The 57,671-nt window shown below is 69.0% G+C and carries 46 protein-coding genes and 1 pseudogene (2 of these 47 cut by a window edge); 37 read left to right on the forward strand and 10 right to left on the reverse strand.

Annotated features, from left to right (window positions below; all coding sequences use genetic code 11):
• The 3 genes in view from AWB94_RS27395 to AWB94_RS27405 are tightly spaced (each overlapping or abutting the next) and all read left to right on the forward strand, a layout consistent with a single transcriptional unit that may run on beyond the window.
• Positions 1-1,160, forward strand: the 3' portion of a protein-coding gene (locus AWB94_RS27395; RefSeq protein WP_062655513.1) for a cysteine desulfurase. Its footprint begins 85 nt before the window's first position; the window shows 1,160 of its 1,245 coding nt (coding positions 86-1,245); the start codon falls outside the window, past its left edge; it ends in the stop codon at positions 1,158-1,160.
• On the forward strand, positions 1,157-1,645 hold the full coding sequence (gene sufU, locus AWB94_RS27400) for a Fe-S cluster assembly sulfur transfer protein SufU (protein ID WP_062655512.1): 489 nt from the start codon (positions 1,157-1,159) through the stop codon (positions 1,643-1,645). Before AWB94_RS27395 ends, sufU begins: the two co-directional genes overlap by 4 nt.
• Positions 1,642-1,986 (forward strand): metal-sulfur cluster assembly factor, encoded by a 345-nt coding sequence (locus AWB94_RS27405; RefSeq protein ID WP_062655511.1) that lies wholly within the window; start codon positions 1,642-1,644, stop codon positions 1,984-1,986. Before sufU ends, AWB94_RS27405 begins: the two co-directional genes overlap by 4 nt.
• Positions 1,987-1,999: 13 nt before the next feature.
• Here AWB94_RS27405 and AWB94_RS27410 read toward each other — a convergent pair whose 3' ends face one another.
• Positions 2,000-2,302 carry a hypothetical protein gene (locus AWB94_RS27410; protein ID WP_062655510.1) on the reverse strand — a complete coding sequence of 101 codons (303 nt, stop codon included), beginning with the start codon at positions 2,300-2,302 and terminating at the stop codon, positions 2,000-2,002.
• Positions 2,303-2,476: 174 nt separating this feature from the next.
• Here AWB94_RS27410 and AWB94_RS27415 point away from each other — a divergent pair, with 174 nt between their 5' ends.
• The 8 genes and pseudogenes from AWB94_RS27415 to AWB94_RS27445 all read left to right on the forward strand — a co-directional run bounded on the left by AWB94_RS27415 (position 2,477) and on the right by AWB94_RS27445 (position 9,707).
• On the forward strand, positions 2,477-4,543 hold the full coding sequence (locus AWB94_RS27415; RefSeq protein WP_062655509.1) for a GAF domain-containing sensor histidine kinase: 2,067 nt from the start codon (positions 2,477-2,479) through the stop codon (positions 4,541-4,543).
• Positions 4,540-5,205 carry a response regulator gene (locus AWB94_RS27420; RefSeq protein ID WP_062655508.1) on the forward strand — a complete coding sequence of 222 codons (666 nt, stop codon included), beginning with the start codon at positions 4,540-4,542 and terminating at the stop codon, positions 5,203-5,205. The genes AWB94_RS27415 and AWB94_RS27420 overlap by 4 nt, the downstream gene beginning before the upstream one ends.
• Before the next feature lie 19 nt (positions 5,206-5,224).
• Positions 5,225-5,330 (forward strand): annotated as a pseudogene (locus AWB94_RS34345) (metal-sulfur cluster assembly factor); the annotation flags it as partial.
• A gap of 62 nt (positions 5,331-5,392) precedes the next feature.
• Complete coding sequence (locus tag AWB94_RS27425) at positions 5,393-6,472, forward strand: oxidoreductase (RefSeq protein WP_062655507.1); 1,080 nt, start codon at positions 5,393-5,395, stop codon at positions 6,470-6,472.
• A gap of 61 nt (positions 6,473-6,533) precedes the next feature.
• Positions 6,534-6,887: a thioredoxin gene (trxA, locus tag AWB94_RS27430; RefSeq protein ID WP_062655506.1), complete on the forward strand. Its 354-nt coding sequence runs from the start codon at positions 6,534-6,536 to the stop codon at positions 6,885-6,887.
• A 38-nt stretch (positions 6,888-6,925) separates the two neighbouring features.
• Positions 6,926-7,747, forward strand: coding sequence for an enoyl-CoA hydratase (locus AWB94_RS27435; RefSeq protein WP_062655505.1), 822 nt, complete (start codon positions 6,926-6,928; stop codon positions 7,745-7,747).
• A gap of 21 nt (positions 7,748-7,768) precedes the next feature.
• A complete protein-coding gene (locus AWB94_RS27440) occupies positions 7,769-9,394 on the forward strand; it encodes an ABC-F family ATP-binding cassette domain-containing protein (protein WP_062655504.1) in 1,626 nt (541 codons plus the stop codon).
• 124 nt (positions 9,395-9,518) lie between these two features.
• Positions 9,519-9,707, forward strand: coding sequence for a helix-turn-helix domain-containing protein (locus tag AWB94_RS27445; RefSeq protein ID WP_024453933.1), 189 nt, complete (start codon positions 9,519-9,521; stop codon positions 9,705-9,707).
• Here the strand turns inward: AWB94_RS27445 and AWB94_RS27450 are convergent, their stop codons facing one another.
• Positions 9,708-10,274, reverse strand: a complete 567-nt coding sequence (locus tag AWB94_RS27450; protein WP_062655503.1) for a TetR/AcrR family transcriptional regulator — start codon at positions 10,272-10,274, stop codon at positions 9,708-9,710. It lies immediately after the preceding gene.
• A 29-nt stretch (positions 10,275-10,303) separates the two neighbouring features.
• Positions 10,304-13,117 carry an aconitate hydratase gene (locus AWB94_RS27455; protein WP_062655502.1) on the reverse strand — a complete coding sequence of 938 codons (2,814 nt, stop codon included), beginning with the start codon at positions 13,115-13,117 and terminating at the stop codon, positions 10,304-10,306.
• A gap of 162 nt (positions 13,118-13,279) precedes the next feature.
• Between AWB94_RS27455 and AWB94_RS27460 the strand changes: the two genes are divergently transcribed.
• The 9 genes from AWB94_RS27460 to AWB94_RS27500 all read left to right on the forward strand — a co-directional run bounded on the left by AWB94_RS27460 (position 13,280) and on the right by AWB94_RS27500 (position 22,246).
• Positions 13,280-13,843: an Rv1476 family membrane protein gene (locus tag AWB94_RS27460; RefSeq protein WP_062655501.1), complete on the forward strand. Its 564-nt coding sequence runs from the start codon at positions 13,280-13,282 to the stop codon at positions 13,841-13,843.
• A 255-nt stretch (positions 13,844-14,098) separates the two neighbouring features.
• On the forward strand, positions 14,099-15,529 hold the full coding sequence (ripA, locus tag AWB94_RS27465) for an NlpC/P60 family peptidoglycan endopeptidase RipA (RefSeq protein ID WP_062655500.1): 1,431 nt from the start codon (positions 14,099-14,101) through the stop codon (positions 15,527-15,529).
• A gap of 25 nt (positions 15,530-15,554) precedes the next feature.
• Positions 15,555-16,244, forward strand: a complete 690-nt coding sequence (ripB, locus tag AWB94_RS27470; protein ID WP_062655499.1) for an NlpC/P60 family peptidoglycan endopeptidase RipB — start codon at positions 15,555-15,557, stop codon at positions 16,242-16,244.
• Positions 16,245-16,389: 145 nt separating this feature from the next.
• Complete coding sequence (gene moxR1 / locus AWB94_RS27475; RefSeq protein ID WP_062655498.1) at positions 16,390-17,538, forward strand: chaperone MoxR1; 1,149 nt, start codon at positions 16,390-16,392, stop codon at positions 17,536-17,538.
• Positions 17,535-18,509: a DUF58 domain-containing protein gene (locus tag AWB94_RS27480; protein ID WP_234811901.1), complete on the forward strand. Its 975-nt coding sequence runs from the start codon at positions 17,535-17,537 to the stop codon at positions 18,507-18,509. Before moxR1 ends, AWB94_RS27480 begins: the two co-directional genes overlap by 4 nt.
• 28 nt (positions 18,510-18,537) lie before the next feature.
• A complete protein-coding gene (locus AWB94_RS27485; RefSeq protein ID WP_062655497.1) occupies positions 18,538-19,545 on the forward strand; it encodes a VWA domain-containing protein in 1,008 nt (335 codons plus the stop codon).
• Between the two features lie 53 nt (positions 19,546-19,598).
• A complete protein-coding gene (gene fabG1 / locus AWB94_RS27490) occupies positions 19,599-20,351 on the forward strand; it encodes a 3-oxoacyl-ACP reductase FabG1 (protein ID WP_062655496.1) in 753 nt (250 codons plus the stop codon).
• 50 nt (positions 20,352-20,401) lie between these two features.
• Positions 20,402-21,211, forward strand: a complete 810-nt coding sequence (gene inhA, locus AWB94_RS27495) for an NADH-dependent enoyl-ACP reductase InhA (protein WP_062655495.1) — start codon at positions 20,402-20,404, stop codon at positions 21,209-21,211.
• A gap of 9 nt (positions 21,212-21,220) precedes the next feature.
• Positions 21,221-22,246, forward strand: coding sequence for a ferrochelatase (locus AWB94_RS27500; RefSeq protein ID WP_062655494.1), 1,026 nt, complete (start codon positions 21,221-21,223; stop codon positions 22,244-22,246).
• Between the two features lie 5 nt (positions 22,247-22,251).
• Here the strand turns inward: AWB94_RS27500 and AWB94_RS27505 are convergent, their stop codons facing one another.
• The gene (locus AWB94_RS27505) at positions 22,252-23,100 is read right to left on the reverse strand and encodes an Rv1486c family protein (protein ID WP_062655493.1); all 849 of its coding nucleotides are present in this window, start codon (positions 23,098-23,100) and stop codon (positions 22,252-22,254) included.
• Positions 23,101-23,178: 78 nt separating this feature from the next.
• Here AWB94_RS27505 and AWB94_RS27510 point away from each other — a divergent pair, with 78 nt between their 5' ends.
• The 3 genes from AWB94_RS27510 (at position 23,179) to AWB94_RS27520 (ending at position 26,377) form a co-directional block, all read left to right on the forward strand.
• Positions 23,179-23,610, forward strand: a complete 432-nt coding sequence (locus AWB94_RS27510; protein WP_062655492.1) for an NfeD family protein — start codon at positions 23,179-23,181, stop codon at positions 23,608-23,610.
• 20 nt (positions 23,611-23,630) lie between these two features.
• The gene (locus AWB94_RS27515; RefSeq protein WP_062655491.1) at positions 23,631-24,851 is read left to right on the forward strand and encodes an SPFH domain-containing protein; all 1,221 of its coding nucleotides are present in this window, start codon (positions 23,631-23,633) and stop codon (positions 24,849-24,851) included.
• 164 nt (positions 24,852-25,015) lie between these two features.
• Positions 25,016-26,377, forward strand: coding sequence for a hypothetical protein (locus AWB94_RS27520; RefSeq protein WP_131805219.1), 1,362 nt, complete (start codon positions 25,016-25,018; stop codon positions 26,375-26,377).
• 6 nt (positions 26,378-26,383) lie between these two features.
• Here the strand turns inward: AWB94_RS27520 and AWB94_RS27525 are convergent, their stop codons facing one another.
• A complete protein-coding gene (locus AWB94_RS27525; RefSeq protein ID WP_062655489.1) occupies positions 26,384-27,097 on the reverse strand; it encodes a TVP38/TMEM64 family protein in 714 nt (237 codons plus the stop codon).
• A gap of 187 nt (positions 27,098-27,284) precedes the next feature.
• On the opposite strand from AWB94_RS27525, the gene mutA reads away from it, so the two are divergent.
• The 10 genes from mutA (at position 27,285) to AWB94_RS27570 (ending at position 48,314) form a co-directional block, all read left to right on the forward strand.
• Positions 27,285-29,105, forward strand: a complete 1,821-nt coding sequence (mutA, locus tag AWB94_RS27530; protein ID WP_062655488.1) for a methylmalonyl-CoA mutase small subunit — start codon at positions 27,285-27,287, stop codon at positions 29,103-29,105.
• Positions 29,106-29,107: 2 nt separating this feature from the next.
• Positions 29,108-31,387 carry a methylmalonyl-CoA mutase gene (scpA, locus tag AWB94_RS27535; protein ID WP_062655487.1) on the forward strand — a complete coding sequence of 760 codons (2,280 nt, stop codon included), beginning with the start codon at positions 29,108-29,110 and terminating at the stop codon, positions 31,385-31,387.
• A complete protein-coding gene (meaB, locus tag AWB94_RS27540) occupies positions 31,387-32,373 on the forward strand; it encodes a methylmalonyl Co-A mutase-associated GTPase MeaB (RefSeq protein WP_062655486.1) in 987 nt (328 codons plus the stop codon). Before scpA ends, meaB begins: the two co-directional genes overlap by 1 nt.
• 161 nt (positions 32,374-32,534) lie before the next feature.
• Positions 32,535-33,818, forward strand: coding sequence for an esterase/beta-lactamase LipL (gene lipL / locus AWB94_RS27545; protein ID WP_062655485.1), 1,284 nt, complete (start codon positions 32,535-32,537; stop codon positions 33,816-33,818).
• 761 nt (positions 33,819-34,579) lie between these two features.
• Positions 34,580-40,873: a sulfolipid-1 biosynthesis phthioceranic/hydroxyphthioceranic acid synthase gene (gene pks2 / locus AWB94_RS27550; protein WP_062655484.1), complete on the forward strand. Its 6,294-nt coding sequence runs from the start codon at positions 34,580-34,582 to the stop codon at positions 40,871-40,873.
• 62 nt (positions 40,874-40,935) lie between these two features.
• The gene (locus tag AWB94_RS34350; protein WP_165605284.1) at positions 40,936-42,393 is read left to right on the forward strand and encodes a condensation domain-containing protein; all 1,458 of its coding nucleotides are present in this window, start codon (positions 40,936-40,938) and stop codon (positions 42,391-42,393) included.
• 11 nt (positions 42,394-42,404) lie between these two features.
• On the forward strand, positions 42,405-43,805 hold the full coding sequence (locus tag AWB94_RS34355; RefSeq protein WP_234811902.1) for a hypothetical protein: 1,401 nt from the start codon (positions 42,405-42,407) through the stop codon (positions 43,803-43,805).
• A gap of 21 nt (positions 43,806-43,826) precedes the next feature.
• The gene (locus tag AWB94_RS27560) at positions 43,827-45,170 is read left to right on the forward strand and encodes a hypothetical protein (protein ID WP_062655482.1); all 1,344 of its coding nucleotides are present in this window, start codon (positions 43,827-43,829) and stop codon (positions 45,168-45,170) included.
• Positions 45,171-45,206: 36 nt separating this feature from the next.
• Positions 45,207-46,964 carry an AMP-binding protein gene (locus tag AWB94_RS27565; RefSeq protein WP_062655481.1) on the forward strand — a complete coding sequence of 586 codons (1,758 nt, stop codon included), beginning with the start codon at positions 45,207-45,209 and terminating at the stop codon, positions 46,962-46,964.
• Positions 46,965-46,973: 9 nt separating this feature from the next.
• Positions 46,974-48,314, forward strand: a complete 1,341-nt coding sequence (locus AWB94_RS27570) for a hypothetical protein (protein ID WP_062655480.1) — start codon at positions 46,974-46,976, stop codon at positions 48,312-48,314.
• Position 48,315: 1 nt separating this feature from the next.
• Here AWB94_RS27570 and AWB94_RS27575 read toward each other — a convergent pair whose 3' ends face one another.
• From AWB94_RS27575 to AWB94_RS27585, 3 genes are read right to left on the reverse strand one after another with little or no spacing between them, the layout of a single operon-like run.
• The gene (locus tag AWB94_RS27575) at positions 48,316-49,563 is read right to left on the reverse strand and encodes a glycosyltransferase (RefSeq protein ID WP_062655479.1); all 1,248 of its coding nucleotides are present in this window, start codon (positions 49,561-49,563) and stop codon (positions 48,316-48,318) included.
• Positions 49,564-49,609: 46 nt separating this feature from the next.
• Positions 49,610-50,344, reverse strand: a complete 735-nt coding sequence (locus AWB94_RS27580) for a hypothetical protein (RefSeq protein WP_062655478.1) — start codon at positions 50,342-50,344, stop codon at positions 49,610-49,612.
• 45 nt (positions 50,345-50,389) lie between these two features.
• The gene (locus AWB94_RS27585; protein WP_062655586.1) at positions 50,390-50,767 is read right to left on the reverse strand and encodes a transcriptional regulator; all 378 of its coding nucleotides are present in this window, start codon (positions 50,765-50,767) and stop codon (positions 50,390-50,392) included.
• A 134-nt stretch (positions 50,768-50,901) separates the two neighbouring features.
• Here AWB94_RS27585 and AWB94_RS34780 point away from each other — a divergent pair, with 134 nt between their 5' ends.
• Together AWB94_RS34780 and ileS are read left to right on the forward strand one after the other, a co-directional pair.
• Positions 50,902-51,564 (forward strand): hypothetical protein, encoded by a 663-nt coding sequence (locus AWB94_RS34780; protein WP_062655477.1) that lies wholly within the window; start codon positions 50,902-50,904, stop codon positions 51,562-51,564.
• A 236-nt stretch (positions 51,565-51,800) separates the two neighbouring features.
• Positions 51,801-54,968 carry an isoleucine--tRNA ligase gene (ileS, locus tag AWB94_RS27595; RefSeq protein WP_062655476.1) on the forward strand — a complete coding sequence of 1,056 codons (3,168 nt, stop codon included), beginning with the start codon at positions 51,801-51,803 and terminating at the stop codon, positions 54,966-54,968.
• Between the two features lie 12 nt (positions 54,969-54,980).
• On the opposite strand, the gene AWB94_RS27600 is transcribed toward ileS, so the two are convergent.
• A complete protein-coding gene (locus AWB94_RS27600) occupies positions 54,981-55,193 on the reverse strand; it encodes an RNA-binding S4 domain-containing protein (protein WP_062655475.1) in 213 nt (70 codons plus the stop codon).
• Between the two features lie 105 nt (positions 55,194-55,298).
• Between AWB94_RS27600 and AWB94_RS27605 the strand changes: the two genes are divergently transcribed.
• A complete protein-coding gene (locus AWB94_RS27605; RefSeq protein WP_062655585.1) occupies positions 55,299-56,621 on the forward strand; it encodes a DNA polymerase IV in 1,323 nt (440 codons plus the stop codon).
• Here AWB94_RS27605 and AWB94_RS27610 read toward each other — a convergent pair.
• Entirely contained in the window at positions 56,603-57,067 is a 465-nt protein-coding gene (locus tag AWB94_RS27610; protein WP_062655474.1) for a hypothetical protein, read from the reverse strand. The two genes, AWB94_RS27605 and AWB94_RS27610, sit on opposite strands and share 19 nt — an antisense overlap.
• A 92-nt stretch (positions 57,068-57,159) precedes the next feature.
• On the opposite strand from AWB94_RS27610, the gene lspA reads away from it, so the two are divergent.
• A protein-coding gene (lspA, locus tag AWB94_RS27615; RefSeq protein WP_062655473.1) for a signal peptidase II crosses the window boundary here: on the forward strand, positions 57,160-57,671 show its 5' portion. It continues 130 nt past the right edge of the window; only the first 512 of its 642 coding nucleotides appear in the window; its start codon is at positions 57,160-57,162; the stop codon falls past the right edge of the window.

The following is a 57,671-nucleotide window of genomic DNA, read 5'->3' on the forward strand; positions in this document are numbered from 1 at the left end:
TGGCCTATCTGGATTCCGGCGCGACATCGCAGAAACCGGTGCAGGTGCTCGACGCCGAACGTGAGTTCCTGACCACCTCCAACGGCGCGGTGCACCGCGGCGCGCATCAGCTGATGGAGGAGTCGACCGACGCCTATGAGCAGGGTCGCGCCGATATCGCGGCCTTCGTCGGCGCCGCCGACGACGAGCTGGTGTTCACCAAGAACGCCACCGAATCGCTGAACCTGGTGGCGTACACGCTGGGGGACCGGCGGTTCGACCGCGCGGTCGGGCCAGGGGACGTCATCGTCACCACCGAGCTGGAGCACCACGCCAACCTGATTCCGTGGCAGGAGTTGGCGCAGCGGACGGGGGCGACCCTGCGCTGGTATGGCGTCACCGATGACGGGCGTATCGACCTGGATTCGCTGGAACTCGACGAACGCGTCAAAGTTGTTGCCTTCAGCCATCATTCGAACGTCACGGGGGCGGTGGCCCCGGTGGCCGAGATCGTCCGACGGGCTCGATCCGTCGGCGCACTCACGGTTTTGGACGCCTGCCAGTCCGTGCCGCACCAGCCGGTGGACTTCCACGCCCTGGACGTCGACTATGCGGCCTTCTCCGGGCACAAGATGCTGGGTCCCACCGGCATCGGTGTGCTGTACGGCCGGCGTGACCTGCTGAGCGCGATGCCGCCGTTCCTCACCGGCGGCTCGATGATCGAGACCGTCACCATGGCGGCCACCACCTACGCCCCCGCCCCGCAGCGGTTCGAGGCGGGCACGCCGATGACCTCGCAGGTGGTCGGATTGGCCGCCGCCGCACGCTATCTCGGCGCCCTGGGCATGCCCGCGGTGCAAGCGCACGAGAACGAACTGGTGGCCGCGGCGCTCGACGGGCTGGGCAGCATCCCCGGAGTGCGCATCATCGGTCCCGCCACGCTGGAACACCGCGGTTCGCCGGTGAGCTTCGTCGTCGACGGGGTGCACGCCCACGACATCGGGCAGGTCCTGGACGACGAGGGTGTGGCCGTGCGGGTGGGGCATCACTGCGCCTGGCCGCTGCACCGCCGGTTCGGCATCGCCGCGACCGCGCGGGCCTCGTTCGCGGTGTACAACACGCTCGACGAGGTGGATCGCCTGGTAGCGGGTGTGAAACGTGGCGTGGAGTTCTTTGCGTGAGACTGGAGCAGATGTACCAGGAAGTCATCCTGGACCACTACAAGCATCCGCACCATCGCGGCCTGCGCGAGCCGTACGGCGCACAGGTGCACCACGTCAACCCGACGTGCGGTGACGAGGTGACGCTGCGGGTGCGGCTGTCCGAGGACGGCGAGACCGTCGACGACATCTCCTACGACGGGCAGGGCTGTTCCATCAGCCAGGCCTCCACCTCGGTGCTCACCGACCAGGTGATCGGCAGGTCCGTCGGTGACGCGCTCAAGACGGTCGCGGCGTTCACGGAGATGATCTCCTCACGTGGCAACGTCGAGGGCGACGAGGATGTGTTGGGCGATGGCATCGCGTTCGCCGGGGTATCCCGCTATCCGGCCCGGGTGAAATGCGCACTGCTGGGCTGGATGGCTTTCAAGGCCGCCCTGGCCGACGCCAAGCCAGAACATGATGCGCTCGCCGAGGCGAGCGATGACATGGAGGAGAAACGATGAGTGAAGCCCAGAGCGAAGAGCTGCTGTTGGCCGACGTCGAAGAGGCCATGCGGGATGTGGTCGATCCCGAGCTCGGCATCAACGTCGTGGACCTCGGGCTGGTGTACGGGCTGAACCTGGAAGAGGGGGAGGCCGGCAAGGTCGCGCTGATCGACATGACGCTGACCTCGGCGGCCTGCCCGCTCACCGATGTGATCGAGGACCAGACCCGCACCGCGTTGATCGGTGCGGGGCTGGTCAAGGACATCAAGCTGAACTGGGTGTGGAACCCGCCGTGGGGCCCGGACAAGATCACCGACGACGGCCGCGAGCAGCTGCGGGCGCTCGGCTTCACGGTCTGACCCGAGCGGGCGCTCAGCACGTGACGTCGAGGTAGATCGACTTCGAGACGACGACGGTGGTGAAGGTGTCGCCGGGGCCGCTGCTGTCGCTGCGGGTGACCTCCTGGCCCGGCCGGATGGCGTGCACCAGGCATTGGGTCAACGGTGCCGTCCCGGTCCGGCTGAGGATCACCGAGTACCCCTGGGCCCGCAACGAATTGACGGTGTCCTGGGCGTTGGGCGGGCCGGACGGCGCGGCCGCGGCCGGCGCCGAGGCCGCCAGGGTACCGGTGAAGAGCGCGGCCGCCGTGGCGGCGGTGATCAGGTGAGTCCGCATGATCGTTCCTTTCGAAGGTCTGTCGCTGATGTGACAAACATGGCGCGCCCAGACACCTCGGGACACGGGTGCGAGCACCCGATCGGCCGGGAGGTTTTCCCGGCGCACCGATTCCCGGGACGTTCGGGAATGTGCACCCATGACGACGGGAGCCGATTGGTTCATGCTGGACCGATGACGTTCTGGCGCGGTGCTGTGCGGATGGCCTGTGGAGTGGCCGGGCTTGCCGTGGTGCTGGGCACCGTCACGGTGGTCATGCACTGGATGAACCGCGCGCTCGACACCTCGGGCTTGAAGACGGAACTGTGGACGGCCACGGTGCTGCAGACCTTCGCGTGGGCCGCGGCCGGCGCGCTGATCGTCACCAAGCGGCCACGCAACCCCTTCGGCTGGCTGTTCTGCGGAGCCAGCCTGGCGGCCGCCACCACGGCGCTGGGTAGCGAATACGCGGTCTACACACTGCTCACACCCGGTCACGACCTGCCCGGTGGCCAATGGGCGCTGTGGCTGTCGAATTGGTCCTGGGTGCTCTACATCGGTGTCATCCCCGCGGTGCTGCTGGTCTTCCCCGACGGCAGGCTGCTGTCCCGGCGCTGGGCGCCGGTCCTGGCCGTGGCGGCCGTGGCCACCGCCGTGCTGCTGATCGCCCAGATGTTTCGCCCGGGCGCGATGGTCGCCGAGGCCACGAGCCTGGCCACCGTCGACAACCCGGTGGGGATAGCGCCCTGGGGTGACGTACTGACCGACGCCCACCGGATCGCCGACACCGCGCTGGATCTGGTGCTCATCGTCGGGGTGGTCAGCCTGCTCCTGCGGTTCCGGCGAGCCCGGGGCGAGGAACGGCTGCAGCTCAAGTGGCTGGCGTCGGTGGCGGTCTTCCTGCCGGTCACCATCGCGATGTCCTATATCGCGCCCGGCACCCCCAGCGGGCTGGCGTTCAAGCTGCACATGGCCCTGCTGATCTGCACCATCACGGTGGCCGTGCTCAAGTACCGGTTGTACGACATCGACGTCATCCTCAAACGATCGCTCGTCTACGGTGCGCTGACGATCCTGGTGCTCGCCATGTATGTCGGGATCGTGGCCGCGACGGGCGCCGTCCTACAGGCCAGTACCGGGCTGATCCCGTCGTTGATCGCCACGGGTGTGGTGGCCGCGGCGTTCAACCCGCTGCGGTATCGCTTGCAGCGCGGCGCCAACAGGTTGTTGTACGGCGCGCGCGACGAACCGTACGAGGTGTTGTCCCAGCTCGGGCAGCGCCTGGAATCGACGCTGGCCCCGGACGAGGTGCTGCCGCGTCTGGTCGAAACGGTCGGTCACGTGCTCAAACTGCCCTATGTCGCCGTCGAAGTGCCGAATCGGATCCTGGGAAACGACACCGCGGACACCCCGAAAATCGTTGCCTCCTATGGGGATGACGCACCGATCGCCCTGCGATTGCCGCTGCAGTATCAGGGCGCGCCGGTCGGATCGCTGGCGCTGGCCGCCCGCAGCGGAGACGACGGCTTCACGCCCGCCGACCGCCGGCTCCTCGACGACGTCGCCCGGCAGGCCGGTGTCGCCGTGCACGCCGTCGCGCTGACCGCGGCGCTGCAGGATTCGCGTGAACGGCTGGTGGCCGCGCTGGAAGAGGAACGGCGACGATTCCGCCGCGATCTGCACGACGGTCTGGGCCCGACGCTGACCGCGGTGGCGCTGCAGATCGATGCCGCCCGCAACGTCCTGCGCACCGACGTGGGCGCCGCCGACGAACTGCTGGTCCAGTTGCGGGCGGAGGTCAAGGCCTCCATCGAGGGGATCCGGCGCCTGGTGTACGACCTTCGCCCGCCTGCTCTGGACGAACTGGGATTGGTGCGCGCGCTGCGCGAACAGGCGGCCGGGTTCGTGCGGGCGGGCAGTGGGCGCGTCGACGGGCTACGGGTGACCGTGGAGGCCCCCGCCGACCTGCCGCCGTTGCCCGCCGCCGTGGAGGTGGCCGCCTACCGCATCGGTGCCGAGGCCGTCACCAACGTCGCCCGGCACGCCAACGCCAATCACTGCCTGCTGCGCATCTCGATGAACGGCGCCCTCGAGGTTCAGGTCGTCGACGACGGTGTCGGCACCGGCGCCACCTGGATGCCCGGCGTCGGGCTCGCGTCGATGCGCGAACGCGCGAGCGAGCTGGGCGGCACCCTCTCGGTGGAAGCCAGTGCCGAAGGTGGCACCCGGGTGCTCGCGAAACTACCGTTGCGGGAACGATGAACACCGCCACCAAGCCCCCGCTGCGCGTCGTGATCGCCGACGACCATCCGCTGGTGCGCAGCGGGCTGCGCACCGTGCTGTCGGTGGCCCCCGGTATCGAGGTCGTCGCGGAGGCCAGCACCGGTGCCGAAGCCGTGGCCGCGGCACGGTCTTTCGAGCCCGACGTGGTGGTGATGGATCTGCAGATGCCCGAAACCGACGGTATCGAGGCGACCCGCCGGATCGTCGCCGCCAACCCGACCGTCGCCATCCTGGTCCTCACCATGTTCGAGGACGACACCTCGGTGTTCGCGGCCATGCAGGCCGGCGCCCGCGGCTACCTTCTGAAAGGCGCCGAACAGGACGAGATCGTCCGCGCCATCCAGGCCGCGGCCCACGGCGAGGCCATCTTCGGTCCGGCGATCGCGCACCGGCTCATCGACTATTTCGCTCATCCGCACGGTGTGGCGGCGGCCGCCTTCCCGCAACTGACCGAACGCGAGAACGAGGTGCTCGAGCTGATAGCGGCCGGTCACGGAAACGCGGTCATCGCCAGGCGCCTGGTCATCTCCCCGAAGACGGTGGCCAACCACGTGTCGAACATCTTCGCCAAGCTGCAGGTGGCCGACCGGTCGGAGGCGATCGTCCGGGCCCGGGAAGCGGGGCTCGGCGAACGTCGCTGAACCGTCCCGGATCCCGCCGGGTGCCCGCCTGGTCAAGGCCATCAAGCTGAACTGGGTGTGGAGCCCCGGACAAGACCACCGAGGACGGCCGCGAGCAACTGTGGGCGCTCGGCTTCACCGTCTGAGACTTCCGATCTCGGGTCACAAAAACGGAATCTCCTGCTCGCGGCGACCGTTGCGACCTGGCATGGCCCAACTGTTCGATCCACTGCGTATCAAGAATCTGACGTTGCCCAACCGGTTCGCGATGGCCCCCATGACCCGGCGGGCTTCGCCGGGCGGGGTGCCCGGTCCCGACGTGGCCGCCTACTATGCGCGCCGGGCGGCCGGCGGTGTCGGGTTGATCATCACCGAGGGCGTGCGCATCCCGCATCCCGCGGCCGGTTTCCCGTCGGAGATCCCCGCCCTCGACGGCGCCGACAGCCTGTCCGGCTGGCAGGCCGTGACCGCGGCCGTGCACGCCGAGGGCTCGGCCATCGCGGCGCAGCTGTGGCACCAGGGTGGTGAACGCGACGAGAGCGACGGGGTGAGCGCCGTCAGCCCGTCCGGGATCACCAGCACCGGCGAGCGCAAGGGCACCGCCCTGGACGCCGCCGGGCTGGACGAGGTGCGTGCGGCCTTCGCGACCGCGGCCCGCAACGCAAAGGCAGTCGGTTTCGACGCCGTCGAACTACACGGAGCGCACGGCTACCTGCTCGACGAGTTCCTCTGGGACAAGACCAATCTGCGCAACGACGCCTACGGCGCCGACCGCACCCGCTTCCCGGCCGAGGTGGTGGCCGCGGTGCGCGCCGCCGTCGGCCCCGATTACCCGATCATCTTCAGGTTCTCGCAGTGGAAGGCCAATGCGTACGACGCCCGGTTGGCCGACACCGCGACGGAGCTGGAGCTGGTACTCGGCCCCCTGGTCGACGCCGGAGTCGACGTGCTGCACCCGTCCACCCGGCGCCACTACGTCCCGGCGTTCCCCGAAGAGTCACAGCTCAGCCTGGCCGGCTGGACCAAGAAGGTCACCGGGGTACCGGTGATCGGTGTGGGGTCGGTGGGGTTGGCTACCGAGTTCAGCCCAGGCGTCAAACACGACGGTCGCATCCCGCCCGCGCCGGTGGACCGGTTGTCCGAACAGTTCGAAGCGGGGGAGTTCGACATCATCGCCATCGGCCGTGCCCTGTTGGCCGACCCGGGGTGGGTGAACCGGTTGCGCGACAACACCCTCGGCGACTTCGCGGGATACGACGCCGAGACAGCGCTGGCGCGGTTGGCCTGAACCGGGGCAGCGCAGCCCACATACTAGGAACAACCCGTCACAGGAAAGCGTTAGGAAAATCGTGGGTACTAAAGACATCACCGCAGCCGAATTCAAGGGCATCCTCGACGACAACGAGATCGTGATCGTCGACTTCTGGGCGTCGTGGTGTGGTCCGTGCCGCGCCTTCGCCCCGACCTACGGCGCCTCCGCCGAGAAGCACCCCGACGTGGTGCACGCCAAGGTCGACACGGAGGCGGAGCCGGAACTGGCGCAGGCCGCCGAGATCCAGGCCATCCCGACGCTGATGGCGTTCAAGAAGGGCCACCAGGTGTTCCGGCAGTCCGGTGCGCTGGCGCCGGCCCAACTCGACGAGCTGATCACCAAGATCAAAGAGTTCGATATCGACGCGGCCATCGCGTCGCAGCAGAGCTGACGCGGCTGATCGTGCACGGCACGCGCTAGCGTGCACGTGTGACCGATCGCAGCGATTTCGTCCTCGTCGACCGACCGCAGCCGGGCGTGGCACTCGTCACGCTGAACCGGCCGGAGCGGATGAACTCGATGGCGTTCGACGTCATGGTCCCGCTGCGGGCGGTGTTGGATGAGTTGCGCTTCGACAACGACGTCCGCGTGGTGGTGCTGACCGGTGCCGGCCGCGGCTTCTCCTCAGGTGCCGACCACAAGTCGGCGGGTTCGGTGCCGCACGTGGCCGGGCTGACCAGGCCGACGTTCGCGTTGCGGTCCATGGAGGTGCTCGACGAGGTCATCCTGGCGTTGCGCCGGCTGCACCAGCCGGTGATCGCCGCGGTCAACGGCGCCGCCATCGGCGGGGGCCTGTGCCTGGCGCTGGCCTGCGATATCCGGGTCGCTGCGACGGGCGCATACTTCCGGGCCGCGGGCATCAACAACGGGCTGACGGCCAGCGAACTGGGGCTGTCGTACCTCCTGCCGCGAGCCATCGGCGCGTCGCGGGCGTTCGAGATCATGCTGACCGGTCGTGATGTCGACGCGGCCGAGGCCGAACGGATCGGGCTGGTCTCGCGAGTGGTGGCCGAGGACGAGTTGCTGGCATACTGCTACGGAATTGCCCAGCGCATCGCGGCGTTTTCCCGGCCCGGAACCGAGTTGACCAAGCGAACGCTGTGGAGTGGATTGGACGCCGCCAGCCTCGAGGGGCATATGCAGGCCGAAGGACTGGGCCAGCTGTTCGTGCGCCTGCTCACCGCCAATTTCGAGGAAGCGGTCGCTGCGCGCGCGGAGCAGCGGCCGGCCGTGTTCACCGACGACAAATAGCGAGAACGAGGAGGTAGGTGCGTGATCACCGCAACGGACCTGGAGGTCCGCGCCGGGGCGCGCACACTGCTGTCCATCGAGGGCGCCGCGCTGCGCGTGCAGCCCGGCGACCGGATCGGGTTGGTCGGGCGCAATGGCGCGGGCAAGACCACCACCATGCGCATCCTGGCCGGCGAGGGCGAGCCCTACGCCGGCAAGGTCGAGACCACCAGTGACGTCGGTTACCTGCCGCAGGATCCCCGCGAAGGTGACCTGGAGGTGCTGGCCAGGGATCGGGTGTTGTCGGCCCGCGGCCTGGACACCCTGCTGTCGGAGCTGGAGAAGCAGCAGGTGTTGATGGCCGAGGTCGCCGACGACGCCGCCCGGGACAAGGCCGTGCGCCGTTACGGCCAGCTCGAGGAACGCTTCGCCGCGCTCGGCGGGTATGCCGCCGAGAGCGAGGCCGGCCGGATCTGTGCCAGCCTCGGCCTGCCGGACCGGGTGCTGACCCAGCCGCTGCGCACCCTGTCCGGCGGTCAGCGCCGCCGGGTGGAATTGGCGCGCATCCTGTTCGCCGCGTCCGAGGGATCGGGCTCGGGCACCACCCTGCTGCTCGACGAGCCCACCAACCACCTCGACGCCGACTCGATCGGCTGGCTGCGCACCTTCCTGCAGAACCACACCGGCGGTCTGGTGGTCATCAGCCACGATGTCGACCTGTTGGCCGATGTCGTCAACCGGGTGTGGTTCCTGGACGCGGTCCGTGGTGAGGCCGATATCTACAACATGGGCTGGCAGAAGTACCTCGACGCGCGCGCCACCGACGAACAGCGTCGCCGCCGGGAGCGGGCCAACGCCGAGAAGAAGGCCGGTGCGCTGCGGGCCCAGGCCGCCAAGATGGGCGCCAAGGCCACCAAAGCGGTTGCGGCCCAGAACATGTTGCGTCGCGCCGAGCGGATGATCGCCGAGCTCGACGCCGAGCGGGTGGCCGACAAGGTGGCCAGGATCAAGTTCCCCACACCGGCACCGTGCGGCAAGACACCTTTGGTTGCCAAGGGATTGACGAAAACCTACGGGTCGCTGGAGATCTTCACCGGGGTGGACCTGGCCATCGACCGTGGCTCTCGCGTGGTGGTGCTCGGGCTCAACGGCGCGGGCAAGACCACGCTGTTGCGGCTGTTGGCCGGCGTGGAGACGCCCGACGCGGGCGGCCTGGTTCCCGGTCACGGGTTGAAGATCGGTTACTTCGCCCAGGAACACGACACCCTGGACAACGGGGCGAGCGTCTGGGAGAACATCCGGCACGCCGCACCGGACACCGGCGAGCAGGATCTGCGAGGACTGTTGGGCGCCTTCATGTTCACCGGTCCGCAGCTGGACCAGCCGGCCGGGACACTGTCCGGCGGCGAGAAGACCCGCCTGGCGCTGGCCGGCCTGGTGGCCTCGACCGCCAATGTGTTGCTGCTCGACGAACCGACCAACAACCTCGATCCGGCCTCCCGCGAGCAGGTGCTCGACGCGCTGCGTAGCTACGAGGGCGCAGTGGTGTTGGTGACCCACGATCCGGGCGCCGCCGAGGCGCTGGATCCGCAGCGGGTGGTGTTGCTGCCGGACGGCACCGAGGACTTCTGGTCCGACGAATATCGGGACCTGATCGAACTCGCCTGAGTTTGCGGCGGCACGCGAACTTGCTTGAGTTCGCAACACATTTCCCGAATTCGGCCCGTCAGGTTTGACCGCTTCCTAGGCTGTGTACCCGCGGGATGCATTCGCAGAAGTGGGGAGACGTCTGATGAACGAAAGCAGCAAGTCCCGGGACCAGGTATTGACCGAGCTGCGCACCGCGTACGAGCGGGGCGCGAGCATCCGGTCACTGGTGGCGATGACCGGCCGCTCGTACGGGTCCGTGCACAGCATGTTGCGGGAATCCGGCACCACGATGCGCAGCCGCGGTGGGCCCAATCACCGGCGCATCGGTTGATCAGCCGCGCTGGCGCACCGACTCCTCGACGAGGTCCAGGACCGCGCTGAGGTTTTCGGTGGTGTCGCCGGATGCCAGCCGGGCCACCAGCCCGTCGAGCACCAGGTCCAGATAGTTCTGCAGCACCGAACCGGGCACGTCATCGCGCAGCCGGCCGGCTTGCTTCTGCCGTCGCAACCGCTCGCTGGTCGCAACCGACAGTTCCGCCGACCGCTCGGCCCACCCGGCATGGAAGGCCGGATCGTTGCGCAGCTTGCGCGCGATCTCCAGCCGGGTGGCCAGCCAGTCGAACTGCTCCGGTGCGGCGATCATGTCGCGCATCACCTGGATGAGGCCCTCGCGGGAGGCGACCTCGGCCATCCGCTCGGCGTCCTCGCGGGCCAGTTCGAAGAACAGCGTGTCCTTGTCGCGGAAGTGGTGGAAGATGGCGCCGCGCGACAGCCCGATGGTGTGTTCGAGCCGCCGCACGGTCGCCTTCTCGTATCCGTACTCCGCGAAACAGCGCCGGGCACCGTCGAGAATCTGGCGCCGGCGCGCCGTCAGATGGTCGTCGGTGACTTTCGGCACTGCGCTGACTTATCGCCTGGGAGCTTCGCTCAGGACTTCAGCATGTTGCGCAGCACGTACTGCAGGATGCCGCCGTTGCGGTAGTAGTCGGCCTCACCGGGGGTGTCGATGCGGACCACCGCGTCGAACTCCACCTTGCTGCCGTCTTCCTTGGTGGCGGTCACGTGCACCGTCTTGGGCGTCTTACCGTTGTTGAGTTCTTCGATACCGGTGATGTCGAAGGTCTCGGTGCCGTCGAGCTTCAGGCTGGCCGCCGACTCACCCGCCGGGAACTGCAGCGGGATGACACCCATGCCGATCAGGTTGCTGCGGTGGATGCGCTCGAACGACTCGGTGATCACCGCACGCACACCCAGCAGTGTGGTGCCCTTGGCCGCCCAGTCCCGCGACGAACCGGAGCCGTATTCCTTGCCGCCCAGCACGACCAACGGGATGCCGGCCTTCTGGTAGTTGACCGAGGCGTCGTAGATGAACGCCTGCGGGCCCCCCGGCTGGGTGAAGTCACGGGTGTAGCCACCGGACACATCGTCGAGCAGCTGGTTCTTGAGCCGGATGTTGGCGAAGGTGCCGCGGATCATCACCTCGTGGTTGCCGCGGCGGCTTCCCAGCGAGTTGTAGTCCTTGCGCTGCACGCCGTTGGCCTCCAGGTACTGGGCGGCCGGGGTGCCGGGCTTGATCGAACCGGCCGGGCTGATGTGGTCGGTGGTCACCGAATCGCCCAGCAGCGCAAGCACTCTGGCGCCGGTGATGTCCTTGACCGGCTCCGGCTCGGCGGGCATGCCGTCGAAGTACGGGGCCTTGCGGACGTAGGTCGACTTCTCGTCCCACTCGAAGGTGTTGCCTTCGGGTGTGGGCAGCGAACGCCAGCGCTCGTCGCCCTTGAACACGTCGGCGTACGAGTCGGTGAACATCTCCCGGTTGATCGACGACGCGATGGTCTCCTCGATTTCCTGGGCAGATGGCCAAATATCTGCGAGGAACACGTCGTTGCCGTCGCTGTCCTGGCCGAGCGGATCGGCCTCGAAGTCGAAGTCCATGGTGCCCGCGATGCCGTAGGCGATCACCAGCGGCGGCGAGGCCAGGTAGTTCATCTTCACGTCGGGGGAGATGCGGCCCTCGAAGTTGCGGTTGCCGGACAGCACGGCCGTCACCGACAGGTCGTTGTCGTTGATGGCCGCCGAGATCTCGTCGGGCAGCGGACCGGTGTTGCCGATACACGTGGTGCAGCCGTAGCCGCCCAGGTAGTAGCCCAGCTTCTCCAGGTACGGCCACAGGCCGGCCTTGTTGTAGTAGTCGGTGACGACCTGCGAGCCCGGCGCCATGTTCGTCTTGACCCACGGCTTGGTGGTCAGGCCCTTCTCGACGGCCTTCTTGGCCAGCAGGGCGGCGCCCAGCATGACCGACGGGTTGGAGGTGTTGGTGCACGAGGTGATACCCGCCACGACGACGGCGCCGTGGTCGAGTACGAACTCACCGCGCTCCTCGGAGCGCACCGTGATCGGCTTGGACGGCCGGCCCTCGGCCCCGTTGGCAGCCGACGGGCGGACATCGATCGCGCCGTCGTCGGCGAAGGACAGCGAGGCCGGATCGCTGGCGGGGAAGGACTCCTCGACGGCCTCGTCCAGCTTGGTCTCCGGCGTCGGGTGGTTCTCCTCGACGTAGTTGTGGATGTCCTTGCGGAATGCGTTCTTGGCGTCGGACAGTTCGATGCGGTCCTGCGGACGCTTGGGTCCGGAGATCGAGGGCACCACGGTGGACAGATCCAGCTCGAGGTATTCGGAGAAGGCCGGCTCGTGGTCGGGGTTGTGCCACATCCCCTGTGTCTTGGCGTAGGCCTCGACCAGCGCCAACTGCTCCTCGCTGCGCCCGGTCAGCCGCAGGTAGTTGATGGTCTCTTCGTCGATCGGGAAAATCGCTGCGGTGGAACCGAATTCGGGGCTCATGTTGCCCAGGGTGGCGCGGTTGGCCAGCGGCACCTCGGCCACACCCTTGCCGTAGAACTCGACGAACTTACCGACGACGCCGTGCTTGCGCAGCATGTCGGTGACGGTGAGCACCACGTCGGTGGCGGTGACGCCCGGCTTGATCTCGCCGGTCAGCTTGAAACCGACGACGCGGGGGATGAGCATCGAGACGGGCTGGCCCAGCATGGCCGCCTCGGCCTCGATACCGCCGACGCCCCAGCCCAGCACGCCCAGGCCGTTCTCCATCGTGGTGTGGCTGTCGGTGCCCACGCAGGTGTCGGGGTAGGCGACCCCGTCGCGGACCATGGTCACCCGGGCCAGGTACTCGATGTTGACCTGGTGCACGATGCCGGTGCCCGGGGGGACGACCTTGAAGTCGTCGAACGCGCCCTGACCCCAGCGCAGGAACTGGTAACGCTCGCCGTTGCGTTCGTATTCGAGTTCGACGTTGCGCTCGAAGGCGCCGGCATTGCCGAACACGTCGAGGATGACGGAGTGGTCGATGACCATCTCGGCGGGGGAGAGCGGGTTGACCTTGTTCGGGTCGCCACCGAGGGTCGCGACGGCCTCCCGCATGGTGGCCAGGTCGACGATGCAGGGCACGCCGGTGAAGTCCTGCATCAACACGCGGGCCGGGGTGAACTGGATCTCGATGCTCGGCTCGGCCGAGGGATCCCAGTTCGCGATCGCCTCGATGTGCTCGGAGGTGATGTTGGCGCCGTCTTCGGTGCGCAGCAGGTTCTCGGCGAGCACCTTGAGGCTGTAGGGCAGTTTCTCGGTTCCGGGCACTGCGTCGAGACGGTAGATCTCGTAACTGTTGTCCCCGACGGTGAGAGTGTCGCGGGCTCCAAATGAATTGACCGAATCTGTGCTAGTCACATCAACTCCCGGTTAGTCATCGCCGCGACGGGCTGTGTCGACGGCGTCGATAATCCTAACAGTACGCTTGTCCTGTGAATCGCCCGAGGGGGCGGTTCCAGTCTTGTCTCCTCGCGCGCGTGCTGCCACTCGCTCGGGTGAATTTCCAGTACCGTCTGCCACGTGACGGTTCAGTTCGTACCCGCTTACATCCCCCCCGACGTCTGCTCCACCGTGGGCCTGGACCTGACCACCCCGGTGGACCAGTGCATGGCGCAGGTGCTGGCCGATGTGCGCGAGGACGGGGTGGCCGCTCCCGCGTCGGCCGACCCCGCCGGGCTGGCTCAGGTGGTGGCCGACGCCAAGGCCCAGGGCATCGACCTCAAGCTGGTGGTGCTGCCGACGAGCCCGCCGATCGACACACCGTTGCGCGATGTCGCCAACGACGTCGGCACGGTCTACCCGGGATCCACCGTTCTGGTGATCAGCCCGGGCTTCGCGGGTACCTACAGCCACGTTTATGACCGGGTCACCTTGGAGGCCGGTCAGGACCTGGCGAAAACGGGTAATGCCGTCCAATCTTCGAAGAATTTCGTGTCGCAGTTGCAGACCCCGGACTTTCCCTGGACTCCGTTTACCATCGTGCTGGTGCTGGGGGTAGCTGCGGCCGCCGTTGGTGCCCGTATGCTGCAGATTCGCGCCCGGCGAAATGTTGCTGAAAAAGCGGTGTCCGACGCGCCGCAGTAATGGTGTGACCGGCCGGCGAGTGGCCCTCGTGAATTCGAATATCACCGTTCGGTCACGACCGATTCAATTACAATCATGTAATTTGTTACTAAAGTTTCTTTAGAGCGTGCTGTGACGTACGGTGCAGACAGTGCCTGTAGTTGCAGCTGTGATTGATGTGACCCAAGTGATGGGAAAACGTCACCCCCGGGGCGGCTACGGGCACTGCGTGAAGTGCCACGACGTTCGCGTCCTGCCCTAGGAGACCTGAGTCCAATGAGACGCACCCCTGGCGCCTCCCGGTGGTACGCGCAGCTGTGCGCGGTTCCGGTGACCTTCGGCGTGCTGCTGGCGGGGACCATGCCGAACGGGGCCATTTCGGTCGCCGAACCGGCCAACCCGCAGGGGATCGCCGCGCTCGTCGCCGCGGTGGCCGAGGCCGATCAGAAGTTGCAGGACCTCGGCGCGGCCGTGCAGATGCAACAGGAGAGCGTCAACAAGGCCCTCGTCGACGTCGCCAACGCCCGCGACAACGTCGCGGCCGCACAGCAGAAACTGGACGAGAGCAGACGCGGCGTCAGCGACGCCGATGCGCGGATCGCGGACGCCCAGAAGCGTTTCGACACCTTCGCCGCCGCGACCTATGTCAACGGCCCGTCCGCGTCCTACCTGACCGCTGCCGACCCGGCGGAAGCGCTGCGCACCGCCGCGGCCGGCCAGGCGCTCGCCATGAGCTCACAACAGGTCGTCACCGACCTGCAGCGGGCCCGCACCGACCAGATCAACCGGGAGTCGGCCGCCCGGCTGGCCAAAGAGACCGCCGACAACGCCGCCGCCGCCGCGCAGGCCAGCCAGGACGCCGCGGTGGCCAGCCTCACCCAGGCCCAGCAGACCTTCGCCGGCCAGCAGCAGGAACTGGACAAACTGACCGCCGAACGCAGTGCGGCACAGGCGAAACTGGCCGCCGCGCAGCGGCCCGCCCAACCGGCGCCCGACGCGGCCCAACCACAGGCCGCCCCCACGCCCGGGGGACCGGCGCCGGCCCCCGCGGCGGGCGCGGACTGGGACCGCGTCCCCGGCAAGACTGCCGCCCCGGCGAACACCAGTCAGTGGGACACCACCCTGCCGATGATCCCCAGCGCCTTCGTCAGCGGCGATCCGATCGCGATCATCAACGCGATCCTCGGCATCATGAACACCTCGGCCCAGCTGACCGCCAACATGGGTCGCACCTTCCTGCAGAAGCTGGGCCTGATCCCCACGCCGACCGGATACACCAACGGCGCCATCCCGCGCGTGTACGGCCGGCAGGCCTCCGAGTACGTGATCCAGCGGGCCATGTCGCAGATGGGCGTGCCGTATTCGTGGGGTGGCGGCAACGCCGGTGGCCCCAGCCGGGGCATCGACTCCGGGGCCGGCACAGTCGGTTTCGACTGTTCGGGCCTGATCCTGTACGCCTTCGCCGGGGTCGGGATCAAGCTGCCGCACTACTCGGGCTCGCAGTACGACATGGGCCGCAAGATCCCGTCCTCGGAGATGCGCCGCGGCGACGTCATCTTCTACGGCCCCGGCGGCAGCCAGCACGTTGCCCTCTATCTCGGCAACGGGCAGATGCTCGAAGCGCCCTATACCGGGTCCAACGTCAAGGTCTCGCCGGTCCGGACCGGCGGCATGACCCCGTACGTCATTCGCTACATCGAGTACTGACTTGAGGATTGTATTGCGCTCCAAGATGTTTCGACTCAAGGTGGCTGTCGTCTCGGTTCTGGCCGGGGCGGCGCTGACGCTCGGCGCGGTGGCCCCGGCCGCCGCGGCACCCGACGACGGGCAATGGGATCCGACCCTGCCGAAGATCGTCAGCTCCGGCGCGCCCGGTGATCCGGTCGCGATGGCCAACGCCGGCTTCCAGGTCAGCAAGATCGCACTGGACACCACCGCCAGTCTGGGCCAGCAGTTCCTGCAGTCCCTGGGCCTGGCGCCCAAGTCGGCCGCCGCCCTGCCCGGCGGGCGGGTGCGCGGCCCGCAGGCCATCGAATACGTGATCCGCCGCGCGGGCTCGCAGATGGGTGTGCCGTACTCGTGGGGTGGGGGCACCCTCACCGGCCCGGGGCCCGGGGTGGACTACGACGCCGGAAAGATGGGCTTCGACTGCTCCGGCCTGACCCGCTACGCCTTCGCCGGTGTCGGCGTGCAGATCCCCAAGTACTCCGGCGACCAGTACAACACCGGCAGGCCCATCCCGCCGTCGCAGGCCAAGCGCGGTGACCTGATCTTCTACGGTCCCGGCGGCAGCCAGCACGTGGCGATCTATCTGGGTGGCGGCAAGATGCTGGAGGCCTCCGGCAGCGCCGAGAAAGTGACCGTCAGCCCGGTCCGGATGGCGGGCATGTCACCGCACCTGTCGCGCATCATCGAATCCTGAGGACAGCCTGAGCAGGGGCCCGCGGCGTCGACGGATCCCCGACTGCCTGGAATAGTTGACGGCGGGCGTGTCGCCGCACCGGCGGCGCCCTGGTAGTTCAGGGTTGACCAGCCGGGTACACACAACGACTGTGGGAGGAAGCTAGATGACGTCACCGAGTGGGCCGCCGCAGGGCGCCGGAGGCTACCCAGGCCCGGCCCCGACGCAGGGCTACCCGCCCGGAGCGCCGACACAGGCTTCCGCCGCCCCCGCCAACAACAGTGCGCTGCAGAACGAGGTGCACACGCTGGAACGCGCGATCTTCGAGGTCAAGCGGATCATCGTCGGGCAGGACCAGCTGGTGGAGCGCATGCTGGTCGGGCTGCTGGCCAAGGGGCACGTGCTGCTCGAAGGCGTGCCCGGCGTGGCCAAGACGCTGGCCGTCGAGACCTTCGCCAAGGTGGTCGGCGGCACCTTCGCCCGCATCCAGTTCACCCCGGACCTGGTGCCCACCGACATCGTCGGTACCCGCATCTATCGGCAGGGCAAGGAAGAGTTCGACATCGAACTCGGCCCCGTGGTGGTCAACTTCCTGCTCGCCGACGAGATCAACCGGGCGCCGGCCAAGGTGCAGTCGGCTCTGCTCGAGGTGATGGCCGAGCGCAAGATCTCCATCGGCGGCAAGACGTTCCCGCTGCCCACGCCGTTCCTGGTGATGGCCACCCAGAACCCCATCGAGCAGGAGGGCGTCTACCAACTGCCCGAGGCGCAGCGCGACCGGTTCCTGTTCAAGCTCAACGTCGACTACCCGTCGCCGGAGGAAGAGCGCGAGATCATCTACCGGATGGGTGTGAAACCGCCGGAGCCCAAGCAGATCCTCAACACCGGCGACCTGCTGCGCCTGCAGGAGGTGGCCGCCAACAACTTCGTGCACCACGCCCTGGTCGACTACGTGGTGCGCGTCGTCACCGCCACCCGTGAACCGGAGAAGTTCGGCATGCCCGACGCCAAGTCGTGGATCGCCTACGGCGCCTCGCCGCGTGCCTCGCTGGGCATCATCTCCGCCTCCCGCGCGTTGGCGCTGGTGCGCGGTCGGGACTACGTCATCCCGCAGGACGTCGTCGAGGTCATCCCGGACGTGCTGCGCCACCGCCTGGTGCTCACCTACGACGCGTTGGCCGACGAGATCTCCTCGGAGACCGTGATCAACCGCATCCTGCAGACCGTCGGATTGCCGCAGGTGAATGCCATTCCACAGCAAGGGCATTCGGCGCCGCCCGGGGTGCCTGCCGCGGCGGCGGCCAGCGGTCGGTGACCGGCACCGTGCCGGATCGTTCGGATCAGCCGAAGGCAGGCCGCACGGTCGACCTGCCGTCGCTCAAACGGGGCGAGATCCGCGACCCGCAGCTGTCGGCCGCGCTGCGCAAGCTCGAGCTCACGGTGCGCCGCAAGCTCGACGGGGTGCTGCACGGCGACCATCTCGGGCTGATCCCGGGCCCGGGATCCGAGCCCGGCGAATCCCGGATGTACCAGCCCGGCGACGACGTGCGCCGGATGGACTGGTCGGTGACGGCCCGCACCACCCACCCGCACGTCCGGCAGATGATCGCCGACCGCGAACTGGAGACCTGGCTGGTGGTCGACGTGTCGGCCAGCCTGGACTTCGGCACCGCCGGCTGCGAGAAGCGCGATCTGGCGGTGGCCGCCGCGGCCGCGATCGCCTTCCTCAACAGCGGCGGCGGCAACCGGCTCGGCGCGTTGATCTCCAACGGTGACACCCTGCGCCGCGTCCCGGCGCTGTCCGGCCGGCTGCACGAGCAGGAATTGCTGCGGGCCATCGCCACCACCCCGCAGGCGCCACCCGGGGTGCGCGGTGACCTGGCCGCCACCATCGACGCGTTGCGCCGCCCGGAACGCCGACGCGGGATGGCGGTGATCATCAGCGACTTCCTCGGCCCGATCGACTGGATGCGGCCGCTGCGCGCCATCTCCGGTCGGCACGAGGTGCTGGGCATCGAGATCCTCGACCCCCGCGATATCGAACTGCCCGATATCGGCGATGTGATCCTGCAGGACACCGAGACCGGTGTCACGCGGGAATTCACCATCGACGCCAAGCTGCGCGACGATTTCGCCAAGGCCGCCGCCGCCCACCGCGCCGAGGTGGCCCGCACCCTGCGCCGCTGTGACGCACCCCTGCTGACCCTGCGCACCGACCGGGACTGGATCGCCGACGTGGTCCGGTTCGTCGCCAACCGCCGGCGCGGCGCCCTGGCAGCCCGATGAGTATCGAAACGGAAATGACAAGCCGCACATGACTTTGCCGTTGCTCGGACCGATGACGCTGACGGGATTCGAACACAAGTGGTTCTTCCTGTTCCTGCTGGTGATCCTCGGCCTGGTCGGGCTGTACATCGTGGTGCAGCTGGCCCGCCAGAAGCGGATCCTGCGCTTCGCCAACATGGAACTGCTGGAGAAGGTGGCGCCCAAACAGCCCACCCGCTGGCGGCACGTGCCCGCCATCCTGCTGGTCGTGTCGCTGCTGCTGTTCACGGTCGCGATGGCGGGCCCCACCCACGACGTCCGCATCCCGCGCAACCGTGCGGTCGTGATGCTGGTGATCGATGTCTCGCAGTCCATGCGGGCCACCGACGTGGCACCCAGCCGGCTGGTCGCCGCCCAGGAGGCGGCCAAACAGTTCGCCGACCAGCTGACCCCGGGGATCAACCTGGGGCTGATCGCCTATGCCGGCACCGCCACCGTGCTGGTCTCACCGACCACCAACCGCGACGCCACCAAGAACGGCATCGACAAACTGCAGCTGGCCGACCGCACCGCCACCGGTGAGGGCATCTTCACCGCGCTGCAGGCCATCGCCACCGTCGGCGCCGTCATCGGCGGCGGTGACGAACCGCCGCCGGCCCGCATCGTGCTGATGTCCGACGGCAAGGAGACCGTGCCGTCCAACCCGGACAATCCCAAGGGCGCCTACACCGCGGCCCGCACCGCCAAGGATCAGGGCGTGCCCATCTCGACGGTGTCCTTCGGCACCCCGTACGGCTATGTCGAGATCAGCGACCAGCGCCAGCCGGTGCCCGTCGACGACGAGATGCTCAAGAAGATCGCCGACCTGTCCGGCGGCGAGGCGTTCACCGCGTCCAGCCTGGAACAGCTCAAGGCGGTGTTCACCTCGCTGCAGCAGCAGATCGGCTACGAGACCATCAAGGGCGACGCCAGCACGGGTTGGTTGCGCCTGGGCGCGCTGGTGCTCGCGCTGGCGGCGCTGGCGGCGCTGTTGATCAACCGCAGGCTGCCCGGCTGAGTGCGGGCACTCCGATTTCGGCGAACGGTGGGCTGGGCGATAGGTTTGGCGGCATGAGTGACGGTGAAGTCTCGCAACCCTCGGCTGGTCGTCCGCCCTTCGTGTCGCGCTCGGTGCTGGTGACCGGTGGCAACCGGGGTATCGGCCTGGCGATCGCGCAGCGCCTGGCCGCCGACGGCCACAAGGTCGCGGTCACCCATCGCGGATCCGGCGCCCCGGAGGGACTCTTCGGCGTCGAATGCGACGTCACCGACACCGCCGCCGTCGATCGCGCCTTCACCGAGGTCGAGGAGCACCAGGGCCCGGTCGAGGTGCTGGTCTCCAACGCGGGCATCTCCAAGGACGCCTTCCTGATGCGGATGACCGAGGAGCGGTTCACCGAGGTCATCAACGCCAACCTCACCGGGGCGTTCCGGGTGACCCAGCGGGCCTCGCGCAGCATGCAGCGCAAGCGCTTCGGCCGGATCATCTACATCGGTTCGGTGTCGGGGATGTGGGGGATCGGCAACCAGGCCAACTACGCGGCCGCCAAGGCCGGCCTGATCGGCATGGCCCGGTCCATCTCCCGCGAGCTGTCCAAGGCCGGCGTCACCGCGAACGTCGTGGCACCGGGCTACATCGACACCGAGATGACCCGCGCGCTGGACGAACGCATCCAGGAGGGCGCGCTGGAGTTCATCCCGGCCAAGCGGGTCGGCACCGCCGCGGAGGTCGCCGGCGCGGTGAGCTTCCTGGCGTCCGAGGACGCCTCCTACATCGCCGGCGCGGTCATCCCCGTCGACGGCGGCATGGGCATGGGTCATTAGCGGCGGTCACCAGAACTTCACGAATTAGCGCGAACAGTAAGGACTTTCACATGGCAGGGCTTCTCGAAGGTAAGCGCATCCTCGTCACGGGGATCATCACCGACAGCTCGATCGCATTCCACATCGCCAAGGTGGCGCAGGAGGCCGGCGCCGAACTGGTGCTCACCGGTTTCGACCGGCTCAAGCTCATCCAGCGCATCGCCGACCGGCTGCCCAAACCGGCTCCGTTGCTGGAACTCGACGTCCAGAATCAAGAGCACCTGGACTCGCTGGCCGGCCGGGTGTCCGAGGTGATCGGCGCGGACACCAAGCTCGACGGGGTGGTGCACTCGATCGGTTTCATGCCGCAGAGCGGGATGGGCATCAACCCGTTCTTCGACGCCCCGTACGAAGATGTCGCCAAGGGCATCCACATCTCCGCCTACTCGTACGCTTCGCTGGCAAAGGCCTTGCTGCCCATCATGAATCCCGGCGGCGGGATCGTCGGGATGGACTTCGACCCGACCCGCGCTATGCCGGCCTACAACTGGATGACCGTCGCCAAGAGCGCACTGGAATCGGTGAACCGGTTCGTCGCCCGCGAAGCGGGGCCCTACGGCGTGCGCTCCAATCTCGTTGCCGCGGGACCCATCCGGACGTTGGCGATGAGCGCCATCGTCGGCGGTGCGCTCGGCGCCGAGGCCGGGGACCAGATGCGGCTGCTGGAGGAGGGCTGGGATCAGCGCGCCCCGATCGGCTGGAACATGAAGGACCCCACCCCGGTCGCGAAGACCGTGTGTGCGCTGCTGTCGGACTGGCTGCCCGCCACCACCGGCACCATCGTCTATGCCGACGGTGGCGCCAGCACCCAACTGCTGTAGCGACATTCGATGAAGTTCGACGCCGTCCTGCTGCTGTCCTTCGGCGGACCCGAGGGGCCCGAACAGGTCATGCCGTTCTTGGAGAACGTCACCAGGGGGCGCGGCGTGCCGCCGGAACGGCTGGCGGCGGTCGCCGAACACTACCTGCACTTCGGGGGCGTGTCGCCGATCAACGGCATCAACCGTGAGCTGATCGGCGCCATCGAGGCCGAGATCGCGGCGCGCGGCTGGGATCTGCCGGTGTACTTCGGCAACCGCAACTGGGAGCCGTATGTGGAGGCCACCGTTGCCACCATGCGCGACGACGGTGTGCGGCATGCGGCGGTGTTCACCACCTCGGCCTGGGGCGGTTACTCCGGCTGTGTGCAGTACCAGGAGGACATCGCGCGGGGCCGTGCCGCGGCCGGTTCGGCCGCCCCGGAGTTGACCAAACTGCGGCAGTACTTCGATCATCCGTTGCTGATCGAGATGTTCGCAGACGCCATCCGCGACGCCGCGGCCACCCTGGCGCCGGATCTGCGTGACCGGGCCCGGCTGGTGTTCACCGCGCATTCCATTCCGCTGCGCGCCGCCTCTCGGTGTGGCCAGGACCTGTATCAGCGCCAGGTCGGCCATACCGCGAGCCTGGTCGCCGCCGCCGCCGGGTACGGCACCTACGACCAGGTGTGGCAATCCCGGTCCGGCCCCCCGCAGGTGCCCTGGCTGGAGCCCGATGTCGGCGATCATCTCGCGGCGCTGGCGCAGGCCGGTACCGAGGCGGTCATCGTGTGCCCGGTCGGCTTTGTCGCCGACCACATCGAGGTGGTGTGGGACCTGGACAACGAACTGGCCGAGCAGGCCGCGGCCGCCGGAATCGCGTTCGCGCGGGCCGGCACACCCAACGCCCAACCCCGATTCGCCCGGCTGGCAATGGATCTGGTCGACGAGGCCCAGCGCGGCCTGCCGCCGGTGCGCGCCGGTGGCGCCGACCCGGTGCCCGGTTACGGTTTCAGCACCAACGGTGCCGTCTGCACGCCGGGGTGCGCCGCCGGCTGACGGGGTTACCTACGCCAGGCCGAATACATGATCGCGTTGATCGCGGACAGCCGCGCCGAGCGCACCACCGAGGACAATGGCCGCAGGGTGTCGCTGGCGATCTGCATGGCCGACGAACTCTGCAGACCGATCGGCATCAGTCCGGAGCTGACGGTGATGATGGCGTCCACGTGTGCGGCGTTCTCCAGTACGCGCAACGCCCGCTCCGGTGCGTGGTCGGGCGCGCGATGCAACCGGGTGGCCTCCAGCAGCTGTTCCACCATGCCGCGCGGATCGTCCACGTCGGCGGCGCCGGCACCGGCCCGCAGCGCACCGAGCGCGTCGGCGGCCGAGCGCACCGCGGAGCGCAGGGTGTACTCGGCGTCACCGAGGTCGAGCTGCTCCACGATGCCCGGGGCCGGCACCGAGTACACGGTCCAGGCAAGGGAAATCGGGTCCGGCTCGTAGTCGGGGTCGTCGAGATCGTCGTAGTCGAATTCGGGCACCAGGCCGACGGCGCCGGCCGGATCCTGGCCGATGATGATGGCCTCGCCGATCGTGATGGCGTCACGCTGGAACTGCGTGCCCGCGGGCAGGCCGCGGACATCGCCGGGCACCGGCAGCACCAGTGTCAGTGCGGGGGCGCCCATCGGCGGGCCGGCCGCGGTGCGCATGGTCTGCAGCAGCGACATGGTGCCGGAATGGAACAGGTCCGGCCAGGGCAGCCCGGTACAGCCGGCCGCCACCGAGTCATAGGCGGTCACCGAATGTTTTGGCGCCCATTGGGATAACGCGTCCAACACGTCATCGGGCGCGGCCACCCCCGCGAGCCAGGAGTTGACCCACACCGACAGAGAAGCACTGGGGCACCACATGATGCTCGCAGTGTAATTGCTGGTGAGACATCCGGCCTGATGGCCCGCGGACAGGTCGCAAACGGCTACGCTGCCTGTATGCCCGCTTTGATCTGGCTGGTCGCGGCGCTGGCGCTGGCCGGTGCGGAAGCGCTGACAGGGGACTTCTTCCTGCTCATGCTCAGCGGTGGCGCCCTGGCCGCCACCGGGACCAGTTTTTTCTTCGACTGGCCGATCTGGGCCGACGGTGCGGTGTTCCTCGTCGTGTCGGTGCTGTTGCTGGTGCTGGTCCGGCCCGCGCTGCGGCGCCGGTTCACCGCCGGTACCGGGCTGCCCGAACCGGCGAAGGCGTTGGAGGGTAAGAGCGCGCTGGTGCTGGACACGGTGGCGCGCCACCAGGGACAGGTCAAGCTCGACGGAGAGGTCTGGACGGCCCGGCCCCTCAACGACAACGATGTCTTCGAACCCGGCGACCACGTCACCGTCATCCGTATCGACGGTGCCACCGCGGTCGTCTACAAGACCATCTGATCCCGGGGAAGGAATCCGCCATGGAAGGTGCTGTCGCCGGCCTCGTGTTGTTGGCCGTTCTGGTGTTGTTCGCCATCGTCGTGGTGGCCAAGTCGGTGGCCCTGATACCGCAGGCCGAGGCCGCGGTCATCGAACGACTGGGCCGGTACAGCAAGACGGTGTCGGGCCAGCTGACCCTGCTGCTGCCGTTCGTCGACAAGATCCGCGCCAGGGTGGATCTGCGCGAGCGCGTGGTGTCCTTTCCGCCGCAACCGGTGATCACCGAGGACAACCTCACGGTCAACATCGACACCGTCGTGTACTTCCAGGTGACCAACCCCCAGGCCGCGGTCTACCAGATCAGCAACTACATCGTCGGCGTCGAGCAGCTGGCCACCACCACACTGCGCAACGTCGTCGGCGGGATGACGCTGGAACAGACCCTGACCTCGCGCGACTCGATCAACGGGCAGCTGCGCGGGGTGCTGGACGAGGCGACCGGCCGGTGGGGGCTGCGGGTGGCCCGGGTGGAGCTGCGCAGCATCGACCCGCCGCCGTCCATCCAGGACTCGATGGAAAAGCAGATGCGCGCCGATCGTGAGAAGCGCGCCATGATCCTCACCGCCGAGGGCAGCCGGGAAGCGGCCATCAAGGCCGCGGAGGGCCAGAAGCAGGCGCAGATCCTGGCGGCCGAAGGCGCCAAGCAGGCCGCGATCCTGGCCGCCGAGGCCGATCGGCAATCCCGGATGCTGCGCGCCCAGGGTGAGCGCGCGGCCGCCTACCTGCAGGCGCAAGGGCAGGCCAAGGCCATCGAGAAGACCTTCGCGGCGATCAAGAAGGGCCGCCCGACCCCGGAGATGCTGGCCTACCAGTACCTGCAGACGCTGCCGCAGATGGCCAAGGGGGAGGCCAACAAGGTGTGGCTGGTGCCCAGCGATTTCGGTTCGGCGCTACAGGGATTCACCAAACTGCTGGGTGCGCCCGGCGAGGACGGCGTGTTCCGCTACACCCCGTCGCCGGTGGACGACGGCCCGTCGAAATCCGACCAGGACGAGGCCGATGAGGTCGCGGACTGGTTCTCCACCGAGACCGATCCGGCCATCGCCCAGGCCGTGGCGCGGGCCGAGGCCGAGGCGCGCTCGACCGCCCCGCCATTGGGCGCTCCGGCGTCCCTGCCGCCCACCCCGCCGGCGCCGACGGCCGACGGGCCCACCCAGCAGCTGCCCGGCGGCCCGTACCCGGGTGGCGCGCACCGCGTGTAGCGGGGTCACGAGCCGGTGACGGTCGATGTGGATTCGCCGGGATTTCGCTGAACGCGTCGATAATTTGTCCGCGGTGACATATCTTATGATTGCCGGAGCTCGTTGTGTGTGAGATGCGGCCGGTATGTGGTGACCGGCGAAACTGGGGTGCGAGGAACGATGCCATGAGGCGGATGCGCAGTGCGATGAGCGTGTGCGCGGTGTCGGCGACTCTGTTCCTCGGGGGCGGCGGAATTCTCGGTTCGGCGGCGGTTGCCATGGCCGACACCGGCAGCGACAGCGGCGGATCGTCCTCGCAGACCGGGACCGGCGGCGACACCTCGACCGGTTCGTCGGCTTCGTCCACCTCGCCGTCGAACACGACCACCAAGAACCTCCGGCCGGGTGCGGTCATCGCCGGTATCCAGGACCGGGTGCGGACCACCATCCGGGACTTCACCGGGTCGTTCGGCGGGTCCGGCACCACACACCAGACGCCGAAGGTGACCATCTTCCCGCCGCCGCGCTCCCAGCAGACGGCCACCGACGGTGCCGCCGGCAGCGGGCAGACCTCGTCGTCGACCGACCCGAAGAGCACCACCGCGGGCGGCGCACCGTCGACGGATCCGTCGACCACACCGTCCACGGGGCCCTCCACGGCGCCCTCCACACCGCCCACCACGGCGCCGTCCGCACCGCCGAAGCCCAAGCCGGCGTCGCCGTTCTCGTTCAAACCGCCGCCGGTGAACCAGCTGGCATCCTCGGTGTCGGGTTCCATCAACGCCGCCACCAACTCCGCCAGGAACGCCATCGACGCGCTACCGACCCTGCTGTCGACGCTGCCGACGTCGACCAACCCGGTCGGTGACGTGCTGGCCACCGTGCAGTCCGTGCTGACCTCGGTGGGCGAATCGGTCACCACCATCACCGAGATCCCCGGTGACCTCTCCACGCTGCTGGGGTTCCCGGCCACCTCGACGCCGCCCGCCGCCACCGTCGGCGGCAGCACCGACGTCCTGCGGGTGACCGCGCCGGCCGCCACCCCGATGGACCTGCTGCCGGTGCTGCTGGCGCCGGTCCCCGCGACCCCCGCCGTCGTGACGCCGGCCGCGCCCGTCGCGGCACCGCCCGCCTTCGCGGGTACGGCGTCGGTCGGGCTCAGCCAGGAACTGGCCAGCACCGAGCCGCTGGCGCTGCACGGCGTGAGCTCGACCGGGTCGGCGGCGTCGGTTCTGGAACGCGCGGTCAGCAAGATGCTCGTGCCGGTGTCCATCGCGGCGCTGGCCGCCCTCGCGCTGCCGGGTCTGGGGGGTCTGCTGGTGGTGTCCGGCGTGGGCGTGCGTATCGGCTACCGCCAGGCCAAGGCGAATTTCGTCATGCAGGCCTCGGGCATCGCCCGCTTCGCCGGCCCCGGACCGCTGGGCGTCGTCCGTTCGGGTTCCTTCATCGCGGTGTCCAGGCGAGCCGGGGCGGTGTCCAACCGCGCCGAGCGCCGGCAGGCGGCCGCCGCGCCGCTGTCGGTCGTGGCGTTCGACCAGGCCGCCTGATCCGCCTCAGTCCGCAGACCGGTCCCGGTGGTGGCGCCGGTGTGCCCGGATCTCGTAGATCAGGCCGGCCATCCCGAGACCGGCCGTACACAGTGACACCAGAAACAGCAGCGGGCTGATATTGCCGGTCAGGGCGTCGCCGAGGATCACGATGGCCGCGGTGCCGGGAGCCAGCCCGACGACGGTCGCCACGGTGTAGGGCAGCACCCGCACCGCCGACGCTCCCGCGGCGTAGTTGAGCACCGAGAACGGCACGGCCGGGATCATCCGCATGGACAGCACCGATACCCAGCCGCGCTCACGCAGCCGGGCATCCAACGAATCCACCCGCGGATGCCGGACCAGCTTGCTCAGTTGCCAGCCCGCCGCCCGCACCAGCACCAGCGCCAGCACGGCGCTCAGGGTGCTGGCGACCACGGCGATGGACACACCGAGCCATGGGCCGAACAACAGGCCGGCGGCCAGGGTGAAGGCGGTCCTGGGGAACGGGAACACCGTCACCACCACATGAGCCGCGAAGAACGCCAACGGAAACCACGGACCCACCGAGGTGGCCCAGTCGCGCAGCTGCACCGCGCTCGGCAACGGCACCCACAATGCCAGTGCGACGAGAATCACAGCGGCCGCCGAAAGGGCCAGCACCCGGCGGCGGGGTAGTTGGGCCGCCGTCGATGTCACTGCGGCCCAGACCGTGCGCAACGTGCTGGCGGCGGCGTTCACGTCTGCCAAGACTACGGGGCAGCCGAAGGAGACGCCGGTCACGCTACTGATCAGTAGCCTTTGCCCGCCCCGCGTTGGCGTGATACCGATCATTTAGCCTCAGGTGAGAAGGCCCCAATCACACCTGGCTAGTCTAACTAGGTCAGACAGGGCTTGATCCCAAGCCGCGACAACCCAGGAGCCGCGAGTGTCCTCGAGCGTCATTGAATCGGATCGCGCGCGCTGGCGGTCCGGTGTGGCCGGTGTGCTGGCCAAGAGCAGCCGCCGCGACCCGGCGGAACTGCCCGCCGAGCCCGAACGTCTGCTCGACTCACCCACCTACGAAGGCTTCCCGGTGCGGCCGCTGTACACCGCCCTGGACGGACGTCCCGAGGCGCCGTTGCCGGGACAGTGGCCGTACACCCGCGGTGCCGACGCGCTGCGTGACGTGCACGCCGGCTGGAAGGTCGCCGAGGTGTTCCCGCTGCCCGGCCAGACCGCCGTCACCGAGGGCAATGCCACCGTGCTCGGCGCCCTCACCGACGGGGTGAGCGCGCTGCAGCTGCGCGGGGTGGCGCCCGCGGAACTGGACCGGCTGCTGGAAGGGGTGTTCCTGGAGCTGGTGCCGGTGATCCTGGACGCCGGTGCCGACTACGCCGCCGCCGCCGACGCGGTGTTGGCCCTGCTCGGTGGGTTCGACGACGAGCAGCGCGCCCGGCTGTCGGTGGACCTGGGCGCCGATCCGTTGACCGCGGCCCTCGGCGGTGCCGCGACCGCGACCCTCGACGAGGTGATCGCGGTGGCGGGCAAGGCCGTCGCATACCGCGGTGGGGTGCGGGCCGTCACGGTGGACGGCCCCGCATTGCACAATCTGGGCGCCAGCGCCTCGTGGGAGCTGGCCGGTGCCGTCGCGGCCGGGGTGGCCTATCTGCGCATCCTCACCGAGGCCGGGCTGCCGGTGGCCGAGGCTCTGGCGCAGATCAGCTTCCGGTTCGCCGCCGACGACGACCAGTTCCTCACGATCGCCAAACTGCGTGCGGCGCGCACACTTTGGGCGCGGGTGGCCGAGGTCGTCGGTGCCGACGCCGAGGGCGCCGCGACCGTCCACGCCGTCACGTCGGCGCCCATGATGAGCCAGCGCGACCCGTGGACGAACATGCTGCGCACCACGGTCGCCGCTTTCGCCGCCGGTGTCGGCGGCGCCGACACCGTGTTGGTGCAGCCGTTCGACTCGGCCATCCCGGGCGGCCTGCCCGGTACCGCGGCCAGCTTCTCGCGCCGCATGGCGCGCAACACCCAGTTGTTGCTGTTGGAGGAGTCGCACCTGGGCCGCGTGCTGGATCCGGCGGGCGGCTCCTGGTTTGTCGAGGACCTCACCGCCGGCCTGGCCGAGCAGGCCTGGGCGCACGTCCAGGACCTCGAGCGCCGCGGCGGTTTCGGCGCCGCCCAGGGCTACCTGACCGCGCAGATCGCCGAGATCCGGGACCGTCGCACGGCGGACATCGCGCACCGTCGCAAGGCGCTCACCGGGGTCAACGAGTTCCCCAACCTGGCCGAGAAGCCGCTTCCGGCAGTCGATCCGGAACCGCGGGTACTGCGCTACGGTGCCGGTTTCGAAGCGCTGCGGGACCGCTCCGACGCCTACCTGAGCGCGCACGGCACCCGCCCGAAGGTGCTGCTGCTCCCGCTGGGACCACTGGCCGAGCACAACATCCGCACGACGTTCGCGTCGAACCTGCTCGCTTCCGGTGGCATCGAGGCGGTCAACCCCGGCACGGTCGATGCGGCCGGCGTTGCGGCGGCCGCCGACGGACTGACCGTCGCGGTGGTCTGCGGCACCGACGCCCGGTACGCCACGGAAGCCTCCGACGTGGTGGCGGCCGGCCGGGCCGCCGGCCTGACCCAGATCTACCTGGCCGGACCGGACAAGGCCGTGGCCGACGCCGAGCACAAGCCGGACGATTACCTGACCGCGAAGATCGATGCGGTGCAAGCGCTTTCGACCCTACTCACCCGATTGGGGGCCTAGCCATGACTGCATCACATATCGCCGCCGGGGCGGCTCCGGCCGTAACCGGCATCCCGAGTTTCGCCGATGTCCCGCTCGACGGTGAGCGCACCCCGGCCGCGCCGACCGCCGGGGACGTCGCCGAGCTCACCGCGAACGCCGCGGCCGCGCACGGCTACACCCCCGACCAGCTGGACTGGGTGACCCCGGAGGGCATCGAGGTCAAACCGGTGTACACCGCCGCCGACCGCGACGAGGCCGCCGCGGCCGGCTACCCGCTGCACAGCTTTCCCGGTGAGCCGCCGTTCATCCGCGGTCCGTACCCGACGATGTACGTCAACCAGCCCTGGACCATCCGGCAGTACGCCGGCTTCTCCACCGCCGCGGAATCCAACGCGTTCTACCGCCGCAACCTGGCCGCCGGCCAGAAGGGCCTGTCGGTGGCCTTCGACCTGGCCACCCACCGCGGCTACGACTCCGACCACCCGCGCGTCGCCGGCGACGTCGGCATGGCCGGTGTGGCGATCGACTCGATCCTGGACATGCGCCAGCTGTTCGACGGGATCGACCTGGGATCGGTGTCGGTGTCGATGACGATGAACGGCGCGGTGCTGCCGATCCTGGCGCTGTACGTGGTGGCCGCCGAGGAGCAGGGGGTGCCGCCGGAGAAGCTGGCCGGGACCATCCAGAACGACATCCTCAAAGAGTTCATGGTCCGCAACACCTACATCTATCCGCCGAAGCCCTCCATGCGGATCATCTCCGACATCTTCGGCTACACCAGTGCCAAGATGCCCAAGTTCAACAGCATCTCCATCTCCGGCTACCACATCCAGGAGGCCGGGGCGACGGCCGATCTGGAGCTGGCCTACACGCTGGCCGACGGGGTGGAGTACATCAAGGCGGGCCTGGACGCCGGGCTGGACATCGACAAGTTCGCGCCGCGGCTGTCGTTCTTCTGGGGTATCGGGATGAACTTCTTCATGGAGGTGGCCAAGCTGCGCGCGGGCCGGCTGCTGTGGAGCGAGCTGGTGTCCCAGTTCGACCCGAAGAGCTCGAAATCCCTTTCGCTGCGCACCCATTCGCAGACCTCGGGCTGGTCGCTGACCGCTCAGGACCCGTTCAACAATGTCGCCCGCACCTGTATCGAGGCGATGGCGGCCACCCAGGGACACACCCAGTCGCTGCACACCAACGCCCTCGACGAGGCGCTGGCGCTGCCCACCGACTTCTCCGCCCGCATCGCCCGCAACACCCAGCTGGTGCTGCAGCAGGAGTCCGGGACCACCCGGCCCATCGACCCGTGGGGCGGCTCGTATTACGTGGAGTGGCTCACCCACCAGCTCGCCGAGAAGGCGCGCGCTCATATCGCCGAGGTCGCCGAGCACGGCGGCATGGCGCAGGCGATCGGTGAGGGCATCCCCAAGCTGCGCATCGAGGAGGCCGCCGCGCGCACCCAGGCGCGCATCGACTCCGGCGCCCAGCCGGTGATCGGCGTGAACAAATACCAGGTCGACGAGGACCAGGAGATCGAGGTCCTCAAGGTCGAGAACAGCCGGGTGCGCGCCGAGCAGCTGGCCAAATTGGAGCAACTCCGCGCGGAAAGAGATGAGCGCGGGACACAATCCGCGCTGGCCGAGTTGACCCGCGCGGCGGCGGCTTCCGGGCCGGCGGGGGAGGACGGGCTGGGTAACAACCTGTTGGCGCTGGCCATCAATGCGGCCCGGGCGCACGCCACCGTCGGCGAGATCTCCGACGCGCTGGAAAAGGTGTACGGCCGGCACCAGGCCGAGATCCGGACCATCTCCGGTGTCTATCGGGACGAGGTGGGGGGCAGCCGAAACGTGACCACCGCAACGGAATTGGTCGAGAAGTTCGCCGAGGCCGACGGGCGCCGGCCACGCATCCTGGTGGCCAAGATGGGCCAGGACGGCCACGACCGCGGCCAGAAGGTGATCGCCACCGCCTTCGCCGACATCGGTTTCGACGTCGACGTCGGCTCGCTGTTCTCCACCCCGGAGGAGGTAGCCCAGCAGGCCGCCGACAACGACGTCCACGTCGTCGGGGTCTCCTCGCTGGCGGCCGGCCACCTGACGCTGGTGCCCGCCCTGCGCGACGCACTGGCCGCCGTCGGACGCCCCGACATCATGATCGTGGTGGGCGGCGTCATCCCGCCGGGCGACTTCGACGAGCTGTACGCGGCGGGTGCGACGGCGATCTTCCCGCCGGGCACCGTCATCGCCGACGCCGCGGTCGGCCTGCTCGGCAAGCTGGCCGAGCGGTTGGGTTACCAGCTGAGCTAGTGGCAGCCGACACAGGAGACCTCGCCGCGGCGATCCGCAACGGCGAGCGTGCCGCGCTGGCGCGGGCGATCACGCTGGTCGAGTCGACCAGGGCCGACCACCGCGAGCGCGCCCAGCAGTTGTTGCTGCAACTGATGCCGCACGCCGGCACGGCCTTGCACGTGGGGATCACCGGTGTGCCCGGGGTGGGGAAGTCCACCACCATCGAGGCGCTGGGCATGTACCTGATCGAGCACGGCCACCGGGTGGCGGTGCTGGCGGTGGACCCTTCGTCGACCCGCACCGGCGGGTCGATCCTGGGCGACAAGACCCGGATGGCCAAGCTGGCCGTGCACCCGGACGCCTATATCCGGCCGTCGCCGACCTCGGGCACCCTCGGTGGGGTGGCCCGGGCCACCCGGGAGACCATCGTGCTGTTGGAGGCGGCGGGCTTCGACGTCATCCTGGTCGAGACCGTCGGCGTCGGGCAGTCGGAGGTGACGGTCGCCGCGATGGTCGACACGTTCGTCTTCCTGACCCTGGCGCGCACCGGTGACCAACTGCAGGGCATCAAGAAGGGTGTGCTGGAGCTCGCCGACGTGGTGGTGGTGAACAAGGCCGACGGTGAGCACGCCGTCGAGGCGAAGGCTGCGGCCCGGGAACTGGCGGCGGCGCTGCGCCTGATCTATCCGCGCGAAACACTGTGGCGGCCACCGGTTCTCACCATGAGCGCACTGACCGGCGACGGCCTCGCCCAGTTGTGGGAGACCATCGAGCGCCACGGCGACGTGTTGCGCGGCGCGGGGGAGTTCGACCGGCGGCGGAGGGCGCAGCAGGTGGAGTGGACCTGGGCGATGGTGCGTGACACCGTCCTGGACCGGGTGTTGTCGCATCCGGCGGTGCGCGCGTTGCGGGCCGACGTGGAGCGCCGGGTGCGTGACGGTGAGCTGACGCCGGCGCTGGCAGCACAGGAGATTCTGGCCGCCGCCGACCGGCCCCGAAGCTGACCGCGATTTGCCGCGGGGCGTGCCGGCAACCGACTCGAGGCGATGCTGCGGGACGTTCGCCGCGGCAACCGGGTCGAGCCCACACCAGGCTTACAGATAGGTAACGCTGCTCGATAGTTAGCTATACGACGGAGTAAATTGTTGTCATCGTGACCCACGCAATGGAGGGCGGGCGCAGCGCGGCGCGGCCCTATGACGACGATCGCGCGGAGCTGCCGCACGGCGTGCACGGGGCGGCCGACCCGAGCTTCGGCCGTGTTGTGGGGGCTTTCGCCCAGCTGTTCCGCCACCCCCGGTTGGGCGGCGGGGCCTTGGCGGTCTACCTGGACGGCGTACCGGTCGTCGACGTGTGGACCGGATGGTCGGACCGGCGCGGTACCCGGCCGTGGACGGCCGACACCGGGGCCATGGTGTTCTCGGCGACCAAGGGCCTGGCCTCCACCGTCATCCACCGCCTCGCCGATCGTGGGCTGATCGACTACGAGGCGCCGGTTGCGCAGTATTGGCCGGAGTTCGGCGCCAACGGCAAGGCGGACATCACCGTCCGTGACGCCATGCGGCATCGTGCCGGGCTGTCCCAGTTGGGCGCGGTCACCACGGCCGAGCTGCTCGACCACGAACTCATGGAGCACCGGGTCGCCGCGGCCCGGCCGGGCCTGTTCCGCGGCCGGCCGGCCTACCATGCGCTCACGTACGGCTGGCTGCTGGCGGGGCTGGCGCGCGCGGTCACCGGCTGCGGGATGCGGGACCTGTTCCGGTCCGAGCTGGCCGCCCCGCTCGGCGTCGACGGGCTGCACCTGGGCCGCCCGCCCGGTTCGGCGCCGACACAGCCGGCGCGGATCATCGGGCCGCAGGGCGCGTGGAAGAACCCGGTCTTCGACGTCATCGCGCCGCAGTTGGCCGCCCTGCCGTTCTCGGGCGGTTTCGGCGCCATGTACTTCCCGGGGATGCGCTCGATGGTGCAGGGCGACATGCCGCTGCTGGACAGCGAGATGGCCTCGGCGAACGGCGTGGTGACGGCGCGTGCCCTGGCCCGCCTGTACGGGGCCATCGCCAACGGCGGCGAGCTCGACGGCACCCGCTTCCTGTCCCCGGCGCTGGTGGACGGGCTGACCGCTCGGCCGAGCTGGCATCCCGACGGGTCCATGCTGATGCCGATGTCGTTCCACCTCGGCTACCACGGCCTGCCTCTTCCCGGCGTGCTGCCGGGCTTCGGCCACGTGGGCCTCGGCGGCTCGCTGGGCTGGGCAGATCCGGCCGCCGGCCTGGCGTTCGGGTACGTGCACAACCGGTTGTTGACCCCGATGCTGGTGCCTGACCAGGCAGGATTCGTCGCGACCGCGGCGCTGATCCGGCATGCCGCCGGACGGGCCCGGAATCGCGGTTTCGCCGGGATTTCGCAGTTCGGCGCGCCTTTCTCCTACCCCTCCCCGGCGGCCGGTTAGAGGCCGTGCAACGGGCTCCGAAGTTTTGCTTGGAGTGTCAACTAACTCGTCGGTAAGGACTTGGGCGGATATTGCTGCGCCCCCGCGCGAAGCCTTCCCGGCGGGGGTCCGCCGGGCGGTCGTGACACATGTCACTGCGTCATCGAGCCCGCTTTCCTGGCCGTCTTGCGGGGGCTGTCGTCGTTACCTACGGTGGCGTTGCCATCAGTCGATGTCCGGCTTGTCGCGACGTGGATTGCCAGGCGCACGGAAACGTATTGCTGGGGCCCATGTTACTCCTGTTTCTGCTGCTAGCGGCGGTCAGCACCAGCGTGTCAGGCATCGTGCCCGGCTCCCCGAAGTGGGTTGACGGAACGCTTCAGCAACCCGCTAACATTAGCTGGACTTATTAGCTGAAATGTGTCATGGCTAATGATCGGCCGATACGAGTGAGATGCGCCATATTTACCTGTTAGTCAATTTATTGGCCTATCCGCAGGTTGCGGGCATATCCGCAAGTAGCTAGGCGATCTTGATATTGCTCGTGTAGCCTGCGCGTCGCGGCCTTTGAAACTGTAAAGTCCTTTGAGGATTTGCTCGGTTTTTAACGCCATCGTCAACGCAGACGACTACGCTACCGACTCACCGACGAGTCTCGGCACTGGGGCGGGGAAAGGATCTGGGCAGCGCAGTGCGGCGCACATGAGGCAACCGTGGATCCGAGAGCCGTACCTGTCACTCGCTCGTCTTTGAGTTACCCGTCCGAAAGAGGTTGGAACTACGTGGTTGAGGCACCTGTGACAGCAGTCGCCGTCATCGGGATGGCGGTGCGATTGCCGGGCGGAATCGACTCACCTGAGCAAATGTGGCAAGCGATGCTGCGTGGCGACGACTACGTCACCACCGTTCCGCTGGAGCGCTGGGATGCCGAGGAGCACTACGACCCCGAGATCGGCGTGCCGGGTCGCTCCGTGTCCAAGTGGGGCGCCTTCCTGGACGATGTCGCCGGGTTCGACGCCGACTTCTTCGGCATCGGCGATCGCGAGGCCACGGCCGCCGACCCGCAGCACCGGCTGCTGCTGGAAACCGCTTGGGAGGCCGTCGAGCACGCGGGTATCGACCCGGCCAGCCTGGACGGATCACTGACCGGCGTGTTCATGGGCCTGACGACCAACGACTACCAATTGATCGCGGCCGACGCGCACGCCATCGAGGGTCCATACGGCTTCACCCACAACAACTACAGCATGGCTTCCGGCCGCATCGCCTTCCACCTGGGCCTGCGCGGCCCGGCATTCACCGTCGACTCGGCATGCTCCTCGGGCCTGCTCGCGCTGCACATGGCCACCCGCAGCCTGCACTACGGCGAGAGCGATCTGGTACTCGCCGGCGGCGCCCACATCATCCTGGACCCGCGCAAGTACGCCTCGGCGTCGGCGCAGGGCATGCTCTCCGGAACCGGCCGGTGCCGCGCCTTCGACGTGAACGCCGACGGTTTCGTCTTCTCCGAGGCCAGCGCGGTACTGCTGCTCAAGCGGCTGGCCGACGCCGAACGCGACGGTGACCGCATCCTCGCCGTCGTCCGGGGCACGGCCGCCAACCAGGACGGCCACACGGTCAACATCCTCACCCCGTCGAACGAGTCCCAGACCGCCGTGTACCGGGCGGCGCTGGAGTCCGGTGCCATCGATCCGGGCTCCGTCGGCTTCGTCGAGGCACACGGCACCGGCACGCCGGTGGGCGACCCGATCGAATTCAAGAGCCTCGCCGACGTCTACGGCGGCACCGGCCCCATGGTGATCGGATCGTCGAAGACGAACTTCGGCCACAGCCAATCGGCATCCGGCGTGGTCGGCGTCATCAAGAGCGTGCTCGCGCTGCAGCACGGGGTGATCCCGCCCAACCTGCACTTCACCAAGCTGCCCGAGGAAATGGAGCGCCTCGGTACCGAATTCTTCGTGCCCACCGAGGCCACGCCCTTCCCGGACAAGAGCAATGGGGCCGGCGACAGGCCGCGGCGCGCGGCGGTGTCGGCATACGGCATCTCCGGTTCCAACGCGCACGCCGTCCTGGAGCAGGCTCCGCCGGTCGACGCCGCACCCGCCGGTGATGATGGCCACGGGCCGCTGCTGTTCGCGGTGTCGTCCACCTCGGCCGACGAGCTGCGCCGCAGCGCGGGCCGCCTGGCCGACTGGGTCGCCGCACATCCCGACGTGGAGCTGCCCGACCTGGCCTACACGCTGGCCCGCCGGCGCTCGCACCGGCCGGTCCGCACCACCGTGATCGCCGATTCCGTCGACAGCCTGATCGCCGCGCTGCGCGGGGTGGCCGACGGCGGTGAGCCCTACCAGCCCGCCGTGGCCGCCGACGACCGCGGCCCGGTGTGGGTGTTCTCCGGGCAGGGCTCGCAGTGGGCCGGCATGGGCACCGGGCTGCTGGCCGCGGAGCCGGTGTTCGCCGCGACCATCGCCGAGCTGGAGCCGCTGATCGCCGCGGAGTCCGGGTTCTCGGTGACCGAGGCGCTGACCGCACCCGAGACCGTCACCGGGATCGGCAGGGTGCAGCCCACCGTCTTCGCGGTGCAGGCGGCGCTGGTGGCCACGCTGAAGTCCTACGGGGTGGTTCCCGGCGCGGTGATCGGGCACTCGATGGGTGAGGTGGCCGCCGCGGTGGCCGCCGACGTGCTCACCCTCGAGGACGCCGTCAAGGTGATCTGCCGGCGCTCCCAGCTGATGAGCCGGGTCGCCGGGACCGGCGCGATGGCCACCGTCGAGCTGCCGGCCAAGCAGGTGCTGTCCGAACTGCAGGCCCGTGGCGTCAACGACGTGGTGCTGGCCGTCGTGGCCTCGCCGACCTCGACCGTGGTCGGCGGGACCAAGGAGTCGGTGCGCGAGCTCATCGCCGAGTGGGAGCGCCGCGAGATCATGGCGCGCGAGATCGCCGTGGACGTCGCCTCGCACACCCCGCAGGTCGATCCGATCCTGGACGACCTCGCCGACGCGCTGGCCGACCTCGACCCGGGCGACCCGAGCGTCCCGTACTACTCGGCCACCATGTACGACCCGCGCGACCTGGTCGACTGGGACGCCGACTACTGGGTGGACAACCTGCGCCACACCGTGCGGTTCGCGGCCGCGGTGCAGGCCGCCCTGGAGGACGGCCACCGGGTGTTCAACGAGCTGTCCCCGCATCCGCTGCTGACGCACGCGGTGGACCAGACGGCCCGCTCGCTGGACATCAGCTACGCCGCGCTGGCCAGCGTGCGCCGCGAACAGGCCCTGCCGCACGGGCTGCTGTCGGTGGTGGCCGATCTACACAATGCCGGCGCCAAGGTGGACTTCTCGGTGCTGTACCCGAGCGGTCGGCTGGTCGACGCGCCGCTGCCGACCTGGACGCGGCGCCCGTTGATGCTGGTCCGCGATCCCAACGAACTACCCCCCGGCGGGGCCACCCTGGCCGTGCACCCGCTGCTCGGCGCGCACGTGCGGCTGCCCGAGGAGCCGGAGCGGCATGCCTGGCAGTCCGACGTCGGCACCGGCACCCAACCATGGCTGGGAGACCACCAGGTGCACGGCGTGGCCGCGCTGCCCGGCGCCGCGTACTGCGAGATGGCGCTGGCGGCGGCCAAGACCGTGCTCGGCGACGCCGCCGAAGTGCACGACATCAGCTTCGACGAGATGCTGCTGCTGGAGGACAGCACCGTGGTGTCCGCGGAGTCCACCGTGGCCGCGCCCGGTCGGGCGAGCTTCCTGGTGGAGACCTACCAGCAGGGTGAGCAGATCCAGCGGGCCGACGCCGTGCTTCGCGTCGGTGACGGCCAGGCGCCCGAGGCGCGCGATATCGACGCGGTGCTGGCCGCCCATCCGACCCGTCTCGACGGTGCCGAGCTGCGGTCCTGGTACGGCCAGCGCGGCATCCAATACGGCCCGGCGTTCGCCGGCCTGGTGGCGGCCTACGTCAACACCGGCGAGGACGGCCCACAGGACACGGTGCTCGCCGAGGTCACGCTGCCCGGCTCGATCCGGTCGCAGCAGGCCGCCTACGGCGTGCACCCGGCGCTGCTGGACGCCGCCTTCCAGGCCGTCGGCGCACACCCGGCGATCTTCGGGGACATCACCGGTGCGCTGCTGCTGCCGCTGGGCGTACGCAAGCTGCGGACCCACGGCTCGACCCGCAACGTCCGGTACTGCCACGCCACGCTGACCAGCGTGACGGCCTCCGGCGTCGAGGTGGACCTGGAACTGCTCGACGAGGACGGCAACGTGGCGTTGTCGGTGACCGGCCTGCGGCTGGGCACCGGCGTGTCGGACACCGGTGCGTTGGAGCGCAGCTTCAACGACCGGCTGCTCACCATCGAATGGAGCGAGCGGGACCTGCCCGAGGTCGACTACGCCAATCCCGGCAGCTGGCTGTTGATCAGCACCTCCGATGCCACCGACCTGCTGGCCACCAAGCTGGCCGACGCGCTCAAGGGGCACGGGGTCGACGTGACGAGCATGGTGTGGCCGCAGCACTCCGATCACGACGCGCAGGCGATGCGGCTGCGGGAGCTGCTGGACTCGCACGCGTTCGGTGACGTACTGGTGGTGACGCCGCCGCGCCGCGGCGACACCGACGAATTGTCCGGTGTGCGCGGCGGCGACAACGTCCGCCACCTGGTGCACATCGCCCGGGAGCTGCCCGAGGTGGCCGGCCAGGCGCCGCGGTTGCACGTGGTGACCCGCAACGCCCAGACGGTGCTGGCCGACGATGTCGCCAACCTCGACGAGGCCGGCCTGCGCGGCCTGGTGCGGGTCATCAGCACCGAGCACCCGCAGCTGCGGCCCACCCAGATCGACGTCGACGACTACACCGACGCCGCACACGTCGCCGCACAGCTGGTGTCCGGCTCCGACGAGGACGAGTCGGCCTGGCGCGGCGGCAAGTGGTACTCGGCACGGCTGGTGCCCGGCCCGCTGCGGCCCGAGGAACGCCGCACCACCGTGGTCAATCCGGCCCGTGACGGGCTGCGCCTGCAGATCCGGACCCCAGGGGATATCGAGACCCTGGAACTGGCCGCCTTCGAGCGGGTGGCGCCCGGCCCCGGCCAGATCGAGGTCGCGGTGACCGCGTCCAACCTCAACTTCGCCGATGTGCTCATCGCGTTCGGCCGGTACCCGAGCTTCGAGGGCCGCCAGCCCAAGCTGGGCGGTGACTTCGCCGGCGTCGTGACCGCGGTCGGACCCGGCGTGGTGGGCCACAAGGTCGGCGACCGGGTCGGTGGCGTGTCCGCCGACGGGACCTGGGCGACGTTCGTCACCTGCGATGCCAACCTGGCCGTCACACTGCCGCCGGGGCTGCCCACCAACCGGGCCGCGGCGGTGCCCAGTGCGCACGCCACCGCCTGGTACGGGCTGCACGACCTGGCCCGCATCTCGGCGGGGGACAAGGTGCTGATCCACTCCGGCACCGGTGGTGTCGGTCAAGCCGCCATCGCCATCGCGCGGGCGGCCGGCGCCGAGATCTTCGCCACCGCAGGCAGTGAGGCGCGGCGAGAGCTGTTGCGCGGCATGGGAATCGAGCATGTCTACGACTCCCGCAGCACCGAGTTCGCCGAGCGGATCCGGCACGACACCGACGGCTACGGCGTCGATATCGTGCTCAACTCGCTGACCGGTGCCGCACAGCGGGCCGGTTTGGAACTGCTGTCCTTCGGGGGCCGCTTCGTCGAGATCGGCAAGCGCGACATCTACGGCGACACCCGGATCGGGCTGTTCCCGTTCCGGCGCAACCTGTCCTTCTACGCCGTCGACCTGGCGTTGCTGTCGCTGACCAATCCGGACACCGTGCACCGCGTGCTGGAGGTCTGCTACCAGCAGATCGCCGACGGTGTGCTGCCGCTGCCGGAGACCACGCACTACCCGCTGCAGGACGGCGCCACCGCCATCCGGGTGATGGGAGCCGCCGAGCACACCGGCAAGCTGGTGCTCGATATCCCGCACGGCGGGCAGATCAACGCGGTGGTGCCGGCCCAGGAAGTACGGGTGGGCCGGCCGGATTCGGCCTACGTCATCACCGGCGGCCTGGGCGGGCTGGGCCTGTTCCTGGCAGAGAAGCTGGGCGTCGCGGGTGCGGGCAGGATCGTGCTCAACAGCCGGTCCGCGCCGTCGCCGTATGCGCAGGAGGTCATCGAGCGGATCCGCCGGGGCGGCACCGAGGTCGAGGTGTCCCTCGGTGACATCGCCGAGCCGGAGACCGCCGAGCGGTTGGTGGTGGCGGCGTGTGCCACCGGCCTGCCGCTGCGCGGTGTGCTGCACGGCGCGGCGGTGGTCGAGGACGCGGCACTGGTCAACATCTCCGACGAGCTGGTCGAAAAGGACTGGGCGCCCAAGGTTTACGGCGCATGGAACCTGCACACGGCGACGGCGAAGCAGTCGCTGGACTGGTTCTGCGTGTTCTCCTCGGCCGCGGCGCTGGTCGGTTCGCCCGGCCAGGGTGCGTATGCGGCGGCCAACAGCTGGTTGGACGCGTTCACCCACTGGCGGCGCACCAACGGCCTGCCGGCAACCGCCATCGCCTGGGGGCCGTGGTCGGAGATCGGCGCGGGCACCGGCCTGGCCACCGACAGCGGGGAGGCCGCGATCGACCCGGAGGAGGGCGCCTACGCGTTCGACATGCTGCTCCGGCACGACCGCGCCTACACCGGTTACGCTTCACTGGCGGGAACATCGTGGATCACCGCATTTGCCCAGAACACCCGATTCGCCGAGGCGTTCCGGTCCACCGGCCCGCGGGTCGGCGGGTCCGGCAGCGCGTTCCTGGCCGAACTGCACGACCTACCGCGCGAGGAATGGCCGGCCCGGACCCGCAAGATGGTGGCCGAACAGGTCAGCTTGATCCTGCGGCGTGCGGTCGACCCCGACCGGCCGTTGGCCGAATATGGTCTCGATTCGCTGGGGACTCTCGAGGTACGAACCCGAATCGAAGCCGAAACCGGTATTCGTATTGGTTCAGCAGATATCAGCACCGTTCGGGCGCTGACCGAGCGTCTCGTCGACGCTCTGGCGCCCGGCTCGTCCGTATCGGTCCCGTCGTGAGGACGGAGAGCGCATCGATGCGCACCCCGTCCGTCGGCGTCGTCCAGGTAGGAGACCAATAAGTGGTTGCGATGAAGCCGATCCAGGAGTGGATCGGTGAACCAGGTGTCGTGATCTCGTGGCATCCGTCCCGCGCTTCGCTGGCGAAGGTGCGGGAAGCGCCGGTCAGCGATGTACCGACCAGCTATCAGCAGGAGCAGCATCTGCTCGCCTACCGCAAGCATCTGGCGGAGGGCACCGACATGGCCCGGCTGATCATCCCGGGCTGGGACGTCCCCGGGCAGTGCGATGTGCGGGCCATGACGCACGTGATCAACGCCTATCTGCGCCGGCACGACACGTTCCACAGCTGGTTCGAGTTCGCCGGAGACGGTGATTCGGGCGAGATCGTCCGGCACACGGTGACCAACCCGCGCGATATCAAGTTCGTCGCCACCGAGCACGGTGAGATGACGGCCGCGCAGTGGCGTGAGCACGTGATGTCCACCCCGGACCCGTGGCAGTGGGACTGCTTCCACTTCGGTGTCATCCAGCGTGCCGACCACTTCACCATCTACCTGAGCGTCGACCATGTGCACACCGACGCGATGTTCATCGGCCTGGCGTTCGTCGAGATCCACATGATGTACGACGCGCTGGTCCGCGGTGAGGCGCCGCTTCAGCTGCCCGAGGCGGGCAGCTACGCCGAATACTGCATCGCGCAGCGCGCCTACACCGCCGGGCTCACCACCGCGTCCGACGAGGTGCGCGGGTGGATCGACTTCCTGGAGCTCAACGGCGGCACGCTGCCCGGCTTCTCCCTGCCGCTGGGGGATCCGTCCCAGCCGCATTCCGGTGACGTCATCACCATGCAGCTGCTCGACGAATCCCAGACCGACAAGTTCGAAGCCGCGTGCACGGCGGCGGGCGCACGGTTCAGCGGCGGGGTGTTCGCCTGCGGAGCGCTGGCGCACGCGGCGCTGACGGGGCAGGACACCTATTCGGTGATCACCCCGACCACCACCCGGCGCACCCAGGCCGACTTCATGACCACGGGCTGGTTCACCGGTCTGGTGCCGATCGCCGTCCCGGTGGACGTCAGCTCGTTCGCCGATACCGCGCTGGCCGCGCAGGCGTCCTTCGACGGTGGCATGGAGCTGGCACACGTCCCGTTCGAGCGGGTGCTGGAACTGGCCGCCGACGAAGGGGTCGAGGGCGTGCGCGCGCCGGATCCCGGCGTGCCGATGCTGTCGTTCATCGACGTCGGCATGCTGCTTCCCGGTGTCATCGAGCACTTCCAGAGCCTGGGCGGCCGGATCTACAGCGACCCGCGGTCGGCCTACCAGGTGGGCATGTGGGTGAACCGGGCAGAGAAGGAGACGACGGTGACCGTCGCCTTCCCGAACAACTCGATCGCCCGCGAGTCGGTGCTGCGGTATGTGGAGGCGATGCGTGAGGTCTACCTTCGGGTGATCGACGGTCAGGTCCCGGTGGAGTCCTTCGGCGCAGCCGAGACCGATCTCGATCTCAAGACCGCCTGACCGTATTTCGCATGGGAGGTGACGGTGCGATGACGCGTGCCACCACGAAGCCGGAGTCCACCAGCCCGGACGCCGCCAGATCGGACAATGTGCTGACGTTCACCGACCAGGTGATGTTCCTGGCCCTGCGGGGCACCGGTGCGGAAGCCATCGCGCAGGCGAACTGGATCTACGAACACCCGGTGGATTACGACGGGCTGCGCAAGTTCTTCGACAACGTCGGCTACGGGTTGATGGGCCGGCTCATCGAGCCGTCCCCGTTGCCGTTCGGGCGGCACCGCTGGGTGACGGTCCCCGGACCGCAGCACGAGCTGGACATCGCCGAACCGCGGCCCCGCACCGAACTCGGCGCGTGGGTCGACGAGCGCACCGCGATGCCCATCGACCCGGAGCGTGGTCCGTCCTGGCATATGGGCGTGCTGCCGATGACCGACGGGTCGACCGCGGTGTCGCTGACGGTGTCGCACTGCGTCGGTGACGGCAGCGGCGGCGTGCTGACGCTGCTGGAGGCGGCGCAGGGGGCGCGGGTGGATCACGGTTTCGGGCCGCCGAGGGCCCGCAGCCGCAGGCAGGCGATCCTGGAGGATCTGCGGGTGACCGCCCGTGGGCTGCCCGAACTGGGCCGCACCCTGGTCGCCACCGCCAAACTGGCCTACAGCCACCGCAACGACATCTCCCGGTCCGGCGCCGTCCGCGCCAAACCGACCGGCCCGGACCACCTGGTGCAGGTGCCGGTGCTGAGTGTGTTCATCCCGACCGACGAGTGGGACGCGCGCGCCGAAGCCCTTGGCGGCAACAGCTATTCGCTGGTCGCCGGTTTTACGGCGAAGCTGTCCCAGCACCTGGGCCGGCGCCGCGCCGAGGACGGCCTGGTGACCCTCAACGTGCCGCAGGCCGACCGCCAGTTCGGCGACACCCGGGCCAATGCGGTCAAGCTCGCCGACATCACCATCGATCCCGAGCACGTCCACACCGACCTGCGCGAGGCCCGCGCCGCCCTCAAGGCCGGGATCACGGCGGCCCGCGAAGAGCCCGACGAGATGCTGCAGTTGTTGCCGCTGGTGCCGTGGGTGCCCAAGCGGGCGGTGCCGAAGGTTGCCGACGTGCTGTTCGGATTCTCCGCGGATATGCCGGCGTCCTGCTCGAACATGGGCGAGCTGCCCCCGGAAGTCGCGCTGGCCGACGGCACCCCGGCCGAGTACATGTTCTTCCGCGGCGTGGACCGCATCGTCACCCGGCACTCGATGGAACAGCGCGGCGGCCTGCTGACCGTGGTGGCGTTACGGCTCAACGGCAAGATCGCGCTGAGCATCGTCGCCTACAAGCCGGGTGCGGCCAACACCAAGCCGTGGTTGCGTGAGCTGATCGCCGGCACGCTCGCGGAATTCGGGTTGTCCGGACCGATCGAGTAGCGGCAGATTCCAGGAGTGCAGATGGACAACCGGCTCGCCCTGTTCGACGAGGGCATGGTGCGGTCACTGAACGCCACCGGTCGGATGCAGACGATCCAGTGCGTCTGGGTGTACGAGCGCCCGGTCGACATGGACGGCGTGCGGCGGTTCCACCGCAACTTCGGCTACGGCATGGCCGGCCGGCGTATCGAACGGTCTCCGCTGCCGTTCGCCCGGTACCGGTGGGTGGCCACCCCCGGACCCGCATCGCCGCTGGAGATCGCCGACACCCCGATCCCGCGCGACCAGCTCAACGACTGGATCGACTTCCGGTCGCAGATCCACGTCGACGCCGAGGACGGCCCCGGCTGGCATATCGCGGTGCAGCCACTGGACGACGGTGCGACGGCGATCTGCGTGGTCGGTACGCACTGCCTCGGTGACGGTGTCGGTGCGGCGCTGGCGGTGTGGGCGGCCGTCATCGGCAACAAGATCGACATCGGGTACCCGCCGCCCTTCGCCCGGCCGACCGGCCGGGCGATCCTGGCCGACCTGCGTGAAACGGTGCGCGAGTTGCCACAGGCCGGCCGGGCCGCCGCCAAACTGGTCAAACTGGTGCGGACCGGGGCCAAGGAAGCCAAGAAGGCCGCCGATGCCGGCACCCGGTCGGCCAAGCCGACGTTCGAGGGTCCGGACGAGCCCGTCGTGATGCCGTGGACGTCGGTGTGGATCGAGCCGCAGCTGTGGGACGAGCGGGCCCGCGCGCTGGGCGGTAACACCTATGCGCTGCTGGCCGGCATCGCGGCCCGGCTGGGGGAGCGGATGGGCCGCACCGGGCCCGACGGCGAGGTGACCCTGCTGATCGCGATGGCCGATCGCGGTGACAAGGACTTCCGCGCCAACGCGATGTCGCTGACCAGCGTCAAGGTGGATCCCACACCGGTGACCAAGGACCTGACCCCCGCCCGCACCGCGGTGCGCGAGGCCATCAAGAACACCAAGGAAGCGCCCAACCCGCTGCTCGACGTGCTGCCGCTGGTGCCGTTGCTGCCCCGCAAGGCGGTGCGGTTGCTGGCCGACAGCATCGTGGGTGCCGACGACCTGCCCGTGACGTGTTCGAATGTCGGGATGATGCCCGAGGAGCTGACCATGGTGGACGGCACCCCGGCTGACTTCACCGTGTTCAGAGGGGTCGATCAGGGTCTCACCCGGCGTTTCCTGGAGCACGCCGGTGGCCAGCTGGTTGTGGTTTCGGTGCTCGTAGGTGGCAAAATCAACATCGGCGTCGAGGCGTATCAGCCCGGTGCCGAAAACTCGAAGGCGCGTTTGCGGGAGCTGGTCGCCGAAACGCTGGCCGAATTCGAACTCACCGGCGAGCTCAGGTAAGCAGTACACCGTGATGACTGATAAAGGTTGATGCCCATGACACAGAGTTCCCTCGTCGGTGTGCTGCGTGAACGCGCCAGCTTGCAGCCCGACGACCTGGCGTACACCTACATGAACTACGAGGTCGACCCCGAGGGTGTCGCGATCAGCCTGACCTGGGCGCAGCTGTACCGCAAGGTGCACAGCCTGGCCTGGGAGCTGCGCCAGATGGCCGAGATCGGCGACCGCGCCGTCATCGTCGCCCCGCAGGGCCTGGAATACGTCATCGCCTTCCTGGCCACGCTGCAGGCAGGTCTGATCGGTGTTCCGCTATCGGTGCCGCAGGCAGGTAAAGGCGGCCGACACGACGAGCGCATCGCGGCCGTCATCGAGGACTCGGCGCCGACCATCCTGCTGACCACGTCGCCGGTCACCGCATCGCTCACCGCGTACGCCGTCGCCTCCGGGGACCGGCCCGCCCCGGTCATCGTCGAGGTGGACAAGCTCGACCTCGACGAGCGGCGCAAGAATCTGAAGTCCCGTGAGGAGTTCCCGGAAACGGCGTACCTGCAGTACACCTCCGGGTCCACCCGTACCCCGGCGGGCGTGATGGTGACCAACGCCAACGTCTCGGCGAACTTCGAGCAGTTCGTGCACGACCAGTTCGGGGCGTTCGGACACATTGCGCCCGCAGGCACCACGGTGGCGATCTGGCTGCCGTTCTACCACGATATGGGCCTGCTCTTCGGCATCGGCTATCCGATCCTGGGCGGCTGGCACACCGTGTTCACCACCCCGATGGCGTTCACCGCCAAGCCGGCCCGCTGGGTGCAGATGATGGCCAGCTACCCCAACGTGCTCACCGCTGGCCCCAACTTCGCCTTCGAGCTGGCCGCGGGCCGCACCACCGACGAAGACATGGCCGGGCTGGACCTCGGCGGGGTGGCCGCCCTGGTCAGCGGTGCCGAGCGGGTGCACGAGGCCACGCTGCGCCGCTTCGCAAAGCGGTTCGCCAAGTTCAACTTCAACCCCGAGGTGTTCAAGCCGTCCTACGGACTGGCCGAGGCCACCCTCTACATCGCCACCCGCGCGGCCGGCAGTCCGCCGAACGTCGTCGCCTTCGACGCCGACAAGCTGGCCGCCGGGCACGCCGAGCGCTGTGCGCTGGAGGACGGCACCGCGCTGGTCAGCTATGGCACCGAGACCACGCCGCTGGTCCGGATCGTGGATCCGGAGACCGGGGTCGAGTGCCCGGCCGGCATCATCGGCGAGATCTGGACCTACGGCGAGAACAACTGCCTGGGCTATTGGCGCAAGCCGGAGCAGACCGAGCGGGTGTTCAAGGCCACGATCGTCGACCCCAGCGAAGGCACCCCGGCCGGTCCGTGGCTGCGTACCGGTGATCTCGGGGTCATCTCCGAGGGCGAGCTGTTCATCATCGGCCGGATCAAGGACCTGCTGATCGTGCGCGGCCGTAACCACTACCCGGACGATATCGAGTCCACCATCACCGAGATCACCGGCGGCCGGGTCGCCGCGTTCTCGGTCGAGGAGGACCGCACCGAGCAGCTGGTGGCGTTCATCGAGATCAAGAACCGCAACGGCGAGTTCACCGGCGAGCGACTCGAATCGCTCAAACGCGATGTGGCGACGGCGGTTTCGGAGACGCACGGGATCAGCGCGGCGGACCTGGTGTTGGTGTCCAGCGGCTCGATCCCGCTGACCACCAGCGGCAAGGTGCGGCGCTCCTCGTGCGCCGAGCAGTACCGCAACCGGGACTTCACCCGCATCGACGACAAAGTGCAGTCGGCCTAGGCCCGCGCCGTGGCAGTGCCCGACAACACCCTCGCCTACATCGATCAGGCGTCGTTCCACGGTCTGCAGGCGTTGGGCCGCGGGCCGATCATGCAGTACATCTGGATCTACCGGCGTCCGGTGGACATGGACGGGTTGCGGCGCTTCCACCGCAATCTGGCCGGTGGCCTGCTGGGCCGCCGCATCGAATGCTCGCCGCTGCCGATCGGCAGGCACCGCTGGGTGGCGGCGGCGGGACCGGCCGGGATCGACCTCGCCTCGGCCGAACGCTCCAGCGCGCAGGTGTGGGATTTCCTCGACGAGCACGTCGCGCTGCCGGTGGATCCGGGCGACGGTCCGTCCTGGCGCCTCGGGGTGCAGCCGCTGACCGACGGTGGTGCCGCGGTGAGCCTGATCGCCTCGCATTCGGTCGCCGACGGACAGGGCTTCACGCTGGCCGTCACCGACGCGGTCAACGGGGTGGACCGCCGGCTCGGTTACCCGCAGCCCGGTTCGCGGACGCGGGCGCGGGCGCTGCGCGAGGACGCCCGTGCCGTGCTGCGGGCGGTGCCATCCATGGGGCGGGCGGTCGCGGCCGCGGTCGCGGTGGCCCGCAGCGAGCGTGCCGATCTGGCCACCTCGTTCCAGACCATGTCGCACCCGCCGCACATCGGTGACGACCGCCCGGTGGTGGCGCCCAACGTGTCGGCCTTCATCGACATCGACGAATGGGATCGCGTCGCGAAATCACTTGGTGGAACCAGTAATTCGCTGTTCGCGGGGCTGGCTGCCCGGCTCGGTGCGCGGTTGGGCCGGGTGGGCGCCGACGGCTTGGTCAGATTGTCCTGGCCGGTGAGCGAGCGGTCGCCGGGGGACACCAGGGCCAACGCGCTGATCGCCACGCACATGACGGCCGACCCGGCCGCGGTGACTCGTGATCTGGCGGGGGTGCGGGTGGCCATGAAGCAGGCGCTGTCGGAGTCCGCGGAGATGTCGGCCAAGCTGATGGGCCCGCTGCCGCTCACCCCGCTCATCCCGAAGGTGCTGGTGCGCCGGCTGGAGGCGATGGTGGTGTCGGTGAACAGCCCCATCGGGTGCTCCAACATGGGCGACCTGGATCCCGCGGTGAACCGGCCCGACGGTACCGACGCCGACTACCTGTCGCTGCGGCTGCTGGAGCCGCGGATCACCTCACGCGAACTCAACCAGATGAACGGCTACCTCGGGCTGGTGTCGGGCCGGGCGCACGGGCGTCTGTTCGTGGCTGCGGGCGGCTGGACCGCGGGCGGGGACAATTCCCGGACCGCGATGCGGGCCGCCCTGACCGGCGCGCTGGACGATTTCGGGGTGCCGGCGACCTTCGAGGTCTGAGTCAGCCGGTCTTCACCGCGCGTGACGCGTGCTCGATGAGGTCGGCTGCCGTCGCGACGCTCTGCGCCGGGGCGGTCATGCCCGCGGCGAAGTCACGGGCGCGGCGTGCGACCGCGGGATCCAGCACGGTGCGCAGCGCGGCGGTCAGCGACTTCTTGGTCATCGACGTAAACCGTTGCGAGCTACCAATTTTCAGCTTGCGCACGGCGCGGGCCCACACCGGCTGATCGGCCGAGACCCACAGCACCAGGGTGGGCACGCCGGCTCGGGCCCCGGCGGCGGTCGTGCCCGCGCCGCCGTGGTGCACCACCGCGCGGCAGGCCGGAAAGACCGCCGAATGGTTCACCGCCCCGACCAGCTTGACATGCTCGGCCTGGGGTAGCCGGTCGAGTTCCCAGACGCCCGCGCTGATCAGGGCTCGCTCGCCCAGCTCGGCGCACACGTCGGTGATCATCGCGACCGCGTCGGCGGGCGACTGCACCGGCATGCTGCCGAAACCGAAGTAGATCGGCGGGCTGCCCGCGCCGATCCAGGACATCACCTCGTCGTCGACGGCGGTCTCCAATTGCAGGGTGATGCCGCCGACCAGGGGTCGGCTGCCGCCCCACTCCTGATCCAGGCCGGGGAAGAAGGTGGGATCGTAGGCCTGGATCTCCAGGGCGCCGGCCGCCACGATCCGCTTCGCGGACCGCACACTGGTGGCCGGCAGCCCGAGTGTGCGGCGCTGGGCGTCCTCGGCGGATTTGCCGAGGCGCCACAACGCCCATTCGCCCACCGCGAAACCCGGCTTGATCGCCCACAAGGGCAGCGGGAGCGGTAGCAGGTGGCTGTTCGGGCGCGCCGGGAAGTAGTGCAGGGCGGCCATCGGGATGCCGTAGTGCTCGGCGACGTTGGCGGCAACCTCCTGATAGGTGGTGCCGGTCAGGATGATGTCTGCGTCGGAGGCCAGGTCGGTCAGCGTGGCATTCATGTCCGCCCAGCCGTCGGTGTAATAGGCGATGCCGTCGCGGATCGCGGCGACCGGGTTCTTCACCTTCCAGTAATTCTGGAAGGCATCGCTTTCCACCTGCTTCTGGGAATCCACCCCATAGGCAGCCGCCGGGCCGAGACCGACCGATTCGACGAAGCCGATGAGGTTGGGCGGGACGGCCAGTTTCACCTCGTGGCCGCGTGCGCGCAGCTCGCGGGCGACCGCGGCGCAGGGCTCGACGTCACCGCGCGTGCCATGGACGGCCACAACGATTCTCATGAGCCGGAAGTCTATTCGGCCGGTACCCGGTCAGCCGACCGGGCGTTCAGCGCCCGGCCTTGGTGAACCATTTCGTCTTGATCTTCCAGGAGTACGCCGAGGTGAGCGCGAAACCGGCGGCACAGCTGCAGGCGAAGATCCACACCAGCGTGCCGCCGTCCCAGATCTGCAGCGGGACCACGTAGGCGGTGACGATGCGGACGGCGCAGGCGATGATGCCGCTGGCGGAGGCGGCCAGGTACACGTTGGCGATCGTGCGCGACTTCGGGTCCTTGCGCAGCACCAGCAGGGCGCGCACCCCGTAGCTGAGCAGGTAGATGAGCATGCCGCAGACCATCAGCCAGTACAGGCTGAGCCAGAAGTCGGTGGGCACCTCGAAGAAATCGGGGCGGTACACGGTGGCGCCGTTGCCCAGCGAGAAGGCGGCCAGCATCAGGGGGATGCACAGCGTGGCCGGCCGTTCGATGTACTGCTTGAAGGCGCGCTGCATGGCGTGATCGTCCTGCAGCCGGCCGACCGCGTTGTAGACGATGGCGGATGCGGCGACGATGTAGCAGTCGTGGCCGATGTAGTCCTCGAGGTTCCACATGCCGGTCATGGCGTGCAGCAGCTTGCCCAGGGTTTCGGAGGCCAGCGGTGACATCAACAGCACCGCCGTGCCCTGGAGGGCGATGTTCAGGGTCGCCGCAACTTCCCAGCGGCTCGACCAGGTGACGCGTCGGATCCACAAACTCCACGCGATACACGCCAAGGTGATAGCGATGAGTACGGTGAGTTGCATCTGTCGTGGCCTTCGAGCTGAATTCTGGTCAGCAAATACTACTGCTTAGAGCGGCGGCGCGTCGCTACGTGGCGTCAATTCGGAGAGTCGCGGCGGCCTGGTTTGGCGACGAGTGGCGGTGTCTTCTCGCACCGCCTCCTTCACCGCGGTGACGGTGAAGGGCGTGGATTCGATGTAGTTCCACACCTCCTGCCGGCTCATGAGTCCGAAGCGGATTTGCAGATCGGGATAACTCAGCGAAAAACGGTCCGCAACCTGGCGCAACTCCTCGGCGTCGGGGTAGCTGGCCTCTTTGATGCGTCGGTAGTAGGTGCTGCTGGAGATTCCCAGCGCGTCGTAGATGTCCTTGGCTTCGACGTCGCCGTCGAGCAGGTAATCCAGCAACGCCTTGAGTTGGCGACCGTTCTCATCGGTACGAGGCACCCACCCACCATAACGGCATCCCACCATTGGGCGCCAGCAACCATTTTTCGGACATCGAATTCTTAATTGACACTGACGTCACAGTTTCGGGAGTTGTGTCCCATATTTGGGACACAGGCCGTAATCTGGTGCGCATGGTTGCTCCGCTTTTCCAGGACCACGTCGGCGCCGGCGAATTCGCCCCGGACCGTGCCGCCTTCCCGCTCGACCTGGTTGCCGTCGACTCGGGTGTCGCACTGACCCTGACCGACTACAGCGCCGAGCGTGCTCCGATGCCCGACGACCTGCGCCGGCTGGCGGCGCCGTTGTCGCAGGTGCTCACCGATGAGCTCGATGGTGCGAGCCGGCATCTCGGTGTGCCCGCCGAGGAGATCCTGCTGGCCGCGCTCGGGCGGACGGTGCAGCGGACCGCCGGCAGCGGAGTGCTGGCCCTCGACCTGACGGTCTGCGACGCCGCAACGGTGCACGGCGTCGCAGTCCCGTGCGTCGGCCCCGCCGAGGTCGACGCCACCGCGCTGCTGGCCGATGTGCGTGCGGCGATCGCCGGGGACGCCGTGGCCGGCGCCGAGGTGGCGTTCAGCTACACCGCCTCCGGTCGGGCGGCCGAGGTCATCCCCGGCCTCGGGCACGCGCTGGAGCTACGGGCCTATCGTGAGGCCGGCGTGGTTGCGCTGGACTGGTGGTATGACACCCGGCGGTTCGAGGACTACACCGTCGAAGAACTCACCGAACAATTTGCGCTGGCCCTGATCGAGGTCACGTCCGAGGCTGTCCCTACCGCCCTCGAGGTCGCCTGACCGCGCCTGCCGTAAACTCGCTGCCAACGGCATCGATCCGGCCATCACCGGGGAGCCTTCGGAAGAAACGCGGTCAGGGCGCGATCCTGCTGCCGAGTAGAACCGAACGGGTGGGCCCGTCATCGCCCACATCGAGTGGCGCACCGTCGGTGCGCAAGCGGGGTGGTACCGCGGCGCTCGCGCACCTGCGCGGCGATCGTCCCCGTGCCTGACGTATTTGGCACAGGAGACATGTCGTGGCCACCTACCCGAAACCGACGGGCGGATCGCCCAACTTCCCCGCGCTGGAAGCCGACGTCCTTCAGTTCTGGGCCGCCGACGACACCTTCCGCGCCAGCATCGACCGGCGCGACGTCGCCCCCGAGTACGTCTTCTACGACGGCCCGCCGTTCGCCAACGGGCTGCCGCACTACGGCCACCTGCTCACCGGCTATGTCAAGGACATCGTCCCGCGCTACCGCACCATGCGCGGCTTCAAGGTGGATCGCCGATTCGGCTGGGACACCCACGGGCTGCCCGCCGAACTCGAGGTGCAGCGCCAGCTCGGCATCGCCGACAAGGCGCAGATCGAACAGATGGGCATCGAGAAGTTCAACGACGCCTGCCGCGCGTCGGTGCTCAAGTACACCGGCGAGTGGCGGGCGTATGTCACCCGGCAGGCCCGCTGGGTCGACTTCGACAACGACTACAAGACGCTGGACCTGGGCTTCATGGAGTCGGTGATCTGGGCGTTCAAGCAGCTGTGGGACAAGGGCCTGGCGTACGAGGGCAACCGGGTGCTGCCGTACTGCTGGAACGACGAGACGCCGCTGTCCAACCACGAACTGCGGATGGACGACGATGTCTACCAGAGCCGACAGGACCCGGCGCTGACGGTCGGTTTCCGGGTTTCCGACGAGGGCTTGCGCGAGGAGAGTTCAGTCGCGCGGGACCTGGCCGGGGCGTACCTGCTCATCTGGACCACCACGCCGTGGACGCTGCCGTCCAACCAGGCCGTCGCGGTCAACCCCGAGGTCACCTACGTCGCGGTGGACGGCCCGGACGGGAACCGCTACGTGCTGGCCGAGGCCCGGCTGGCCGCCTATGCCCGTGAGCTCGGCGAGGAGCCGGTGGTGGTGGGCAGCTACACCGGCGCAGCGTTAGTCGGCACGCATTACACCCCGCCGTTCCCGTACTTCCCGGACGCGGTCAACTCGTTCCAGGTGCTGGCAGCCGACTTCGTCAGCACCGATGACGGCACCGGCATCGTGCACATGGCACCGGCCTACGGCGAAGACGACAAGGCCACCGCCGACACCGCCGATATCGTCGCGGTCACCCCGGTCGACTCCAAGGGCCGGTTCGACGCGACCGTGCCCGACTACGCCGGACAGCACGTGTTCGACGCCAACCCGCAGATCATCCGCGATCTGAAGAACGGCACCGGCTCCGCGGGCGCGAACGGTGCCGTGCTGCTGCGCCATGAGACCTATGAGCACTCCTATCCGCACTGCTGGCGCTGCCGCAACCCGCTGATCTACCGCGCGGTGTCGTCCTGGTTCATCAAGGTCACCGAGTTCCGGGACCGCATGGTGGAGCTCAACCAGCAGATCACCTGGTATCCCGAGCACGTCAAGGACGGCCAGTTCGGCAAGTGGCTGTCCAATGCCAGGGACTGGTCGGTGTCGCGAAACCGGTACTGGGGCAGCCCGATCCCGGTGTGGAAGTCCGACGATCCGGCGTATCCGCGGATCGACGTGTACGGCAGCCTTGACGAGCTGGAGCGTGATTTCGGGGTGCGCCCGGACAACCTGCACCGGCCCTATATCGACGAGCTGACCCGGCCCAATCCCGACGACCCGACCGGCAAGTCGACCATGCGCCGTATCGAGGATGTCTTCGACGTGTGGTTCGACTCGGGTTCGATGCCGTACGCCCAGGTGCACTACCCGTTCGAGAACAAGGACTGGTTCGAGGGTGCCCACGGTGTCGAGGCGCATTTCCCCGGCGACTTCATCGTCGAGTACATCGGCCAGACCCGCGGCTGGTTCTACACCATGCACGTGTTGGCCACCGCGCTGTTCGACAAGCCGGCGTTCAAAACCTGTGTGGCGCACGGCATCGTGCTGGGCAACGACGGCCAGAAGATGAGCAAGTCGCTGCGCAACTACCCGGACGTGTCCGAGGTGTTCGACCGCGACGGGTCCGACGCGATGCGCTGGTTCTTGATGGCCTCGCCGATCCTGCGCGGCGGCAACCTGATCGTCACCGAGCAGGGCATCCGCGAGGGCGTGCGCCAGGTGCAGTTGCCGTTCTGGAACGCCTACTCGTTCCTCACCCTGTACGCGCCGAAGCGGGGCGCCTGGCGCACCGACTCGACCCATGTGCTGGACCGCTACATCCTGGCCAAACTGGCCGCACTGCGTGACGACCTGACGGCCTCGCTCGATGTCTGCGATATCTCCGGGGCGTGTGAGCAGCTGCGCCAGTTCACCGAAGCGCTGACCAATTGGTATGTGCGGCGGTCACGTTCCCGGTTCTGGGAGGAGGACGCCGAGGCCATCGACACCCTGCACACGGTGCTCGAGGTGACCGGCCGGCTGGCCGCGCCGCTGCTGCCGCTGGTGTCGGAGGTGATCTGGCGCGGGGTGACGGGGGAGCGGTCGGTACACCTGACCGAATGGCCCGCAGCCGGCCTGCTGCCCGCCGATCCCGACCTGGTGGCGGCCATGGACCAGGTGCGCGAGGTGTGCTCGACGGGCTCCTCGCTGCGCAAGGCCAAGAAGCTGCGGGTGCGGTTGCCGCTGCCGAAACTGACCGTGGCGGTGGCCGATCCGGCCGCGCTGGCGCCGTTCGCCGAGCTGATCGCCGACGAGCTCAACGTCAAGGCGGTCGAGTTCACCGACGATATCGACGCCTACGGCCGGTTCGAGCTCGCCGTCAACGCCCGGGTGGCCGGTCCGCGGATCGGCAAGGACGTGCAGGCCGCCATCAAGGCGGTGAAGGCCGGTGCGGGTGTGGTCAATCCAGACGGCACCCTGACCGCCGGGCCCGCCGTGCTGTTGGAGGGCGAGTACACCGCCAAACTCGTTGCCGCCGAACCGGAGTGGACGGCCGCCCTGCCCGACGGCGCGGGCTTGGTGGTGCTGGACGGGACCGTCACCCCCGAGCTGGAGGCCGAGGGCTGGGCCAAGGACCGCATCCGGGAACTGCAGGAGCTGCGCAAGTCCACCGGCCTGGACGTGTCCGACCGCATCTCGGTCGTGATGGCGGTGCCGGACCGGCTGACCGAGTGGGCGGACACCCACCGCGAACTCATCGCCGGGGAGGTGCTGGCCACCAGCTTCGAAGTGGTCGGCGCGGACGGGCTGCCCGACGGCAGCGAGATCGGTGACGGGGTGCGGGTGGCGCTGGCCAAGGCGTGAGCGCCGAGGTGCTCAGGGGCGGGCCACCCGCGCCGCGCGCCCGGAGAACGACACCACGTCGCCCGGCCGCAACTGCCTGCCACGGCGGGTGTCCACCTCGTCGTTGACCGACACCAGGCCCTCGGCGATCACCGTTTTGGCGTCCGAGCCGGTGTCGATCAGACCGGCGAGTTTGAGGAACTGCCCCAAGCGGATCGTCTCGTCGCGGATGGGCACGTCGTCCATGGGCAGCCAGCGTAGTCACCCGCCCGGCCGGGCACGTCGGCCCGGACACGTCGGACCCGACCCCTAGCATCGAGGGCTGTGGAGCGCTGGGTCCTGCATCTGGATATGGACGCGTTCTTCGCGTCCGTCGAGCAGCTGACTCGGCCCACCCTGCGGGGCAGGCCGGTCCTGGTCGGCGGGCTGGGCGGGCGCGGTGTGGTGGCCGGCGCCAGTTACGAGTCCCGGGTGTACGGCGCCCGTTCGGCGATGCCCATGCACCAGGCCCGCCGGCTGGTCGGCGCGTCCGCGGTGGTGCTGCCGCCGCGCGGCGCGGTCTACGGGGTGGCCAGTGGCCGCGTGTTCGACACGGTGCGCTCGGTGGTGCCGGTACTCGAACAGCTGTCCTTCGACGAGGCGTTCGGCGAGCCGGCCGAACTGGCCGGTGCGGCGGCCGTCGATGTCGAGAACTTCTGCGCCGCATTGCGCGCCAAGGTGTTGGCCGAAACCGGTCTGGTGGCATCGGTCGGTGCGGGCTCCGGCAAGCAGGTTGCCAAGATCGCCTCCGGTCTGGCCAAGCCGGACGGTATCCGGGTGATCGAGCGCAGCGCCGAACGGGCTCTGCTGGACGGGCTGCCGGTGCGCCGGCTGTGGGGAATCGGCCCGGTCGCCGAGGAGAAGCTGAACCGGCTCGGCATCGAGACCGTCGGCGCATTCGCCGCGCTCACCGACGGCGAGGTTGCCGACATCCTGGGGGGCACGGTCGGTCCGGCATTGCACCGGCTGGCGCGGGGCATCGATGACCGCCCGGTGGCCGAACGGGCCGAGGCCAAGCAGATCAGTGCCGAGTCGACTTTTCCCGAGGATTTGCGCACCCTCGACCAGCTACGCGAGGCCGCCGGACCGATCGGCGAACACGCGCACCGGCGGCTGACCAAGGACGGCCGGGGTGCCCGCACCGTCACCGTCAAACTCAAGAAGTCGGATATGAGCACCCTGACCCGCTCGGCGACCCTGCCCTACGCCACCACCGATGCGGCCACGCTGATCTCCACGGCCCGCCGGCTGCTGCTCGATCCCGTGGAGGTCGGACCGATTCGACTTGTCGGCGTGGGCTTTTCGGGACTGACGCAGGTGCAGCAGGAATCGCTGTTCCCCGACCTCGACCAGGTGCACGACGATATCGCCGAACACCCGGGGTCACCGGCGGCCGCGGCGGCACCGCCGGCGCCATGGCGCATCGGCGACGATGTGGCCCACCAGCGTTACGGGCACGGCTGGTTACAGGGTGCCGGCCACGGGGTGATGACGATCCGGTTCGAGACACGGGCCAGCGGGCCGGGCGTGGCCAGGACGTTCTCCGATGACGACGACGAGATCACCCGCGCCGATCCGGTGGACAGCCTGGACTGGCAGGACTATCTGGCCGGTCTCTACCAGAGCACCGAGTAGGTGGCGGCCAGGATGAATCCGTGCTCGCCGTAGGTGCGGCAGGTCACCGTGCCCTGATAACCGACACCACAACTGGCGCCCCAGTTCTCCAGCCGGTGGCCTTCGGGGAGCACGTCGACGTCACGGGTGAATGTCCGCGGACCCGAGCGGCGATAGCCCGCCGGGGCGCCCGGTTCCACCGCCGTCTGGTCGAATCCGGTGACGTCATAGGGCACCGCATCACAGCCCACCGGGCCGCCGTTCGGCCCGATCCCGCAGCCGCGCCCGTCCGGGGTCTTGAAGAAGACCCAGGAGAAGTCGCTCGCGTCGGGCGACGAATAGTTCCCCTGCGCGATCGGGTAGCCATCGACGGCGTCAGCGTCCGCCGGGGGCTGCGCCGCAGCGGCCGCCATCGGCAGGACGGCGAACAGCGCCGCACCGACCGCGGCGCATCGAAACCGCCTCATCGACCCATCAATACCCGGTGTCGGCGGCGGTTGTCTGCCGTATTGGGCGGCGCGTCCGGCGTCGCCGTCGCGTCGTTTGGGATGATGGACGGGTGACTGACGAAACACCGGCCGGGCCGAGCGCCACACCCGCAACCGACGCGGCCGCGCCGGCGGGCCCTGAGCAGGCCGGCACCGCCGGGCCGGGCTCGCGCCGGCGGATGCGTCTGCTGCTCACGGTCGCCGGCGTGGTGCTGGCGCTCGACGTCGTCACCAAGGTGCTCGCCGTGCACCTGCTGACCCCGGGCCAGCCGGTGTCGATCATCGGTGACACCGTGACGTGGACCCTGGTGCGTAACTCGGGGGCGGCGTTCTCCATGGCCACCGGCTACACCTGGGTGCTCACCCTGATCGCGGCCGGCGTGGTGGTCGGCATCATCTGGATGGGCCGCCGGCTGGTCTCGCCCTGGTGGGCGCTGGGCCTGGGCATGATCCTCGGTGGCGCGCTGGGCAACCTGGTGGACCGCTTCTTCCGCTCGCCCGGCCCGCTGCGCGGCCACGTCGTCGACTTCCTGTCGATCGGCTGGTGGCCGGTGTTCAACGTGGCCGACCCGGCCGTGGTGGG

The sequence above is a fragment of the Mycolicibacterium canariasense genome (genome assembly GCF_002101555.1).
In the GTDB taxonomy this organism is placed as follows: domain Bacteria; phylum Actinomycetota; class Actinomycetes; order Mycobacteriales; family Mycobacteriaceae; genus Mycobacterium; species Mycobacterium canariasense.

Bases quoted from the DNA above. Each gene is read 5' to 3' on its own strand.
- AWB94_RS27500 (WP_062655494.1), top strand. From the start codon at position 21,221: ATGAAGTTCGACGCCGTCCTGCTGCTGTCCTTCGGCGGACCCGAGGGG.
- AWB94_RS27425 (WP_062655507.1), top strand. From the start codon at position 5,393: ATGGCCCAACTGTTCGATCCACTGCGTATCAAGAATCTGACGTTGCCC.
- AWB94_RS34355 (WP_234811902.1), top strand. From the start codon at position 42,405: ATGGGAGGTGACGGTGCGATGACGCGTGCCACCACGAAGCCGGAGTCC.
- AWB94_RS27565 (WP_062655481.1), top strand. From the start codon at position 45,207: ATGACACAGAGTTCCCTCGTCGGTGTGCTGCGTGAACGCGCCAGCTTG.
- AWB94_RS27505 (WP_062655493.1), bottom strand. From the start codon at position 23,100: ATGTGGTGCCCCAGTGCTTCTCTGTCGGTGTGGGTCAACTCCTGGCTC.
- AWB94_RS27610 (WP_062655474.1), bottom strand. From the start codon at position 57,067: ATGAGGCGGTTTCGATGCGCCGCGGTCGGTGCGGCGCTGTTCGCCGTC.
- fabG1 (WP_062655496.1), top strand. From the start codon at position 19,599: ATGAGTGACGGTGAAGTCTCGCAACCCTCGGCTGGTCGTCCGCCCTTC.
- AWB94_RS27560 (WP_062655482.1), top strand. From the start codon at position 43,827: ATGGACAACCGGCTCGCCCTGTTCGACGAGGGCATGGTGCGGTCACTG.
- AWB94_RS27520 (WP_131805219.1), top strand. From the start codon at position 25,016: ATGAGGCGGATGCGCAGTGCGATGAGCGTGTGCGCGGTGTCGGCGACT.
- scpA (WP_062655487.1), top strand. From the start codon at position 29,108: ATGACTGCATCACATATCGCCGCCGGGGCGGCTCCGGCCGTAACCGGC.
- AWB94_RS27405 (WP_062655511.1), top strand. From the start codon at position 1,642: ATGAGTGAAGCCCAGAGCGAAGAGCTGCTGTTGGCCGACGTCGAAGAG.
- AWB94_RS27410 (WP_062655510.1), bottom strand. From the start codon at position 2,302: ATGCGGACTCACCTGATCACCGCCGCCACGGCGGCCGCGCTCTTCACC.
- AWB94_RS27415 (WP_062655509.1), top strand. From the start codon at position 2,477: ATGACGTTCTGGCGCGGTGCTGTGCGGATGGCCTGTGGAGTGGCCGGG.
- AWB94_RS27515 (WP_062655491.1), top strand. From the start codon at position 23,631: ATGGAAGGTGCTGTCGCCGGCCTCGTGTTGTTGGCCGTTCTGGTGTTG.
- AWB94_RS27485 (WP_062655497.1), top strand. From the start codon at position 18,538: ATGACTTTGCCGTTGCTCGGACCGATGACGCTGACGGGATTCGAACAC.
- lipL (WP_062655485.1), top strand. From the start codon at position 32,535: ATGGAGGGCGGGCGCAGCGCGGCGCGGCCCTATGACGACGATCGCGCG.
- AWB94_RS27605 (WP_062655585.1), top strand. From the start codon at position 55,299: ATGGACGCGTTCTTCGCGTCCGTCGAGCAGCTGACTCGGCCCACCCTG.
- inhA (WP_062655495.1), top strand. From the start codon at position 20,402: ATGGCAGGGCTTCTCGAAGGTAAGCGCATCCTCGTCACGGGGATCATC.
- moxR1 (WP_062655498.1), top strand. From the start codon at position 16,390: ATGACGTCACCGAGTGGGCCGCCGCAGGGCGCCGGAGGCTACCCAGGC.
- AWB94_RS27575 (WP_062655479.1), bottom strand. From the start codon at position 49,563: ATGAGAATCGTTGTGGCCGTCCATGGCACGCGCGGTGACGTCGAGCCC.
- AWB94_RS27445 (WP_024453933.1), top strand. From the start codon at position 9,519: ATGAACGAAAGCAGCAAGTCCCGGGACCAGGTATTGACCGAGCTGCGC.
- ripB (WP_062655499.1), top strand. From the start codon at position 15,555: ATGTTTCGACTCAAGGTGGCTGTCGTCTCGGTTCTGGCCGGGGCGGCG.
- AWB94_RS27580 (WP_062655478.1), bottom strand. From the start codon at position 50,344: ATGCAACTCACCGTACTCATCGCTATCACCTTGGCGTGTATCGCGTGG.
- AWB94_RS34780 (WP_062655477.1), top strand. From the start codon at position 50,902: ATGGTTGCTCCGCTTTTCCAGGACCACGTCGGCGCCGGCGAATTCGCC.
- AWB94_RS27510 (WP_062655492.1), top strand. From the start codon at position 23,179: ATGCCCGCTTTGATCTGGCTGGTCGCGGCGCTGGCGCTGGCCGGTGCG.
- AWB94_RS27600 (WP_062655475.1), bottom strand. From the start codon at position 55,193: ATGGACGACGTGCCCATCCGCGACGAGACGATCCGCTTGGGGCAGTTC.
- ripA (WP_062655500.1), top strand. From the start codon at position 14,099: ATGAGACGCACCCCTGGCGCCTCCCGGTGGTACGCGCAGCTGTGCGCG.
- AWB94_RS27420 (WP_062655508.1), top strand. From the start codon at position 4,540: ATGAACACCGCCACCAAGCCCCCGCTGCGCGTCGTGATCGCCGACGAC.